Origin of the sequence: Chromobacterium subtsugae (genome assembly GCF_001676875.1) — a bacterium.
In the GTDB taxonomy this organism is placed as follows: Bacteria; Pseudomonadota; Gammaproteobacteria; order Burkholderiales; family Chromobacteriaceae; genus Chromobacterium; species Chromobacterium subtsugae.
Genome location: NZ_JYKA01000009.1, coordinates 57672 through 114263 on the forward strand (window position 1 = coordinate 57672; position 56592 = coordinate 114263).

Consider the following 56592-nt stretch of genomic DNA (forward strand, 5'->3'; position numbering starts at 1 on the left):
CGGCCAGCGCGTTGAGAATCACCGCAAAAGGCCGCTCGCCGAGCTGCCGGCGGAAAACCTCGCCGAACTCGCGCGTTCTGGAGTTCGCCGCCCCCTTGGCGCCCATGCCGATCAGCAGCTCGCGCTTTTCCTCGCTGCCGGCGGTCACCCAGACCTCAGCCCCCAGATAGAGCGCGATCTGCATGGCCGCCATGCCGACCCCGCCGGCCGCGGAATGGATCAGGATGCGCTCGCCGCGCTTCAAATTGGCCGCATGGCGCAAGGCGATCCACGCGGTGGTGAAGGCCACCGGCACGCCGGCCGCCTGCTGGAAGCCCAGCGTGCGCGGAATCGGCGCCACCACGCGGCGGGGCATCAGCACGTGCTCCGCCAGGCAGCTGTGGCCAGCGCACATCACCCGGTCGCCGACGCGCACATCTTCGACCTCCCGCCCGACCCGGGTCACGACGCCAGCGGCTTCCTGGCCGAAGGTCATGCTGGGGTCGGTCGGGGCCGGCAGCACGCCCAGCGCGATCAGGACATCCTTGAAGTTGAGCCCGGCCGCCTTCACCCGGATCTCCACTTCCTGCGGGCCGGGCGCCCGGCGCGGCTCCTGCCGCGTATCGAAGGCGAAGCCCGCGCCGCCGTCCTCGCCGCCGCGCAGCCGCATCACGCCATGGCTGTCGGCGCCGCCATCCCGCAGCGCGGCGGACGCGTCCACCAGCAGCAGGTCGTCGATCGCCACCAGCAACGCGCCGTCCTCGGAGAAAATTCTCACCTGCAACAGCTTGTTGGCGCCCAGTTCGCCGATCCGCACATGGCTGAGCACGCTGTCGCGCATCGGCGCGAACTGGCTGAATCCGCCGATCGACACCGGCGCGAATTGGGCGTCGGCGTCCTCGGGCGAAGCGATCAGGGTGGCGGTGTCCAACAACGCGATATGCAGGCCGCACTCCGCCGCCTCGCCACGGAACGCCGCCGGCAGTTGCAGCCGGTTCAGCACTTCGCCGGCGCCGAGGCGATCGACGGCCACCACGTTGCGCCAGCGCGGTCCGAAGTCCAGCGCGCCTTGCGGGCTGACGCCCGCGCCGTCCCCGGCGCGGAACAAGGGTTCGCCGGACAAGCCCGGCAAGCCGGCGTCGGCCGCCGCGCGGGCGCCCACCTTGCCGCCCGCATGCTTGAGCCAGGTCGCGCGGGAAAACTCGCCCAAACCGGAGAAAATCTCAAAAGCGCCGAAATCAGCGGCGAACGCCACCACGACATCGGTCTGGGCGGCGTCGGGCACCACCAGCGGCCGCTCGATGGCCACCCCTTGCAAGGAGAACGCCGCGCCGTCGGCGCGCGTCTGGGCCAGCGCGCGATGGACCAGGGCCAACATGCCCATGGCAGGCATCACCGCGGTGCCGGCGTCGAGACGATGCTCGTCCAGCCACCAGTCCCGCCGCGCATCCAGCCGGCTGCGCCAGACAACGCCGTCCGACTGCTCGGCCGGGCCGGACTGCAGCAGCGCCTGGTCCAATTGCCGCGCCGAACGGGTGGCCATGCCGGACTCCGCCCAGTCGTCCCAGGCGATGGCCAGGGCCTTGCCGCCCTGGCTGCGCGCCTGCTCGGCGTAGGCTTCCAGGCAGGCGTTGGCGGCGACATACGCGACCTGCCCCACTTTTTCCTTGGGCAGCAGATTGCCCAGGCTGGAGAACAGCAGCAGCGCCGGGTTCCCCAGCTGCGCCAGGCTGGCGCACAGGAAACGGCTGCCCGTCACCTTGGGCGCCAGCGTGGCCGCCGACTCCGCCTCGGTGCGCATCTGCATCATCGCGCCTTCGCCGCGGCCGGCGGTGTGGAACACGTAGTCCAAGCCCTCGCCCTGCGCCGCCAGCCGGAAAACCGGCTCGAACGCCTTGGCCAGCGACGCTTCGTCGCCCAGTTCCGCCTGCAGCAGGGTCACCCGGCTGCCCATGGCTTCCAAGCCGCCCACCCAATGCAAAAACGCCGCGTCGGGGCCGGCGCCGGCCATTGTCTCCGCCCATTCCCGGCGCGGCGGCAGCGCTTTGCGCGTCAGCAGCAGCAAATCGCAGTGATAGACCCGCGCCAGGTGCTCGGCGATGGCGGCGCCCATGCCGCCATTGGCGCCGGTGATCAGCACCCGGCTGTTGCGGCCGATGTCCGGCAAAACCCGGTTCAGCGGCTGCGACTGCGCGCGCGCGGTGACGCGCCGGCGCCAGAAGCCGCCGTCGCGCCGGCAATAGAATTGCCCGCCTTGCCAGCCTCTATCCAGCCAGAGCCGCAGCGCCTGGCCGATGTCCCGCGCGTCGTCGCCGGGGAAGTCCACGCCCAGGGCGGCGATGCCGGGGTATTCCTCCGGCGCGATCAACAGCGGCCCCAGCAATTGGCTTTTCTCCGCGGCCAGCGTTTCGGTTCCGCTCCAGGCCGCCATCTGCGTGGCGGGGAACAGCAGCCGCAGCTTGGGCGCAGGCGTTTGCCCGGCGCTCCAGCGCGCCAGCGCCGTCGGCAGCCAGAATGCCCAGAACTGCGCCTGGCGCGCGTCCAGCGCGTCCAGCAAGCCGGTGGCGACGATGTCCATCGCCGCGGAAGGCTTCAGGCCTTGCCGCTCCAGCGCGGCCGGCAGTTCGGCGTGGATGCCGGCGAAGTCGCCGCTCCAGTCGCCGCATTCGATGAACGAGCAGGCGCCGTCGCCCCATCCCAGCGCGGCGGCCAGCGCGCGCTCTCTTTCCGTGACTTGCCGGCAAAGGATCCAGCCGGCCGGCGCGGCCTCTTCGCCGGCGGCGTCTCGCGCCGGCGCTTCCACCCGCTCCCACTCCATCCCGTAGTAGCGGGAGCCGAAAAACAGCTCGGACGCCGTCAACGGCGCGGCGGCCCGCGGCGGCGGCGCGCAGACGCGCCGCTCGAACGCATGGCCGGGCAGATGCGCGCGCGCCGCGGCAGCCGGGCCGCGCAGGCGAGCCCATTCGATCGGCGCGCCATGCGTCCACGCCTGGCCGATGAACTGCAGCGCGGCGCTTTCCTCCTGCTCCGCCCCGCCCGTGCCCAGCGTGGGCGCCAATCGGCCGCCGCCCAGGCCCAGCCATTTGCGCGCGTTTTGCAGCAAATCGGCGCCGGCGCCGATCTGCGCGTACAGCGACGCCGGATGGGCGGCTTCGGCCTGCCGCAAGGCGGCGCCCAGCCGCACCTGGCCCAGCATTTGCTCCACCCAGTACTGCGGATCGCGCATCTCGTCGGCGGCCAGCTTCCGCCCCAGCGCGGTGGAATAGACCGCGCACTCGGCCGGGCGCAGCGCGTAAGCCTGCAGCAGTTCGCCGAAGGCGCGCGCCGCCGGTTCGATCAGCGGCGTATGGAAAGCATGGGACACCGCCACCCGCTTGTAGGAGAAGCCGCGCGCGGCCAGCCAGTCTTCCGCGTCTTGCGACCTGTCCTCGGCGGCGGCCAGCGTCCAGACGCCGGGGCTGAGCTCCGACACCCGCCACAGCCAATCGGGCACTTCATCCAGGCCCTGGCGGCAATTGGCGGCGAATACCGCGCCCCGCGGCATGGCGTCCATCAGGCGCGCGCGCGCGACCACCAGCTCCATGCCTTCCTCCGGACTGAATACCCCGGCGACCGCCGCCGCGGCGAATTCGCCCAGGCTGAAGCCGCACAGCGCGGCCGGCCGGCAGCCCAGCCGGCGCAGCCAGACGCCCAGCGCCGTTTGCGCGGCGTACAGAATGGGCTGCAAGCGCAGCGTGGACAGCTGCTCCGGCCGCTTCACGCTGTCGATCAGGGCCGAGGGCTCGATCGACAGCAACGCCGCCGCCTTGTCCAGCAAGCCTAGGTACAGGCCGCCGAACTCGGGATAGCGCTCCGCCAGGCGCAAGCCCATGGCGGCGGACTGCGTTCCCTGCCCCGGGAATAGCCAGACCTGCTCCGGCAGCGGCTCGCGCGCGCCGTCCAGCAGCGTCCAGCCATCCAGCTGGCGCTTCCAGCCTGCGCCGTCGGCGGCGACGAAAGCGGCGCGGCACGGGTATTCGGCGCGTCCCTCCTGCAGTTGGCCGGCGACAGCGCCCAGATCCAGCTGGGCGTCATGCAGCTCCAGATGGACGGAATAGGATGCGATCAGGCTGGCCAGCGCTGACGGCGAGCCGGCCGACAGCGGCAGAATCTGGTCCGCGCCAGACTCCGGCGCTTGCTCGGCGGCAAGCGCGCGCGGCGGCTCTTCCAGCAGGACATGCACATTGGTGCCGCCGATGCCGAAGGAGCTGACGCCGGCGCGCCGGATCGCTTGCGCCTGCGGCCACGCGGTCGCCTGCGTCGGCACCCAGAACGGCGTTTTGTCCAGTTCCAGGTGCGGGTTCGGCCGCTGAAAATGCAAGGATGGCGGGATCATGCCGAAGCGGACGCTCAAAGCCGCCTTGATCAGTCCGGCGATGCCGGCGGCGGCGTCGAGATGGCCCATATTGGACTTGACGCTGCCGATGGCGCAGCGGAAGCGGGCAAGCTCGTCCGGCGCCAGCAATTCCGCGGCCACGCGGCTCAGCGCCTGGATTTCGATGGGGTCGCCCAGCGCGGTGGCGGTGCCGTGCGCCTCTATCATGCCCAGGCTGGAAAAGGGAATGTCCGCCAGCCGGTACACCTGCTCGATGACTTCGGCCTGCCCCCGCACGCTGGGCGCCTCGAAGCTCACCTTCCGGTCGCCGTCGTTGTTCATGCCGGACTCCACGATAACGGCGTGGATCGGATCGCCGTCCGCCAGCGCGTTCTCCAGCAGCTTCAACAGCACCACCGCCGCGCCGTTGCCGTTCACCGTGCCCTGTCCTTCGTCGGAGAAGGTTTTGCAGTGGCCGTCCGGCGACAGGATCATGCCGTCGCGGTGCAGATAGCCGCCCGCCGCCGGGTCGGTGATGCACGCGCCGCCCGCCAGCGCCATCTCGCACTCTCCCGCCAGCAATGCCTTGCTGGCCAGGTGCACCGCGGACAGCGAGGTCGAGCAGGCGGTCTGCACATGCAGCGCCGGCCCATTCAGCTTCATCCGGTAGGCGATCTGCGTGGCGAACGAAGCCGGGTCGTTGTAATTGCCGACATCGAACATTTCCGCGATGTCCTGGCTGGCGCCGGCGAATTGCTCCAGCCGCTCCAGGTTCAAGGTGGAGCCGATGAACACGCCCGCGTTCAGGGTCGATTCGCCCGGGCGCAGGCCCGCGTCCAGAAAGGCGTTATGGCTGACTTCGTGCAGCACCCGCAGCTGCGGGTCCATTTTCTGCGCCTCCCGCTGCGAATAACCGAAGAATCCGTAGTCGAAGCATTCGGCGTCTTCCAGAAAGGCCTTGGCCGGGACGTAATGGGGCTGGTCTACCACCTCGGCGGGCACGCCGGCCGCCAGCGACTCTTCCCGCGAGAAAAACGACACCAGTTCGCGGCCCGCCAGCAGGTTGCGCCAGAAGACGCGCCAGTCGGGGCTCTGGGGGAATCGGCAGGACATGCCGATGATGGCGATTTCATTGCCGGTGTATTCGCGCTTCATGATGCGGAACTTCCTTTTGCTTTGCGGCGCCGGTCCGCCAGCCGGCTCTTGCCGGTCTGGGCGGATGACAGTTGGTGTTCGTGGGAAGACGAGGCGGCGGGCGCGCCGTCGCGCCGGATCCAGTCGGAGAAGGAGGCGATGGTCGGGTGCTCGAACAAGACCGCGACGCCGACCTCCCTATCGAAGGCCTGCCGCACGCCGGATTGCAGCGCGATGATCTTGATGGAGTCGCCGCCGGCGTCGAAGAAGTTGACATCGGTCGCAGCGGTGCGGCCGTCCAGCACCGCGCGCCACACCTGCTGCACCTTCGCCTCCACCGGATCGGTCGCCAACGCCGGGGCGGGCGCCGCCTGCTCCTGCAGCTCGGCGCGTTGCAGCAGGCGGTTGCGGTCTATCTTGCCGGTGAGCGTGCGCTCGAAACCATCCACCGCCACGATGCGCGCGGGCATCCAGGCCTCCGGCAGCTGGCTGCGGATGCGTTCGCGCACCAGGGGCAGCAGCGTCTCCGCCGCCATGCCGCTATCGACGAACAATCTCCATTGCCGCTTTCCTTCCGGCGTGGGCGCCGGCAGCAGGCTGCAGGCGCGGACTTCGGCCATCGCCTCCACCACCCGCTCCAGTTCGCGCGGCTCGATCCGCACCCCGTTCACCTTCACCTGGTCGTCGATCCGCCCCAGGTATCTGAAACCCAAATCCGGCGCGAACGTCACCGCGTCGCCGGTGCGGTAGTAAGCCTGGCCGTCGCGCTCGACGAAGCTCTTGGCGGATTCGGCGGGATTGCCGGCATAGCCGCGCGCGATGGAGAGGCCGCCCACCCACAATTCGCCGCGCACCCCGGCCGGCAGCGCCTGGCCGAAAACGTCCGCGCAAAAAGCGACCGCGTTTTGAATCGGCCAGCCGATGGCGACCTCCCGCTCCGGCGACTGCCTGGCGCTCAGGCAATCCACCGTGGTTTCGCTGGGGCCGTAGTGATTGCTGACCGCGTAGCCCTGGCCCAGCAGCTCGTCGCGCAGCGGCGCCGGCAAGGCTTCGCCGCCGAAAATCCATAAGCGCATGTCCGGCAAGCGGGGCGCGCCATGGATCAGTTGGGCGATGGCGCCGGGAATGAAGTTGACCAGCGTCACCGCCTGGCCGCGCAACACATCGATGAAGGCCTGCCGCTCGCGCAGCGCCTCGGGCGCGGGGTAGATCAGGACGGCGCCGACGGCGAGGCTGGCGAAGAGGTCTTCCACGCTGGGGTCGAAGTTCAGGTCGGTCAGGCCCAGCACCCGGTCGGCCGCGCTCAATCCGGTTTCGCGGACAAACCAGTCCAGCAGGTTCGCCGCCGACTCGTCGCGGACGGAAATGCCTTTGGGCCGGCCGGTGGTGCCGGAGGTGAAGATGAAATAGAACTCGCTCCCCGCCTCCCGCTTCGGCCACAACCACGGCGCCGCGCCGCCCGCCGCTGGCGCGGCCGCCTCGATGTCCAGCAGCAGGCGGCCGGCGTCGGCGCCGAGGTCGGCCTGCGCCAGACCGCCGCACAGCACGATGCCGCAGTCCGCCAGCGCCAGCAGCATCCGCTTGCGCTGCGGCGGGTCTTTCGGGTTCAGGTAGACATAACTGCCGCCGCTGAACAGGATCGCCAGGATCGCCTGCGTCGACCGCAGCCCCTTGTCCAGATGGACGCCCACCCGGTCGCCGGGAACGAAGCCCGCCGACCGCAACTGCTCCTGCACGGCGCGGATGCCTTGCGCCAGCTCGCGGTTGGCGATCCGCCGCTCGCCTTCGATCAGCCCGACCGCCTCCGGGAAGTCGGCCAGGCGCTGGCCGATGCGCCGCAACAGCGCGTTGATGTCCGGCGTCTGCTCATTGCGCTCCCCCGCCACCAGCGAGCCCGCCGCGCCGTCCGGCCCCAGCTTCAGCGCCAGTTCGCCGATCGTCGCCGTTTCCGGCGCGGCCAGCAGGTCCGCCGCCAGGGATTCGAACGCATGGAACGCCGCCCGCACCGCGGCCGGGTCGGCCTCGCTGGCGGCGCTGGCGCTCAGTTCCACCTGCCATTGCTCGACGCCGGACACCGTCAGCGTCAGGCCGAAGTGGGTTGTCTCCTCGCTATGCAGCGCCTCCACGTGCGCGCCGCAGCCGGCATCGCGCAGGCTGGCGTCGATCGGGTAGTTGTCGAACACCACCAGCGAATCGTAAAGCTCGCCCCGCTGCCCGGCCGCTTCCCGCACCAGCAGCGGCGGACTCTTCTCATGCCGCTGGGTGCGTTGCAGCGTCTGGAACACGGCGCGCAGCGCCGCCGCGGCGTTCCAGCCGCCATCCAGCGTCAGGATCAGCGGCGCGGTATTGGTGAACAAACCCAGCGGCTGGCGGTCGGCGCTGCGCGCCAGCGCCGCTTCCCGTCCGGAAAACGCGCAGCCGAAAGCCACGCTCTTCTGGAAGGAAAGCTTGGAAAGGGTCAGCGCCCAGCACAGGTAGACGAAGCTTGCCGGCGTGACGCCGGCGCGGCGGCACAACGCCTCGACCGCGCCCTTGCGTGCCTCGTCCCAGCGGCTGCCCGCCGTGGTTCCCGCTGCGGCGCTGCCCGCCGCGGCGGCGCGGCGGAACATGGGCTCGGCCAGCAGCCGGGTGGCCGCGGCCGCTTCGCCGTCCGGCAGATCGCGGAAAACGGCGTCCCAGTATTCGCGGCTGGCTTGCAACTCTTCCGGGGCCAGGCCCTGCCAGAGCTGGCGCGAATACAGCCTCGCGTCCAGCGCGGCGATCTCCTGGCCGCGCAAGCCTTGCAGCCAGAGCGCGATCAGCAGCGAGCTGCTCCAGCCGTCCATCAGGATATGGTGGAAGGAAAACGCGATGTCCAAGGTCCCGGCGGCCGCGTCATGGAAGCAGGCGATGCGGAACACCTCCTCATCCAGCGCGAACGGCGACGCTTTCGATCGCGCCAGCCAATCCAGGCCGCGCTGCCCGGCCGGCGCCTCGCCCGGCTCGACCCGGACATACTCCAGCGGAATGCGCGGCGCGGCGTGGATCAGTTGATGGGGAAAACGGATGGCCCGCCAGGCGAATACCGAACGCAAGGCTGGCTGGGACGCCTGGATGCGGCGCCAAACCTCGCGGACTTCCGCCTCCTCCGCCTGCGCCTTCACGCGGAACGCCACGCCGATGTGGTAGGCGTCGTTGCCGTCCTTCAAGGCATGGAACAGCAGGCCGCTGGCCTGGGGCGTCGCCTGCAGCACTTCTTCGATAGGATTGTCATGCGCCATCTTCAACCCTCCGCCGCCTCGTGCAGGCTCTGCAGCCTCGCTTGCGCCATCGCCGGCGCGTCGCCTCCCTGCGCCGCGGCGATCTCCAGCCACTGCCGGGTGCGCTGCAGCAGGAAAGCGCAGTCTTCCCGGCTGGGCGTCTCGCCCAGCGCCCTTTGCCCGATTTCTTCGCGGATCTTCCGCAGCTGCCGCGCCGCCTGCTCGTCCACGGCGGCGGGCAATGGCTCGCCGTACAGGTGGGAGCGGCAGTGCCGGACGAAATGTTCGCGCCGGCGTTCCGGCGCGCTCCTCTCCTCGGCCAGCGCCAGCAGGTCGCCCGGCTCGCACACCGGCAGCATCGGCAAGCCCGCGCGCTGGACCAGATAGCTCAGCACCGACTTCGGCGAGATTTCCAGATAGCGGGTGACGCCGTTCCGCGCCGCGTATTGCAGGCTGCGCAGCCATTGCACCGGCGACGTCAGGTGCTGCAGGATCGAATCCTTCAGGCCCGACGCCGGCAGCTCGGCGGCGCTGACGTTGCAGATCAGCCGGGAAAGCAGCGGCCGCGGCTGGTCGGCTGGCGGCAGAAAGTCCAGCGCCGCCTCCAGTTGCGCCCGCGCCTCCTCCATCAGCGGCGAGTGGAACGGACCGCCTATCCTCAGCGGATAAAACAGGCCGCCCAGCGCCTCGATCCGCGGCGCGAAGCGGCGGATCTCCGCCATTTCGCCGGACACCGAAGCCTGGTCGAACGCGTCGACGGCCGAGACGTAAATCTTCAGCCCGTCCTCGCGCCTGGCCTTTTCCACCTCCCGCTCCACCGTCTCCGCCGGCACATGCAGCACCCAGCACATCTCCCCTTGCTGGAAAGTGCGCGCGCATGACTCGGCCGCCTGCGCGCGCAGGCTCACCACCCGCGTCAGCGTGGCCAGGTCCAGATAGCCCGCCGCGCACAGGGCCGGGTACTGGCCCAGGCTATGCCCCATCACGAAATCGGGCATCCATCCGCAGCGCTGGCGCAGTATCCGGGCGATGGCCACCGTGGTGGCGGTCAGCGCCAGCTGGGCAGTGCGCACCTGCTTCAGCTCGTCGCGGCGGCCGCCGTGGATCACCGCGTCCAGGTCCAGGCCGGCCAGGTCCGACACCTCTTCCAGGCACGCGCGGTATTCGGGATAGGCGCGGAATCCGGCGAACATGTCGGCCTGCTGCGCGCCGACGCCCGGAAACAGGAATACGGTCTTCGCCGAATCGATATCGGTTTTCATGCTGAAACTCCGTGAATGATGAGATCGAGCTCCGCCTGCTCCAGCCGGCACAAGGGGAAGTCAGACGGCAGCAGCGCGGCTTCGGGCCGCAGCTCGCCGTCCTGCGGCGCGGCGCGCCAGGCGGACAGCCGCGCATCCAGCGCGGCCAGCCAGCGGCGCGCGTCTTCCTGGCCGGCGCCGGGCAGCCCCAGCCGCAGCTCGATGAACACCGAGCCGGACTCGCGGCAATCGCGGATCAGCAGGTCGAAATCGGCCACGCTGGCCTCCTCCGGGTGCCGGAAGCCGCCCGACAGTTCCGCAAGCAGCTGGAAGTGGCGCCAGGCGCCGTCGCCGCCCAGGCCGGCACCGATGTCGTTGACGCAGACCGTCGGGCGCTCGCCGCCGCCTGCCAGGCCCAGCTGGCCGCGCCAATCCTGCCCGCGCTCATGCAGCCGGGCTTTCAGTTCGCGCAGGAAGCCATGGGGGCGCGGCTGCGGCTGGCCGAGGCTCAGGCGGTTGAAGCCGGTGAACCAGCCGACGGCGCCCGCCAGCTGGGCCGCCCACCCGGCAGGCGTTTCAGCCTCGGCGAAGCAGCGGCCATGGTTTTCGAACAACGCGACCGGCCGCGCCGGCAGCAGGCCTTGCTCCTGGATGGTTTCCAGCAAGGCCGCGGCGATCAGCGCGCCGCGCTCGGCCTTGAAGCGCCGCTCCATTTCGCGGATGTCGGCGCCGGACGCCGCCAGCGCCGCGCTGACCGGCGCGCAAGCCGGCGCGGCCGGTTCGGCGCGGCGCTCAGGCGCGGCCGCGCCATGGTCGCGCAGCCATCGTCCCCACAGGAAAGCGCCTTCCTCAGGCGGCGCATCGCCGGCGGGCGGCGCGTCGGCGGCCAGCGCCAGGTCCAGTTCGTCCAGCAGGTAAATCCACGAGTGCACGTCGCACAGCAGATGGTGGCAAATCCAGATCAGATGGCTGTCGCCCGACGCCGGGTCAAGCACCACCTGATGGACGCTGGGCCGCGTCTCCAGGCTGACGGCTTCCTGCAGCTTCAGCAGCCGGTCTTGCAGGCTTTCGCCGGCAGACAGCGCATGGACGCCAGTCGCCGGGGCGGCCTCGGCGGCGAAACGGCATGCGCCGGCATCCGGCCTCATCCGCAGCGCGAAGATCGCGTGCCGCGACTGCACCGCCGCGACGGCCGCGTCGACGCGCTCCGGCGCGAGGGACGGCTGCAGCCGCAACACGATGCCCTGCTGCAGCCGGTCGCCATGCCGGAAGCCTTGGCCGCGGAACCAGCGCGCGCCAGGCAGATGGCCGATCCAGTCCGCCTGCGCCGCCTCCGCGGCGCCGGCTTCCGCAAACCGCGAAGCGCCGGCGCAGGCTTTTTCCAGCACCGCGCCCAAAGGCTCCGCGGCCAACAGCTCCGCGGCGCCGACGCGCACGCCTTGCTTCGCCAGCAACGCCGCCAGCCGGATCGCCTTGATCGAGTCGCCGCCCTGCTCCAGGAACGACGCTTCCAGCCTCGCCCGCTGCGGCCAGATCGGCGCCAGAAAGGCCTGGTCCAGCCAATCCGGCAACGCGTAATCGCGCGGCGCAGGCTCGCCAGCGGCGCGCGCGGCTTCGTCGCTTGCCGCCAGCTGGGCCTCGGCGGCGGCGATGAGCGCCGCGGCGTCCACCTTGCCGTTGGCGTTGACCGGCCACGGCGCCACCGCGCAATACAGGCCGGGCAGCCAGGCGTCGGGCAGTTTTTCCCGCAGGCAGGCCAGGAATGCCGGATCGCCGGCCGGCAGCGCTTCGCTGCTGCACAGCGCCACGGTTTCGCGCCCGTTCGCGGACAGCTTCAGCGCCTTGAGCTTGCCGCCGCGCGTCAGGCCGCCGACGCGCGCCAGCGCGCCCTCCACCGCCTGTTCGATCTCCGCCGGGTGGATGCGGTGGCCGCGCACCTTGAACTCATCGTCGATGCGCCCCAGGCAATGCAACACGCCTTGCTCGTCGCTCAGGCCCAAATCGCCGGTGCGATACCAGCGGCCGTCGCCGCCGGACACGAACTTCGCCTCGGTCTGCGCCGGATTGCCGACATAGCCGTCCGCCAGCACCGGTCCGCCTATCCATATTTCCCCCTGGAAGCCCTGCGGCACGGGCTGGCCCCAGGCGTCGCGGATCGACATCCGCGCCATGCCCAAGGCCGCGCCTATCGGCATGATGGCGCCAGCCTCCAGCTCGGCCGCGGCCGCGCGGTCCACCGAATGCACGCAGCAGCCCACCGTCGCCTCGGTCGGGCCATATTCGTTGATCACCCGGCTCCCCGGCGGGAAAACCGCCAGCGCCTGGCTCACCAGCGCCATCGACAGGTTTTCCCCGCCGACGACGAAAGTCAGCGGCCCGCGCCGGGGCGGGCTGTGTTCGGCCAGCAGCGCCAGATGCGACGGCGTGCATTTCACGCCGGTCAATTCTTCGTCGGCCAGCAAGGCCTGCAGCAAGGCCGGCTGCTCGCGGATGTCCGCTTCCCGCGTCTGGATGAAGCCGCCGGACAATACCGGCGCCAGGATGCTGGTCTGGGTGAGGTCGAAGCCGAAAGAGGTGAACAGCGGCGCGCTGAACGGCCGCTCCGCCGCATAGTCGGCGGTAGCCGCCAACGCGTAGCAGGCCAGCGCCTCTGGCGATATCACCACGCCCTTGGGCTCGCCGGTGGAGCCGGAGGTGTACAGAATGTAGGCGGGATCGCGGCTCGCCGGCGCGTCCGGCAGGGCTTCGGCCGCCGGCCAGCCGTCCGGCTCGCGCGCGGCGAGCAGCAGCGGCAGGCCCAGCGCCCGCGCCAGCGCCTGGTCGGCCTCGGCGTGAACGCACAGGCCGGCGCCGGAATTGCGGGCGATGGTCAGCAGGCGCGCGCTTGGCGTGCTGGGGCAAACCGGCACCACCGTCACGCCCGCCATCAGGCAGGCCAGGTAGGCGAGCGTGGTCTCCGGCGCGCGCCGGCCCAGGATCAGCACCGGACGCCCGGCGTCGCGCCGGCGGCGCAGTTCGGCGCTGAAACGGCGGATCCACCGCAGGCCCTGGCCATAGCTCAGCGCCTCGCCACCGTCGCCCGGCTTGAACAGGCAGCGGTCGGCGTGGCGCGCGAACGCCTCTCGCAAATGAACGCCGATCGGCAGGGCCGGAACGGCATCCGCGCCGTCCGCCGGCTCGCCCAGCAGCTGCGCGGCGGCTTCCAGCGCGTAGTCGGCCACGGTTTGCAGGAAGGCGCGGCACTGCGCCGCGCTCCATTGCTGGCGGAAGTCGGCCTCCAGCTTGAACTGCCCGCCATCGAAGCGATCATGGATGTGGATGGTGGCGAACAGCGCCTCCACCGCCTGCAGGTGGTCGATTTCCACCTGGGCGCCGGACACGCTGGCCTGGAACACGCCGGTCTGGTACGAAACGCCGAAGGCCGGAACGATGCGCTGCCACTGCGGCGTCGCGAATTCGCCCCAGCGGATGCCGGGCGCGTAGCGCGAATGCGCCACCGCCTTCAGCAGCCGCTTCTCCAGCGCCCGGTAGCTGTCGGCCACCGCCGGGCCGTCCGACCGGAGCACCGGAACCAGAACCGGCGCCACCGCCATGGCGACGGTACGTTTATCCTCCTGGCTCCAGCGATTGAGCATGGGCGCCTGCAACAGCACGCCGTCGCCATCCTCCACCGCCATCTGCGCATGGGCGACGGCGGCGAAAAACAGGCGGAAAACCGAGCCGCCGCCGTTCTTGAAGCGGCGCAGCCGCGCATTGTCCGCATCGCTCAATGCCAGCCGGACGCGCCGGGACAGCGCCTCCGCTCCGCGGTAGTCGCCGATAGGCGATCGGCGCGAGGCCGGCGGCGCGGTTTCTGCGAACGCGCCGCGCCAGTATTCGCCATCCCGCTCCCGGCGGCGCGAGCCCTCATAGGCCCGCTCGCCGTCGGCGATGACGGAAAACGCGGGGGACGCCAACGGCGCCGGCGCGCGGCCGCCATCTTCCAGCGCATTGGCCAGATGCTCCATCACCAGCGCCAGCGCCGCGCCGTCCGCCGCGGCGTGATGAGCCTTCACGAACCAGCCCGAACGCTCCGGGTCGAAACGCACCGCGAATATCTTGATCGGCGTCTGCGCGAGGTCCTCGTCCAGCAGCAGCTGGCGCCGGGCCCAGCCGGCGAACGCCTGCTCCGGATCGGGATGGCGGCTGAAATCCATGCTCTCCACCGCGCTTTGCGGCCGCGCATGGCGCACGCCGTGCCACGCCGCGCCCTCGCCGTCGGCGACGAAGCCGATGCGAAACGCGTCCTGCGCGTCCCGCACCGCCGCGCCGGCCCGCGCCAGGCTCTCCAGCGACACCTGACCGCTCAGGCGCGCCACGCCGCCCAGGAAAAACGGCCGGCCGGACAGATGGAACGCCTCCATCGTGAAAACCGCCTGCTGCGAACGGGACAATTCAAAAGTGAGCGCATCCATCGATCAAACCACCGTCTCGCTGAAAAAACGTTCGCGCATGGCCGCGGCAATGGCCTTGCGGTCCAGCTTCCCCGAACTGTTCCTGGGCAGCCCGCCGGCTTGCCAATAGCGCGCCGGCAGCATGTAGGCCGGCGTTTGCGCGGCGAGGAAGCGGCGCAAGTCCTGGGCGTCGAGCGCCTCGGCGCCGGCGACGATGGCGGCCACCAGCCATTGCTCGGCGTCCGCGTCCTCCACCACGCAAGCGACCGCCTCGGTAATGGCCGGATGGTTGAGCAGGTGGTGCTCGATCTCGCCCAGCTCGATGCGCAAACCGCGCAGCTTCACCTGCGTATCCTTGCGGCCCTGGCAGAAAAAGCGCTCCCCGCCCTCGCACCAGCCCAGGTCCCCGGTCAGGTAGACGCGCTCGCGCAATTGCGGGTGGAAGACGAAGGCCTTGTCCGTCAGGTCTGGCCGGTTGCGGTAACCGTCGGCCAGGCAGATCCCGCTGATGGCGATCTCGCCGACCTCCAGATTGCCCTTCAGCGCCAGGGTGTCGGGATCGACGATATGCAGGCGGCAGCCGGTCAGCGCCGCGCCGATGGGAACGACATCCGGCGCCGGCTCGGCGCAATCGTAGAAACTGACGTCGATGGCCGCCTCGGTGGGACCGTACAAATTGGTCAGCAGGCAGCGCGAACCGAACGCCTGCTGGAATTGCTCCACCAGGCTGGCCTGCAGCGACTCCCCGCTCACATACACCTTGCGCAGGGCCGGCAGCGCCGAGCCGTCATATTGCAACTCCCGCAGCACCGGCTTGAGCAAGCTGGGGACAAAATGCACCAGCGTGATCTTTTCGCTTTCCAGCGCGGCGACGATGCCGCGCGGGAAGGACTCCAGCCCCGGCTGCAGCAAGTAAAGGCTGGAGCCGTTCAGGGCCGGCAAAAACAGCTCCCACAAGGACACGTCGAAGGTCAGCGCCGTTCTTTGCAGAATGATGTCCGCCGCCGTCGCCGCGCTGTGCTCTTGGTGCCACTGCAGGCGGTTGATCAGCGCGCCGTGGTTGACCAGCACGCCCTTGGGCGCGCCGGTGCTGCCCGAGGTGAAAATCAGATAGGCGGGGTCCGAGGCCTCCAGCCTGGGCGCGCCATCGGAAGGCCCAGCCTGCGGATCCGGATCGGCCTGGAAAATCCCCTCCAGCGCATCGCCGCGGATCAGCGCCAGGCCGGGCGCGGCCCGCGCGAACGCGTCCGCCTGCGCCTCGCCGCAAAACGCCAGCCGGCATTGGGCGGTCGCAAACATCGAAGCCATCCGGGCGGGCGGCGTCTTGGCGTCAATCGGGAAGTAAACGCCGCCGGCCAGCAACACCGCGTAGGCCGCCGTCAGGAAATCCGGACCGCGCTCCAGACCGATGGCGACGCAGTCGCCCCGCCGCAGGCCGCGCTGGTCCAGCAGATGGCGGGCCAGCCGCTGCGACCTGGCGTATAGCTCGTTCCAGGACAAAGAGCGCCCTTTGCCCCAGCGTATCGCCGGGTCCGGATTGCCTTTCGCCGTGCTTTCGAAAAAATCAGTGATCAGTCGGCTGCTTTTCATGACGCCGGATTCCTCGGATTGCCGCCGCGGCCTCCGCCGGCGCGCCGCGCCCGGCATGGCGAAAACGCCGGGCGATGGCGCGCCGAGCAAGCGCTTGCGACAAGCGGCTTGCCGGCGGAGCGGCTTGACTTGGATGGATGGGTTTCAGTGGGCGCGGCAGCGCGCGGCGCCGCTCACGAAGCGGGCTGAAGCGCGCCGTGGCCGTAGCGGTTGCAGACTTCCTTGCCGATCAGCATTTTCTGCAATTCGTTGCTGCCTTCGACGACCTGCAATATCTTCGCGTCCCGGTACAAACGGCTGACGCCGCTGCTTTCATCGCAGCCGTGGCCGCCATGGATCTGCACCGCCTTCGCCGCCGCGTCTCCCGCCTCTTTCGAGGCGAACAGCTTGGCTTGCAGAATTTGCTCCAGCGCGTCTTCCTCCCTGGCCTCTTTCGCTTGGGTGGCCGACAGGCAAATCAGCTGCGAAGCCAGCAGGCTGCCGGACATTTCCGCCAGATAGGCGCGGATGATGCCTTGGTCCGCCAGCAGCGTGCCGAAGGTGGAGCGGGAGCCGGCCCGGCGGGCCGACGCGGCCAGCGCCGCCTGCTGGATGCCCAGCGCGGCCCAGGCCACGCTGATGCGGCCGTAATCCAGCGCGCCGGTGGAGATGAGGCTTTGGCCGAACCCTGGCTTGCCGACGATATTCGTCTTGGGGATGCGGCAGCCGTCGAAATCCAGCACCGCCAGATACGCGCTCTTGAAGCCAAGCATGTTCTTCTTGGCGGTCACCGTCAGGCCGGGCGTATCCTTGGGCACCAGCACCGCGGTATCCAGCCCCTGGTATTTGCCGAACACCAGAAACAGGTCCGCTATCTGGGCGAAGGTGATCCAGCTTTTCTGCCCGCTGACGATCAGCTCATCGCCGCGCTCATCGAACCGGGTCGACAGATTTCTGGAGTCGCCGCCGGCGGAGACTTCGGTTTGCGCGAACGCGCCTATGATCTCGCCCTTCACCAGCGGCGCCAGAAAGCGCTGCTTCTGCTCTGGCGAGCCCCAGGTTTCCAGGGTTTTCAACACCATGGAATGGACATTCAACAGCCCAGTGAGCGAACCGCTGCCGGCGCCGATCGCCATGTTCAGCAAGCCGAACGTGGTGGCGTCGAAGCCCAGGCCGCCGCTTTCCTTCGCCGCCAACCCGCCCAGCCAGCCGTTTTCCGCCAGCTTTCGCACCACGGCCGCGGGCGTGGCTTCGCGCAAGTCCCAATCATCGGCATAAGGCGCGACTTCAACCGCCGCGAATCGCTCAAACTCTCGCAGCCACGCGTTTTGCGAAGGGGACAGAAAACGCTCAAGCATTTGCCGCCGCCTTTTGTTCCAGGAAATCGCACACTGCCCGGATGCTGGAGAAATTAGCGGTGTCCAGATCGTCGATTTCAACCTTGATCCGGAAATTCTTTTCCAGGAAGGCAATCAACTGAATAACGGCCAAAGAGTTGACCAAACCAGTTTCGAAGATATTGACCGACTCATCCAGATCCTGTTGCCCAGCCAATTTGCACAGGTATTCAGACACCAGACTTTTGCGCGCGGATACGTCCATTGCGATTTACCATTCCCTTTGCGAGTTTACATTCCATGGGGCCATTCCTTGCGGCCCCACAGCTGGCGGGCAGCCGTCCCAGCCATTGCCGATAATGACATTGGCAACGAAGCATATATCATCACAATGACAGTCGCAAGGTATTCAATTGGCATTTTTAACATGGCTGCAATCTCCCATAAAACATTGGGGAATGACGCCAATCCGCCCGCCCAGCAAGAACTTATCCTCTATCCGCCAGTCTCAGCCGGCCATGTAAACACACTGTTATAAACATGTTTTTTTCTCATGCCGCGTAATAGAAAAACCACCCCCTTCCCGTGCAACGAGGCTTCTGCCGTTTCCCTCCCCCCCACCCAAAGCCGGCGCCATTTGCGTCACCGGAAAACGCCTAATCCCGCGCATGGCTGATTTCCCGCCGCAGTAAAGCCAGCCACCCGCTTGCAAGGCGGCAGGGCCAGCTGCGGACGCGATCATCCATTTGATCGGATCCAGAGCTGGCCCTGCCTGTCATATTCGCCGCGTCTTGCCCCGCCGACGGAATGCCGCCCTTTATCTTGCGCGCATCCCCCCGCCCTTGAGTCCGACTCCGGAAAATCAAATAGATAGTGATATCAAGCTTGCGTAAAAGTACGAATTGAACAATGCGCAGCCATTACTTACAACAAACTTATCCATAAAAACAAACCGCATGATCGCGCGCCATTTCCCGGCATTGCCGGCCGCCTATACGCCGCCGGCGCAAAATAAACCGCAGCCATGCCGAAAAGATTGCCCGCGCGGCCATTCTGGAATCGCTCCTCAACGCCCTGCCCGCAGTGACGCCGGATTTTCCGGTCCTGCTCCTCCCCGGTCGCCGGCGGCCGCCCCCTGACGACGGCGCGCTCCGCCTCGCGCCCATCATTTGAAGGGAAGCGCCCATGAACGACCCGATACCCCTGTTTCTGGATATTTCATCCCAGCTGACCGGTTTCAGCGCGACCGAGCTGGAAGCCACCGGCATGGCCAGCCTCTACTGGGACACCGTCCTGCGCCAGAACCCCCCGGCCGATGTCGAAGGCTTCCTGTCCTGTTCGCGCAGAATCCTGCAGGAGGGCGGAGGCGATGAAACCGCCATCCACGAGATGATCGCCGCCCAGCTCTTTCCCGTCAGCCAGTTCGGCGGCCTCGCGCAGAACCTCATCAATCTCTGGTACCTGGGCCAATGGATTCCGGCCAACCAGAACTTAGGCCTGGCCATGCAGCACAACGTCAGCAGCGAGGCCTATGTGCAGAGCCTGGTCTGGCGCGCCGCCCAAACCCATCCGCCCGGCGCCAGGCAGCCCGGCTTCGGCTCCTGGGCGGAAAAGCCGCTCAATCCCAACTGATCCCGTGCGCAAGCACACCCATCAAGCGAGCCCATCATGCGCGACTCCCAATACGACGTTGTGATTGTCGGCACCGGCATCGCCGGCGCGGTGCTGGCCAAAAGCCTCACCCAGGCTGGCAAGCGGGTGCTGATGCTGGAAGCCGGACTGCAAGCCGGTCTGGAGCTGGACGCCGAATCCGCGTTCGCCAACTACCAGTCTTATGTCGACACCTTCCACTACAAGGCCAACCCGGCCACCAACGGCCCCTATCCGGCGCTGCAGGATGCCCCGACGCCCAATGTGCTGGACATCGCGCTGGGCGACCCGATGGACCAGACCGGCTACCTGGTGCAGATGGGTCCGCTGGCCTTCGGCAGCGACTGCCTGCGCACCCCGGGCGGCACCACGCTGCACTGGCTGGGCAATGTGCCGCGCATGCTGCCCAACGACTTCCGCATGCAGACGCTGTACGGCCGCGGCGTGGATTGGCCGATCAGCTACGACGAGCTCAAGCCCTACTACGAACTGGCCGAGCTGGAGATAGGCGTGTCAGGAGATGCGGCCGCCCAGGTCGGCCCGGACATGGGCCGCGCCAACTACGGCGCCGGCTACGTGTTTCCGATGCAGGCCATCCCGCAGTCGTACCAGGACAAGGTGTGGATCCGCAACGCCCAGGGCGCGAAGGTGCGGGTGGACGGCGCCGACTACGACGTCAGCTTCATCAGCATGCCGCAGGGGCGCAACTCCACCCCCAATCCGGACTATCCCTACTCCGCCATCGCCTGGGAGCCGGCCTCGCAGCGCTTCGCTCCGCAGCGAGTCGGCGCGCAGTATCAAGTCATAGGGTCCACCTGGTCGCCGTATACCGGCGAGCGCTGCGAAGGCAATGCCAGCTGCGTGCCGCTATGCCCGGTCCAGGCCAAGTACAATGCGCTGAAAACCCTGAAGCAGGCTGACCGCAGCCGGCTGACCATCCACACCCAGGCCGTGGCGTCCAAAGTGCGGATCGACCCGCAAAGCCGGCGGGTGACCGGCATCGAATACAAGCGCTACCAGAAGCCGGACGCCGGCGGCTACACCAACCATACCGCCGAGGGCACGCTGTACGTGCTGGCGGCCAACGCGCTGGAAAACGCCAAGCTGCTGCTGATGTCGGGGGCGGCCAACAGCAGCGACCAGGTGGGGCGCAACCTGATGGACCACCAGGTGATGCTGACCTGGGGGCTGTTCAAGCACGAAAAGGTCTATCCCTACCGCGGCCCGGGCTGTACCACCTACATCCCCACTTTCCGCGACGGCGCCTTCCGCAAGGATTTTTCCGCGTGGATCTCCCCGGTGGACAACTGGGGCTGGTCGTGGCCCGTTTTCTCGCCCGGCAGCGATCTAAGCGACGGCATGAACAAGGGCCTGTTCGGCAAGGCGCTGCGCGCCTATCTGGCCGACCGCGTGCCGCGCCAGGCGCTGTTGCATTTCGAGTGCGAACAGCTGCCCAGGCCGGAAAACCGCATCACCATAGACGAGCGCTTCCTGGACCGGCTGGGCAACCCCAGGCCGGTGATCCACTACTCGCTGTCCGACTACGAGCTCAGGGCCTTCGCCGCCGCCAAGGAAGCGTCGGACCAGATCTTCGCCCAGGCGCAGATCAAGGACTACACGCATTACCCCGCCAACGAGGGCGACCAGGACGTGGTGCAGTGGCAGGGCAAGACCTATCAGTTCTGGGGCGCCGGCCACATCGTCGGCACGCACCGGATGGGCAGCGAGGCGGCCAGCTCGGTGGTGAAGCCGACCCAGCAAACCTGGGACCACGACAATCTGTATCTGGTGGGCTGCGGCAATATGCCCACGCTGGGCACCTCCAACCCCACCCTGACCCTGACCGCGCTGGCCTTCATGGCCGCGGAAAACATCCTCAAGCAACTGGACTCGCCATCCCGCCAAGGAGACGCTCATGAGCAATGACTACCTCGTCCAGACCGCCCAGGGCCGCCGCCGCCAACGCCTGGTCCGTCCGCTGCAAAGCCCGCTGCAGGCGCTGCGCTTCACCGCCGAGCCGGCGGAGTTTCAAGTTAGCGGCACCATCAAAACCCTGCCGCAATTGCGCGAGCACCTGCAAACCGCCATCCAGCTGGAACACACCACCATTCCGCCCTACCTGACCACGCTGTACACGCTGGATGAACGCCGCAATCGCTTCGCCTACCAGGCGATACAAGGCGTGGTGATGGAAGAGATGCTGCACATGATCCAGGTTTGCAACATCCTCAACGCCCTTGGCGGCAGCCCGGCCATCAACACGCCGCACTTCATCCCGGAATACCCGGCCCCGCTGCCCCACAGCGACAACGCGTTCAAGGTGCCGCTGCAAAAATTCTCGCCCGACACCATAAGCGTTTTCCTGCAGATAGAAATGCCCGCGCCAAGCGACGCGCCGCCCGAGGCCAACCATTACAACAGCATCGGCCAGTTCTACGATGCCATCCGGCTGGCGATAGAGGAGCTGGACGCCGAAAACTGGCTGAAGCATGGCCGCAGCCTGTTTGACGAGTTTCCGGAAAAAGCCGGCTATCAAATCCTGCCCGAGCACTATTACGGCGGCGGCGGCAAACTGCTGGCAATCCGCTCGCTGGAAGACGCGCGGAACGCCATCGAGGAAATCATCGGCCAGGGCGAAGGCGTGGATGGCACCATCATCGATACCGACAGCATTGAGTTCGGCCAGGATGTCGAATACGCGCACTACTTCCGCTTCAACGAGATCAAGCACGCGCGGCGCTATCTGCCGGACGACAGCGCGCGCCTGCCGCCCACCGGCCCGGCCGTGGAGGTGGACTGGAACGCGGTCATCGACATGGCGCCCAACCCCAGGATGGCCGACTACCCGGAAGATTCGCCGCTGCGGCGGCAGTCCTGGGAATTCAACCGCACTTATTGCCAATTGCTGAACCTGCTGCACATCTCCTGCAACGGCAAGCCCGACCGGCTGGGCGAGGCGATACCGGTGATGTACCAGCTCAAGTACCAGGCCCAGGCCTTGCTCAACCTTCCCAACGGCGCCGGCCAAAGGGCGGGGCCAAGCTTCGAATACGTTCCGCTGTAAGCCCATGCCGGGTTAACAAAGGCGGCGCGGCCCACCGCGCCGCCTTCCCCAGCGCCCTCCCCGCCACAAAACCCGCCCGCCCGCGCCCATCTTGCGCTACCCTACGCGCCGTGAATCCAAACCCGCGGCCAAGAGCCGCGCCTGCGGCAAGAAACCAGACATGCGCATCCAGGAACTGCACCAAGCCCTAGCCGACATCGGCGCCCGCCCCTGCCACATCGGCCGTATCCATCGCGCCTGGCTGCAAGGCCTGCCGCTGGATGCCGGCACCAGCCGGCAAAAGAGCGAAGACTACTTCCCGCTGTCGGTGCGCAACGGCCTGCCGCCCATCGCCGCGCGGCTGGAAGCGCTGGCGCGCGTCCACTCGCGACACCCCGCCGCCGACGGCTCCTTGCGGCTATTGGTGGCGCTGGCCGATGGCCAGATGGTGGAAAGCGTGCTGCTACCACGGGACGGCTTGTGCGTATCCAGCCAAGTGGGTTGCGCGGTGGGCTGCACCTTCTGCATGACCGGCAAGTCCGGCCTGCTGCGCCAGCTGGGCAGCGCCGAAATCGCCGCGCAGGTGGCGCTGGCGCGCCGCATCCGCCCGGTGAAGAAAGTGGTGTTCATGGGCATGGGCGAGCCGGCGCACAACCTGGACAATGTGCTGGAAGCGATAGACTGGCTGGGCACCGATGGCGGTATCGGCCACAAGAACCTGGTGTTTTCCACGGTGGGGGACCCGCGCGTGTTCGAACGGCTGCCCCAGCAGCGCGTCAAGCCGGCGCTGGCGTTGTCGCTGCACACCACCCGCGCCGACCTGCGCCAGCAGCTATTGCCGCGCGCGCCGCGGATAGACCCGGCCGAGCTGGTGGCGCAGGGCGAAACCTACGCCCGCCTCACCGGCTACCCCATTCAGTACCAGTGGACGCTGCTGGCCGGCATCAACGACAGCCAGCAAGAGATGGACGCCATCGCGCGCCTGCTCAAGGGCAAATTCGGCGTGCTCAACCTGATTCCCTACAACAGCCTGGAGGCCGACAGCTTTCAGCGCCCCGCCGCCGAACGCATAGAAGAAATGAAGCGCTATCTGCACGGCCAGGGCGTGCTGACCAAGGTGCGCGACTCCGCCGGCCAGGACATTGACGGCGGCTGCGGCCAGCTGCGCGCGCGGACGGCGCACGTGATAGACGCCAGCCGGCTATCGCGGCGGGAGCAGGCCGGCATAGCCCGCGCGTAAGCCGTCCATCCCGCGGCAGGCCAGGCGCGGCAAAAAACCGCATCGCATCCAAAATGCATTAACATCCAAAGTTGCCGAACCATATGCAATGGAGATGCCACCATGCCTGCCCGCAACGCCCCGCCCGTAGTCGACCTGCTTGCCATGCAGCCGGGCGACATCATTCTTTCGCGCAGCGTCTCGTCCGACCGCAAATTGATTTTCGCGCAACGCGTGCTGCACCCGACCCGCGACCTGCTGCGCGCCCGCAGGGAGTTTTGCACCCATGCCAGCGTATACCTGGGCCACGGCCTGCTGGTGGAAGCGGTGCGCGATGGCATCGCCCTGCGCGCCCTTAGCCTGAAAGCAGACGACTTCTTCCACGATGCGCCCGCCGCGCTCTCGCCTGACGCCGCGCCGCCAAAACTACGCGTCAACTATCGCCCGCAGGCCGACGGCTATGAATATTTCCGGGTAGTCCGACTGAAACAGGACGCCGCCGCCCTGGGCCGAGGCATCGCCCAAACCGCGCTGGACTTATGGGGCGGGGATTACGCCAGCGTGAAGGAATTCCTGAAGTTTCTGCCCTTGCATCCGGCCACGGGGAAGATCAGCGGCGGCGCAAAGGAACAAGGCGAGATGTTCTGTTCGCAACTGGTTTGCCATGCCTACCATGCCAACGGCGCGCGGCTCCACGCCGGCAATCTGGCCAAAAGCCCGATGTCGCTGCGGCCCGACCACTGCCGCCAGCTTGGCTGGCCGCATACCACGCCGGTGGCGACGCAATATCCGCTGCCGGAGCTGGCGCAAACCGAAGTCGGCTTCTACTTGATAAGCCGGGCCGCGCTGATCAATGCCTTGCCGATGCGCAAGACCCTGTTTTCCATCCACGCGCTGCTCACTCCCGGCGGCCAGCCGCTGACAAGTGAACGGCACACCCATGCCAGTGAAATCGCCGGCCAGATCGACGCGCTGGACCAGCACTGGGCTGCGTTGCACCTGCCCCTGGAACAGAAACTGCAGCGCCTGACCGGCATGCTGGCCACGGCCGGCGCATAGCTGGCCGGCCCGTCCGCAAGAAAGGCCGCCCGCGGCGGCCTGAAAGCGGATGCCCCGCCAGCGCCCGCGGTTAGATCAGAAAGCCGTCGTCGAAAAACGACGTGCCGTCAAAACTCAGCCGGCCGTTGGCAAAGATCAGATCCAGGTGGTGGCTGCCCAGCACGCCGCCGCCCAGCCCCAGGTGCAGGCCGGGATGGCGCTCCTCGAAGCCGGCGTTCAAGCCGTACAGGCCCTTCACCCCGCAATTGGTGCCGATGCCGAACTCCTCCACCGTGCGGTTGCCGGCATTGGCCGCCAGGTATTTGTCGAAATCGGCGGCGAAGCGCGCGTCGTCGCAAGAGAAATCCACTACCTGGCTGGCGCGTATGCGGATGGAAACGAAATCCCGCACCACGCCGTATTTGACGGCAAAGGGGATGGTGCTGAGAAAGGCGCCGCTGAAACGCACTTCGCCGTCCAGATCGCGGATGGTGGTGGCGATCTCGCCGGGCGTCAGGTCGACATTGCCGTCGCCGTCTATCGAAGTCCAGGCCTGCTCCGGGCCGATGGAGCCAGTTAGCCGGCCGCCGTCCGCTTGTTCAAACACCACCTGCCGCGACTCCTTGGCCAGCGCCATCAAGCGGTGGTTGCGCGCGGCGATGCTGGCGCGCGGCTCGGCGAACGCCTCATGAAAGTGCGGACCGTAGTCCTTGAACAGGATGGATTTTTTCCAGTTGTCCTGCATGGTCTTCTTGATCGGCTGCAGAAACGCCGGCCCCAGGTGGCCAACCGCCTGCAGCGTGGATGAGCGGTACAGAAAGATGAACGCATCGCAGCGCGCTATCGCGTCGGCGATGTCGTCGGGCTGGGCTGTTTCCAGCGGCAGCAGCTGCGCGTCGCCGGGAAACTCGGCGGCGGCGCCGGCCGCGATGGCGCTGGCTATGCCCTGGTGAAACCCATCGAAACCCAGCAGCAGGCGCACCGGTTCGCCAGCCGCGGCCTTGTCCCTGACCGCGGGATGCAAGGCCAGGCAGGCATACATATTCTGTATGCTTCGCATATCATCATCGCTAGCGCGCATGAACCCCTCCCCAAAAACGGGGCCGCCCGGCCCCGTTCTGCAAAATGCGGATGAATGCCCCGGCTTCAGACCGGCCACAGCGCCGTGCCGAACGGCACAACCGCCTTGTCCTGCATCATTTCAACCGCTTCGGCGAAAGTTTCTTCCTGGAACCAGGCATCCAGTTCGATATCCTGGGTTTGGATGTTTTCGATCATTTTGCATCTCCTGTGTAGTTATCAAGAAAACACGGTCACGCCAGGGCAAACGCCCCGACAAGATTACAGATGCATATTTATTGAGGAAGTTCATGAATTGATAGTATTAGTAATGCTATCAAAGCCCGCGCTTTCTGACGAAATGGAATGACAAATACATCAATCTGCCTCGCCCGCAGCCCAGGCAAACCAAACGCCCGGACAAAGCCGGGCGTTTGGTTTTGATGCCGGCAAGCCGCGTCAGCTTGCCTTGACCGGAGCGGCTTCGCCGGCAGGCTGCTCGCCGGGCCGCTCCGCCGCCTGGTTGAGCTCGGCTCGGCCGCCGCTCCAATAGCCGGCATTGGCGATGCCCAGCCTTTCCGGGTGGAACACCGGGTCCAGCCCTTGCGCCTGCTGCGCTTCGTAGTCTTTCAGGCAGGCCAGAGCCGGCTTGCGCAACAAGATGATGGCGACGATGTTCAGCCAAGCCATCAGCCCCACGCCGATATCGCCCAGCCCCCAGGCCATGTCCGCCGTCTTCACCGCGCCGTACACCGTCGCCGCCATCAGGCCGATTTTCAGCGCGAACACCAGCCACGGCCGCTGCGCCTTGCGGTTGATGTAGGCGACATTGGTTTCCGCGATGTAGTAGTAAGCGATGATGGTGGTGAAGGCGAAGAAGAACAGCGCCAGCGCCACAAACACCGAACCGAAGCCCGGAAGGATGCTTTCCATCGCCGTCTGCACATAGCCGGGGCCGGCAGCCACCCCGGCGATGCCGGTGTACAGCGCCTGGCCGTCCGGGCCCTGCACATTGTATTGCCCGGTGATCAGCAGCATGAAAGCGGTGGCGGAACAGACGAACAGCGTGTCGATGTACACCGAAAACGCCTGCACCAGGCCCTGTTTGGCCGGATGGCTGACCACCGCCGCGCTGGCCGCGTGCGGGCCGGTGCCCTGGCCGGCCTCATTGGAATAAATGCCGCGCTTCACGCCCCACTGGATGGCGAAGCCCAGAATCGCCCCCATGCCGGCCTCCAGGCCGAAAGCGCTCTTGAAGATCAGCGCCACCACGCCCGGCAGTTGTTCGATATTCAGCGCGATCACCACGCAGGCGACAATGATGTAACCCAGCGCCATGAAAGGCACCACCGCCCCGGCGAACACCGCGATCCGCTTGACGCCGCCAAAAATGATGAAGCCCAGCATGATGGCCAGCACCGCCGCCGACACCGAAGGCGCGATGCCGAAGGCCGACTGCATGGAGTTGGCGATGGAATTGGACTGAATGCCCGGCAACAGCAAGCCGGTGGCCACAACCGTGGTGATGGCGAACAGCCAGGCATACCACTTCTGCCCCAGGCCTTTTTCAATGTAGAACGCCGGCCCGCCGCGGTACTGGCCGTCTATCTTTTCCTTGTACACCTGGCCCAGCGTGGATTCGACAAAGGCGGAGCTGGCCCCCAGGAACGCCACCATCCACATCCAGAACATGGCCCCCGGCCCGCCGAAAGTGATGGCGGTGGCCACCCCGGCGATATTGCCGGTGCCCACCCGCCCCGCCAGCGTCATGGCCAGCGCCTGAAACGACGACACGCCCGAACTGCTGCTTTGGCGATTGAACATCAGCCGCAGCATCTCGCGAAAATGCCGCATCTGTAAAAAGCGGGTGCGCACCGAAAAGTACAAGCCCACGCCCAGGCACAGGTAAATCAGCGCCGGGCTCCAAACCACGCCGTTGACGGCGTTGACCAAATCATCCATCGGGTTCTCCTCTGTAAACGAAGGCCGGCAATCAGCTTTTTTTATGATTCCGCGCGCTGACTGTCCGTACTGAACCGACAAGATAATGAGCAAACCACCGCCAACTCCAGTAAATGGATTGTAAAAATCATCAATTACAACAAATTGCGCGCAATGCGCTTGCCGCCGCCATAAAAACCTGACGGCATATGGAGCAAACACTCCAATCCATCTCCCGCCCCGCCCGCCCAAACGCGGCGGCTCCTGCCGCGTGGTATAGTGGCGGCCGAATCGTTTGACACCAAAGGACCATGCCGATGCCCACCCCCGTCCGCCTGGCGGCCGCCATGCTGCTGGCCGCGCTTTGCGGCTGCCAGCAGCAGCAAAAAATCAAGGCCAGCTACCACTGCGCAGACCAGGTGACATTCCGCTACGACCGGCAAAGCCAAACCGTGGAGCTGACCCGCAACGGCCAAAGCTACCAGGGCATCATGGATGAAAAAGGCTTGCTGACCTGGCCCAAGGCCAATGCCGGCCAGGCCCTGCCGGACAGCTTCTTCATCTCCCGCAAAACGCCGGACCAGATGAAGCTGTACGGCGGCTTCGCCGGCACCGGCAAAGCCTGCCGGCAAGACCCCGGCTGAACGAGCCCGGCCAGATAAATGAAAATGCCGCCCGCCCTGCGCGGGCGGACGGCATTCAGGCCGGCGAAACCAGCCGGTTTAATGCGTCGGCAGCTGATTCCAGGCGCGGGTCACCGACTGATTGCTCTGGCCGTAGAAAGTGACGGTTTGCGCCGCCGGGTCGGAAGTGATCTTCCACAAATAGCGCGTGCCCTGCAGCTCCTGCTGCGCCACCTGCTTGCCCGACGCATCGTAGGCCACCAGCCCCAGCGAAACCCGGTTGTCGATGTACGAATACGCCCAGTAGGTCAGCCCGTTGTAGCGGATCACGTTGCAAGTCGAGCTCTCGCCGTCAGGCGTGGGCGAATTGGGCCCGGCCATGAAGGCCACCTTCATCCCCGCGGGGATGGCCGGATGGGTGCTGACGTTGACGGTTTCAATCTGCGGCCCACCCGGCTGCACGGTGATGGGAATGCCGGTGCCCGGCGAGCCCGCGCCCTCGGTGAACCACACCACGCCATTGCCCGCAGCGCCGCTGCCGGCCTTTTGCGCGCCGCCGTTCACATTGAGCGCGAAGCTCCACGGCCCGCCCCAGTTGACCCCCACCGCCACCAGCTCGTAGTCGCCGCTGGGCAGGTTGACCGAATAGGTGCTGTTCAACGGCCCGTTCACGCCGTTTTGCACCGCCGGCTCGGTGTAAGCCCCCTGATTGATATTCACCGTGACATTGACGGCATTGCCGTTGCCGCTTTGGATATGCGCCAACTGGTAGCTGGCGCCCCATTGGTAAGCCAGCACATACAGCTCGTTGTCGCTTGCGGTGATATGGATGGTATTGGACGACATGGCATGCTCCTGGAGGATTGAGGATGAGACATGACAGCGCGAATCCGTCGAAAACAGCCGGCCATCGCTTGCGGGAAGGTCGGAAATCCATCCCGGATACCTAACAGGGAAGATGGCGGGTTTGACAGGCGGAGCCTATTGCAGCCAGCTAAATCACACCAGCATGTCCGCCACTGTGAGCGCATGCGTTCATCGATTCAAGCTAGTACGAACACCTACCCGCAAAGCGGATTCGGCAAACACACGGCGCTCCGGGCCTGACTGTTGGGCCAGCGCCCATGCATCGCCATCGCGCCCCACCAGGCAGCCGCATAAGCTATTGATTTTGCCAAGTTCCCGCTGACTGCCAATTGGGACAGGCCGAATCTGCAGCCCAGCAACTACGATCATCAGAAGCATGGCAAAGTCCGGCCGGCACGCACACCGTTCGCATCAGCGCTTCAGGAAACACCCCGTCTTCACCTTTATCACAAGGAGCAAGCATGGCAATCCTGACCAAGGCATGGATCAGGCAATTTCTGCGCGGCGTCGCCCTGCTGGCGGCGCTAGGCGCGTCGGCGTCGCAGACCGAAGCCGCCGGCCTCACCGCCGCCAGCGCCCACCGCCCGGCCAGCGTCCCGGCCAACTACGTGGTGACGCCCTTCGGCTATTTCCACCCTTCCTGCGTGCAAGAGATCAAACCCGGCGAAAAACTGCTGGCCGACGGCCGCGTCCAGGCTGAAAACGGCGGCGTCCGCCCCGGCGCCAGCTGCCGCCATCCGCGCTACAACGCGCGCGGCGAAGCGGTGACGGCAGACAGCGCGCCCCGCCCGGGCGCCGCCTCCACGCAGGACGCGGTAAACGGCTGGGTGGAAGACACCGACCTGGTCACCTCGTCCGCCTACAGCGGCATCAACGCCAGCTGGGCGGTGCCCGCCGCGCCGGCCAGCAATGACGGCCAGGTGGTGTACTTCTTCCCCGGCCTGCAAGACAGCAACAATGTGCAAAGCATCCTGCAGCCGGTGCTGGGCTGGAATGCCTTTGGCGACAGCGCTTGGACCATCGCCAGCTGGAACTGCTGCCGGGACGGCGCGGTGAACTACAGCACGCCGCAAACGGTGAACAGCGGCGACCAGATCGTCGGCACCGTGCAAAACAACTGCGCCGCCGGCGCCGCCACCTGCAGCACCTGGAACATCAACACCAAAGACGTCACGCTGAACGTGTCCAGCGCGCTTAACCGCACCAGCAACTACGGCCAAACCTTCAACTGGGCCTTTGGCGGCGTGCTGGAGGTATACGGGGTGGCCAGCTGCGGCGACTACCCGCAGGACGGCGCCATCAGTTTCAGCAACATCCAGCTGTTCGACGTCAACAAAAAGCAGATCACCCAGCCGGCCAGCCTGGCCTGGAGCCCCAACGTCATGCAGCAAAGCAGCTGCAACCTCAACTCCAGCGCCACCCCGTCCGTCAGCACGCTGAGCTACTGACGCGCCGCTTTTGATCGCCATGGTGTTGCAGCCCCCCTGTTGCCATGGCGGTTTTTTTTCATTCCCCGCTTGCTCAGCCTGCTTCCCCACCTGCCCTTGATAGCCTAAGGACTGGCCGGCCACTGCATCTGCGCAGGAAAGCCCGGCTGCTGCGGCACATCCCGCAAGGCTTGCGCATACAGCGCCCACCCCCTCGCCTGCTCCTCCGACAACGACGGCGCAATGCCAAAGCAGGTCTGGCCAGCATGACGCTCCAATACCGCCAACGCGTCCTTCAGCAGCAGATCGCGCTGCCGACGCGCTTGCTCCGCTGCCTCATCTAGCGTCATGGCAGAACGGGGCTGAGCCAGCGGCAAGCCATCATCCCCTGTGCTTATCACGGCGCCTTCAGCTTGAGCCGACAACAGCGTCTGGTAAGTTTCATCATCGATTTCAACCGCATCCTCCGGCATGATGGTGCTGCCGGCATCGAAAAAACCGCAAAGAGATGGAGAAAAATACATGACAGGCCCCTTTCAAAGTTTGCCGATGGCGCGGACGTAGACGACACCGGCATCCGGCGGTCCGCCATAAATGCCGCGAACCCTCAACTGCCCGCCAGTTTGCGATGGCTGCGCGCTCAATACCGCCGTCACTTCGCCTTCCGCATCCAGCGCGGTAACCCATACTCCATGCACCTCGGCCATGGCGGTCGGAAAGGTAAACGGCATCTGTTCGTCCCTCCTGGAGAAACCCACGCTGAACCACTGTTCCACCAAGCCGCCAGGACGCTTTTGATAGCCACGCGGGCCGATTGCGCCGTCAAACGCGACGGCATCCAGTTTGCCCGCCAGCTTCCGGTTCGCGGTATTGGCGTAATCGCTATCTCCACCCAAGGCGGCCGCCAATTTTTTCAATGTATTCAAGGACTCAGGCACGCCATCCGCCAGCAGGCTGACAGCCGTTTGCAGATCGTTCTTGCTGGCTGCGTCGCCGATCCCGTAACCAGCCAGAGTTGCCGCCTTCGCGGCGAAGCGTTCGTGCAGCCAGCCATATTGCCGGGCATAAATCGCACCGCCACTGCTGATCGCGCATTGTTCATCACCGTCTATCTTCAGCATCAGCCGGCTAGAGCCACGTCCCGGTTCAACACTCTTCGCCGCGAACAAGCCCGTATCGCCATCCACCCCAAACGCGAACCCGACGGAAGCGACATCTTCGCCGCTATCTGAAGGATCCCCCTTCTCCGCGCGGAAAGCCGCCCCCCAAACCCGGCCTGCCGCATCTTTGAACGCAGCGTCGGCTATGCCGTAACCCGCCAAAGAGCTGGGCTTGCCAGAAACGATCTTGCTCCAATCCAACGCGGGCAAATCCGCCGCCGCCATCTGCCGCCCACCAGTGACGCGGCCCTTGGCATCCACCGTCACCATGCCATAGCTGCCGGCGGCCACGCCGCTATCTGCCAGAGTCAACGCGCCGCTGGCGCTGCGGCTGCCATCGAAGCTGACGCTCCAACTCCCGTCGCCAGTCATCCCCAAGACACGCGGCGCGGTCAGGCGGGCTGCGCACGCCACCGCCAGGGTGCCGGACAGCAGATCATCCACCTGGCTTTTCAAATAGCCCGTGCGGTTGGCTAACTGCTTGCCTTGCAGATTGTCGATGCCGTCCGGGCCGCCCAGCACCGGATCGGAAGTTTCCAGCTGATAGATGCCGCTCTCCCAGACCGGCTTTTCCTGCAGATTGGCCATTACGCGCTCCCTCGGTTGAATTGGCGGTTGCGAGACACCGACCCATTGCGTCGGCAAGCCACCGCTTGGTATTCCAGGCTGGCCAACTCGCAACGAGCCGGAGCATACGCATCCAGCAGCTTGCGCAGTTGCGTCGCCTGATCGTTGGCGATCGGTTGCCGCAACAGGACGCGGTACTGCGCCCAGGCCGTCGGATCGCCATGCACATAGACTCCGTCGCGGCGGCTGCCGCCATCACGCGCCCGAATGGACAAGCCCTCGATCAGGCTCGCCTCGCCCAGTCCCAGCCGACGGATCAACTCCCGCAACGCCCATGGCGTCCCCTTGCGGCAATGCAGCTCAATGGCGCCTTTGATCAACCGGCGGCGCGCATCATCCGACTCGGCCAACTCCCAGCCATCGCCGATCAGACTGAACTGGTCGGCCAGCCAAGGCAAGGCCTGGGCCGCGACGATATCCACCAGGCACAACAGCATTGGTCGGGTATCCAACTGCCAGATGGCGGCCAGCAACGCATCGAATGCCGCCAATCGACGGTCATGAGCCAACGAATCCGGCAACAGGCCGCTGGGAGACAGAGTCCAGTCAGTCATCCGCCCTCCCTTCGATCCGAATATCCAAATCATCACAACGCGCCCACTCATACGGCGCCAATGCTCGCAGCGCTGACGGCGTCCGCAGATCGACACGATAGACTCCCGGCACAGTCGCCAGCGCGGCGGAGATCTGGCTGGGCACGATATCGCGGCCCAACCCGGCGGCCAGCCTTTCCACCAATAATCGGCCCTCAGACTGGAGCGCGGCATTCACCGTCTTCGCGTCGGCAAATGCCAGCAATGTGACGCGCGCGACGATCCGGTACGGCACTTCGCGCGGCGGCAAAACCTCCACCTGGTCTGTCAGCGGCCGAGCTTTATCATGGCTGCAACGCGCCAGCACGGCCGCCAGCACCTCAGCGGAGGGCAAGCCGCGCTTGCACAGCGGATACACCCGCACCACGCCGGGCGGAACATCCCGCCCGCCACCCGACACCGCGACATCGATGATGTCCTGGCTGGCCTGCAACGCATGAAAGCGATAAGCGCCAACCGGTCCCGCTACTGAAAATCGCTCCGGCGCCAGGCGAATGCGTTGCCGGTAGCGCTCGTCGTCCTCCTCGTCCGCGCCGCCGGAGCTGACTGTCGAATTGACAGCGGACGCAATCCCAGGCGAAAAGTCCTGCAAGGCATTGATCTGTCCGGGCAACCAGCCATTGCCCTCCACGCCGGAGACGGTTGCGATAGCATCGACTTCGATCGCGTCGACTCCTGCCTGCATCTTGGCGTCGCCCCCGGTGAAGAAAGCGATGCGGCCATCGCCGCTTGCCACCCGGGTGCCCGCCGGTATCAACATGTCTTCGGGCTGCGATGCGCCTCGAGAAAATCGCAAGGTGGTACGCGCAGGGCGCGCAGCCAGCCGGGCCGTGGCCACCAACTGGCCAAGATGGTCCAGAATGGCGCCACGTGAAAAAGCCAGTAAGTTGAGCCGGGCGCTATCGTTGATCTCCGCCGACTTTTGCGCCGCCACGCTGGCGATCAGATCGATCATGATGCGGTCGATATGTCCGGGATACAGCGTCTTGCCGCTCATCGCCTCGTAACGGGCGAGCAATTGGGCGGTAATCGTCTGCGGATCGTCATCGACAAAACGGGGAAGATTGTCTGTCATCGGGTCCACTCCACTTGGGTTTGCTCCAGGTTGCCGCCGCCCTTGACGCGCCAGCCTATGCGTAGCCGGGCCTCTCCAGGCAACAGTTCCACCTCGATGTCCACCACCTCGGCTCGAGGTTCTCCTTCGACCGGATGGAGAATGGCAGCCCGGGCCTCGCGCACCAGATATGGACTGATGCGGTTTTGCGGCCAGTCCAGATACCGATGCAGCAAGCTGCCAAATTCAGGACGGTGCGGCACTGCGCCTTTGCGCGTTTTGAGAATCACGCGAATGGTTTGGTGGATATCGGCCAAGCCGCTTGCCACGCCGTCAGCGGCGAGAGCGGGTTGCCAGTACAGGGTATCGGGGATGAGTTCGGTCATAGCGCGAATGCTATGACCGACAGGAAAATGCGATCAGCGGGAAAGGCTTCAGTCCGCTCCGCGAGACGGGCTGGTTGGCGGGCTGGTTGGCGCGCCATCGCCCTGCTCCATATGGGCATGAGAACGCAGACTGACCCCGCCGGACACGATATCGCCGCTGGCTTCGATGCCGCCCAGAATCTGCGCCGCAGTGCCGCCGCCAGAACCCAGCAAGCCGCCCTGATAGGTCAACCGGCCTTGCACCGTGACATTGCCAGTCATCAGGGTTTCCGCCGCGGCTATCGTCACAAGTCCGCCGGCGACAAGCCGCACCGGACCGCTGGCGACAATCGCAAGCGTGCCGCTGGCGCGGTCGTACTCCAGGCTCCCGCCGTCCCGGAAGCTCAAATGCAACTTGTCCGGGCTGGCAATAGGGGGCCGATCGACATCGGAATAAATGGCCCCGACAATGCAGCCATCATCAAAAGTCTCGTCCATCAGGCATGCCACCTGCTCGCCGACATCCAGCGTCAGGCACTCTTTGTCGCGCAGCGTCTTGCGCATGGTCAGCGGCAGCCAGCCGCTTACCAATCCGTCCAGGTCGGGGAAACTCACCCGGGCAAACCCGGGCCTGGCGGCAAATACTATCCCGGTCTTATACGATGCCCCTCCCGTAGCAGCCGCCATTACTTGTCTCCTTTGCCGGTTTTGCGCGCAAGCCGTCTGGCCTCCACCTCCGTCCGATAGCCTCCGCCGCGGTCCATCTCATGCCGGCTGCTCACAATATGGTAGATGCCGGACAACGCCCCCATATCCAGCAAGCTGAAGTTCACTCCCGCCACCAGTTTGGGATTGCCATACAGCGTCAATGAGACCGAGGTCGCCTCCAAGCGCTGTCGCGTCATCGCGGCCTCCGCCTTGACGCGGGCCTGCTGCGCCGACTCTACCCGGCTATTGAGCTTGATGGCATCGCCGCTAGCCGTTCCATTACGCTGCCGCGCGCTGTGGCTGACACATTGTCGGGTACGCGGATCATGGTAGCTAACCGAAGCCTGTCTCACCACGCCCTTGATCTTGTCGCGGCAGCCGTAACGGCTGATATCTCCGCGTCGCAGTTCCAATACCGGCTTGCCTCGATGCAGATCTTCCAGTTTGCAGAACACCAGCCGCCCCCCTTTTACAGAAAACGCATAACCGTATTCGCCGGCCAGCCGCCGCAGAAAAGCAAGATCGGTCTCATGGATTTGCGTGGCGCGGATAATGCGGATGGGTTCGATTCTCCCTATCAATGCCAGTTTCTGCCTGCCAGCGATGCTTTGGGCGATAGCGGCCAGCGTGGTATCGTCATAACCGCGCCCTTGCGGCGTGCGTTGCGGGCGCGTCACCCCGGCGGCCAACGCGCGGATGACGACGATGTCCGGCGGACCGGACAGCTCTACTTCGTCAATCTCGAACTCGCCGCCATCCAATTGCTCGCCATCCTGATAGCCGAGTTGCAGACGCAGCCTATCGCCATGCGTGGGATACCAGCCCGAGCGAAAACGGCCATCGACATCTTCCAACGTGATATCCATCGAATCCGACTGGCCTTCCTCATGGTCCGTGTAGGACAAGCGCAGGATGAAGGGCGTCAATTCCTCGCTCACCTGCCGGCCCGCCCACTGGATCTTGAACGCCGGCCGAGCCGGATCCCGCATACCCGTCAACGTTTCCATGGCGGTAGCGCCTCCACTGGCTGCGCATCGTCCTCTTCGATCAACGGAATGGCCAGCCTTAAGCCCGCCGGCAACCTGGTCTGGATGGCCACCGCCGGATTGGCCTCCAAGAGGCGGACATAGCCATAAGGATCGCCGTAATAGCGCCAGGCGATCTGATCCCAGCGCTCGCCGTCGCTGGTGGTATGGATCAGTTGCTGCATCACGCTCCTCCCATTCTGGCGCTGCGCAGCTGGGAATGCGCGGCAAGTCCTGCCAAAGGCGCCGCCGTCTGGCCCCATGCCCCATCTAACCGACTCATCGAACCTTGCATGCGCGCCATGCGCCCAGCCACATTGGCCGGCGTCAAACCATCCAGTTCGGCTCGCATATTGCGAGCCTCCTCCGACGCAACGGTTGCCGCCTGGATCAAAGGCGCAGCCTCTCCCAGCCTCGAACGCACCGATCCCAGCGCCAACTGCATCGCGCCGCTGGATTCCCCCAGCGTCTCCAGATCTCGGCGCGCGCGCGTCAGTTGCGCCACAGCGCCGACAGGATTGCTTGCCAAAGCCTGAGCCGCTGCCAATGCCGAATGCGCAGCCCCGGCGGCATCCGTCAATTGCCGGGCAGAACGGATAGCCGCGCCTATCGCCTGCTTGTCTGGAGACAAAGCCGCCGTCCCCCCACCAAACCTGACCCGCTGACCGACACCCGCCGGCACAGGTTGGCCGAGTTTGCATACCGCGGGGCCAGATGGCTTGGCAGGCCTGGGCAAAAGCGGCGCAGATTCCCGCAACTTCAAATCGGCATCGGCGGAAACCAGCCGGCCATCGGCGTCGGTATGCTCGGCGACTACCGACAACTCCGCGACGACGAATTCACCCTTGTATTGGCCATTGGCCAAAATGAAAGGCAAAACCTTATGCTCGGCCAACAAGGCGCGCAGCTTCAACACCTCATCCTCCGGATCGCAATAGCCATCATGGAACCTCAGTTTCAAGCTCCACTCATCCAACCGGTCGCCGGTCCATTGCAAGCGGGGCTTGCCGCCGATGCGGGCATGTTCGGCGAAATCAGCGGCAAAACGGCCATCCAGTCCATTGAAATACGTAATCAGCTCAAATTGCATCTCCCCTAACAAGGCAAATTGCATCAAAGCGCTCCTCTTTGCTGTTGAACGGTTTGCTGCCTGACGATCTCCCCCACCAAGCGGGCGTTGGCCTCCAGCAACTTGCGGAATGTCTCCATCTGCCCAGGAATCACATCGCCATGAATGGTGAGCGCCGGAGCGTAATGCACCTTCACCTCTGGGACGAGCGCATGCGATTTGGCCAATGGTTTGCTGGCCAGCTCGGCAGCCGCAAGCGGCCTGGCTGGCGGCAAAGACACAGACGCCATCGCCACCGGCGCGCCAGCCCCTTTCTGCGCATGCCCCGCGGCAGTCAAAGCCGCTGCCGGATATCCGGATGTTCCGCCGGCCTGCGGGCTGGCGCCGGATAAGCCGCCGCCGACCGTAGGCCGCGCCACAACCGGCGGATTGCGAGAAGAGGAAACCGCATCATGGATGGCGCCGCCCAACCAACGGCCACCCATATCGCCGCCCATGGAACCGATCAATCCGCCGATAACGCCGCCTATCGCGGTGCCAATGACCGGCACAACGGACCCAAGCGCCGCCCCCGCCGCCATGCCGGCCAAACCGCCGGCCACGCTCCCCATCAATCCGCCAGCGACACCAGCGTGAGCCTGGTCTTTTTGTTGTTGGGTCAATTCGGCATTCCGGCTGATGGCCCAAGCCTCCGCCCCCGCCATGCCGACAGCAAGCAACGGCACCCGTCCCAACAGCCTCAAGGCTGCCCCCCCGCCGCTTTTCAACATGCTCCCCGCGCCGGCCGCCAACGCCACTCCCCCGGAAACCATCTTCCCGACCACGCCGGAAGCGCCGCGCCTTGGGAGCATGCTGGCGCTGCCTGTCGGTAATGCGCCGGGCTTCAAGCGGATTCGCGGCTTGGGTTTCTCATTTCGGCCATTAGGCTTGCCGTCTCCCCATTCCACGCCCGACGAGCCTCCCAAACCTCCAGCCGGCCAGTTGGTAATGAAAACTTTCTGGACATGTAAAGCTGTCAACACCTGGCCAGCCACGCCTTTTCCCTTGCCGCCAAACAATTTGAAGATGCCGTCAAACGCACCTTTGAACACACTCAGCCCTCTGACGACGGCAGCCAAAAGCAAACCCAATGCTCCCAGCGCTGAAACGGCTACCGCGGCTCCGGCCAGCAAACCGAAACCCCATTTCGCGGTAGCAGGATGCTCTTTGACCCAATCTCCCATCTTTTCCGATTTGCCCTGCAGCACCTGGCCAAAGGGCTCTCCCCACTCCTTGATGGAGGGGCCGGCCAATAACGACAGTGTCGTACTGATGGACTCATTCAACGACTTCCACAAATTCAGGGTTTCCTTCTGGATGACACTGAGGCGGTCCTGTAGCAAGGCTTGCTTATCAAGCTTGTCCAGAGAGGCTTGGTAGCCTGCAACCCCAGCGGTTGCTATAGCTTCAGCGGCCTTAGCTCCTTGCCTACCAAATAGAACCTGCAGCACCTCATTTCTCTCCGACCTCTTCACTTCGCCTAACCCACCAATCTGCTTTGCCAAATTATCAACCCCAAGAAAACCACCTGCCTCATTGAAAAATTTTAATTTAATTCCATAGCTTGCCAATTTTAAATTAGCCCGACGTATTGCATTACCATTACTGGGCAATAGAGTATCTTTCCGCCCCTCCACCTCTGCCAATAGATTGATGAATTCATCACTACGTCCACCCACATACCCTCCAATACTATTCCCCAATGCCAAAACGCTCTTCAAATCATTGATGCCATTCACACCCAAACCATCCCTAACATTGTTTGGGAGAGAAAGGATTCGCTCTAATTCAGCAGGTTTCTTATTAAAAGCAAAACTGGCCTGTTGAAGAATGTTAGCTCCACTTGGCAAATCATCCATCAACAAACCATAAACCTCCTTCAAAATGGACACCAGCTTGGCCGCCTCTTGCGGCGGCTCGCGCAATACCGCGCCAAGCTTGGCGCTAGCCTCCAAACCGCCAGCCACGACTTCCTGATAAACCATACCCTGATCAATCAAAGCTTTGCCGGCCAGCAGCATGTCCACCTCGCCCCCCGGCAGGGCGCGTCCCAATGCCACAGCCTTGTCGCGAATCAGCGCCAAGCCCTCTCCAACCTTGCCGCTGCGATCCAGCAGCGACAAGATCAAGCTTGCCAGCGCGCTATCCATGCGGGTGAAAGCTGTCGCAGGTTGCTCTGCCAGACCAAGCATCCTCCCCCCGAGTGACTGGAACGATCCATGCAAGCCAAGCAGCTTGCCGGAAACCGACTCAATCGCATCGCCGATGTGATTGAACGCCCTCGTAGCCCGCTGCCCCTGCAATACCGCCGCATTGCCGATATCCAGCAATACACCGCTAGCCAAGTCGCGAGCGGCAACCTGAATTTCAAGTTTTACCGGACTATCCATCTCTTACCTTCGCATCAGTTGGTTGACAGAATTCACGTAGCCAATCCGAGATCCGGAAGGGCTAACGCTCCTGCCATGATGTCTGTTCGATAGACACAAATCGAGAAAGAAGACATTCAGTAGATCAGCCATACCACATGCCAAACTGTACTTTAGGCCGGCATATCACAGAAAAAGCCATACATCCGGGTGTGATGTATCATCCAAAAATGAAAAACTAGCTTCTAGGGCATAACCCTTCATCCTATGCCTAAAAAACCAAAACCATTTTCGCCAGGAGTAAAACGTGTCCATCTTCTCAAAACTTATTTTCTTTACTTGCTTGACCGCCATATCACCATTCGCTTTGGCATCACCATTCATTTCCGGTGGACTCGGAATGCCTTACCATGAACTGATATCAAAGTATGGCCCGAAAGAAACATACTGCCCATCATCCAGCCCATACTATAACTACCCATGCTTACAATCTGGATTAATACTACTAACCGATGAAACCAACAAGGGAAACACTGAAGAAATAGGCATTTTCTGGCCAACTGAGATCAACACTGACCACGCCAGAATACTAGTCACAAGCTATTTCCCAAAAGACTGGAAAATAGTTAGAACATACAAAATAAAATACTCAGGAAGAGTAGTCGACTTATACTACAGCCCATCCCTAGCCAAACGGTTTGGAAAAAACAAATGGAATGGAGAAAAGCCTGGAACTTTCACTGCAGCTCACTCCCCAGATAAACGCTTCGTTCTCATCTCCATCGGCAACAACCCATGACTCAATGCAAAAGCCGCCGCAAATCGCGGCGGCTTTCATTGCCCCATAAAACTGCCTTAACCGTACGCTTCTTGTTCGGTCCGAATTTGCTCAGTCGCCCGTTCGCACCATGCCAGGAAATCCGCCACCTCCAGGCCATCTATTTCCGACGGCTGGAAATGAAACCACTTGGCAAGCAATGCCGCTCCGGCCCATAACTCAGCCGTTGTCACCCAGCATCCGGCGAAAAGACTCCTGCACCTTGCGCCAATCGCCAAGATCCAGGTTCTCGATGTCCTCCGCGGCCAAACCGGACAATAAAGCCGCCAAACCGATTTCCTGCTCTTCCTGGCGTTCGCCAAAACGCGCCGCCAGTTTGACGTCCTTCACTTTTGGACGACGCAGCGTCAGTTGCGAGACGCGGGAGCCGTTGCCAAGCATCAGGGGCGCCAGCAGTTCTACCGTGATGCTCTCGATCAGGCTGCCAGCTGGTTGCGGCTGAATGGTTTCGCTCATGGGTCAGGCTCCGATATGGCTGCGGTAATTGGCCAGCATGTCCTCTCCGCCGACGCGGAAGATATTCGACATCACATCCAGTTCCACCACATCCTGGCCAGCCAGGGTCTGCTTGATATAGGTGGCGGTGAATTTGCTGGGGAAGTCGACTTGCTCGTGCTGCTTGAACGAGCCTAACGGAAACTCCTGGAACGACACCGTCAGCAAAGTCACCAGCTCGCGCTCCTGGCTCAAACCCTGGGCATTCCAGCTTTCCACGTTGGAGCGGCACATCAGTTGCAACGCGCGCAAAGGGTTGGCCACTGCGCGGAAGGCATCCAGGTAGAACGAGCTCCACTTGATGTCGCCCTCCAGCGCCTCGAACCCCGCCGGCAACTTGAGCTTGCCGAACATGCCCAGCGCCTTGTGGTCCTTCATCACCGCCTTGAGCACCGGCAGCTTGATCTCTTCGGCGCAACCCAGCAGGTTGTTGCCGCCCAGGTAGATATTGGCATTGACGATATTGTTGACTTGCACGGCCATGGTTATCGCTCCCCTTTCAGATTCAGCAGGTACTCGTCGGAAATCTCGGCCTCAAGGCTCAGTCTTTCCATGGGCGGCGGCGGAGTGAATTTGTACTGCAGCAGCAGATGGCCGGCAGCCAGCTCTTCCTTGACGTTGCGCGCGGGATCGAACCAGCAATGTCCGCCGAGAATGGCGCCGTCGCCGATCAGTTTGCGGAAAAAAGCGTTGATGCTGCCAACCAGGCTGTCGATCAACGGCTGGTCCAGCGGGCGATCCATGTATTGCTTGCTGAAATAGCGCAGACTCTCGTTGATGATGTCGGCGGTACGGCGCACCGGAATGAAATTCCTGATATGCGACAACACCGGCCAGGCGGCGGAGCGATTGCCCCAAACCTCCCAGCCGCTGCCGAAGGCATTGAACACCGTGACGATGCCGGCTTCGTTGAGCAGGTTCACTTCGGCATTGGCATCATCCAGCAATGCCGTCAGCGGCCTTTCGATGCCGATCACGCCCTGGATTCCGGTGTTGGATGGCGACCACCAATAGCCTTTGTCCAGGTCCTTGCGCGCGATCACGCCGGCCAAGCGCTGGCTGAACGGCTCCAGCCGCGGCGCGTTGGTTTGGTCATCCCACACCTTCAGATGCGGGTAGCACAGGATGGCGCGCTCGCTGCCGACGTTGAAGTTGATCGCGCCACCCGGCCCCCGCCCTTGCAGCGCCTGCTGCACCGAAACGCCGATAGGCGCGTCGATCAGCGCGAAAGCGCCAGTCTGCTCGGCCACGGCCACCATTTCCGCCGCCACAGAAGCCTGGGTGCAATAGGCCGGCGCGATCACCAGCTTGGCCAGGAAGCCGAACGCGCTGAATGCGTCCTTGGCAGCCTTCAAGCCCGTGCGGCGGCCGGCGGCATCCACGCCGCCGATGATGTCGGCCGCGGTCACCTTGGCGGGATCGGCATAGCTGTAATTCGCCCGCACGGTGGCCAGGCTGGCGATCGCGCCGGCTTTCAAACGCGACAGCTCCCCGCTATCGGCATCCAGTTGGTAGTCGACTCCGGCTACGTAGTTCCTGCCGCCATCCAGGCTTTTCAATTCCAGGCCCATCACCGCGGGATGACGCAAGCGCGCGCGGCCCGAGCTATCGAAGCTGACGTTCTCGTTTTCCACCGCGCTCTTGTGGAGAGAGGAGTCCAGCACGTTCAACACCAGAACCGTGCCTGCGCCTTGATCGTAAATGGCAGCCAGCGCCTGCGGGATGGTGAAGCCGGCATGGCCACGTCCAAACGCCGCGGCATCTCGCTCCGACAGGCACAAAGTCAACTCGCCCGGCTTGCCCTTGGGAGCCGTGCCCACCAGCAAGATGGTGGCGGATTTCACCACCCGTACCGGCCGCGCGCCCTTTTCCACTTCGATGGTTTCCACTCCGTGCAGAAAATTAGCCGGCATGAGTCTCTCCTTGGTTGAGCTGGCGGTCTGCTGGCTGCAAATAGCGCTGAGCCAACAGCGCGCGGGTATATTCGCCGTCCTCGGGCAAATCAGCCTCTTGCCCGCAAAACAGCATCACTTCGCGGCCATCGGCCAGCGTAACGCCGGACGGCGGGCCATCGTAGCGGTAGATCATCAAGCACCCTCCTCGTGGTTGACTACGGTGAGCGACGGCGCGGCCTCCCCATCCAGCTGCGCCACCGCCAATACACGGCAAGCCAGATGCACCTTGCAGCGCCAGCCATCCTGGCCCTGCTGAATCCGGCTATCCCGTACACGCCGACAAGGCTCTGCGCCTACCGGCCGAAACCCAAGCAAGCAGCGATATACCGCCGCCAGTTGTGCATACAGTCCCTTGTCTGTGCGCAATTCGCTTGCGCTCAACTGCAGTTCAAAGCGCAAAGTGCGCCATTGCGCTGTCCCCTGCCTCCGCCCCAAGCGGGAACCGCGGTATGCCAGCCATGCCGCCGTTTCTCGCCGTGTCGGCGGACCCGGCAACACTGGCATGTCCAAGAGCTGCAAAGCCGCTCCCAGCCGCTGGATGCAGGCGTCTTCTATCGCAGTGACCATGTCCATAGTGAATCCCGAGTAAAAATGAAAACCCTACCAAGCTCGCTTGAGCATCTCCGCCGCGATAGCAGTCAACACCGCGACCACGCAGCCGCTGATGGCGCCGACGCGCGCTGCTTGTTGCTCCACTTGGCGCAGCCGAGCGTCCAAGCCATCCAGCCGCTCGCTCTGTCCCACTTGGCTGGCCGCTATCATGTCCAGCTTGCCCTCGATCCGGCCAAGCGCGCGGGTCAACTCCCCACCGCTTTCCAGCATCAGCACCAACCTTTTTCATGGCTTTTCTGGCAAATCAGGCAACGCCGGCAGCCGGGAACTGCGCGGCGGCGCGATGCAGGAATATCATCGCCGCACTCCTGGCAATGGCTATAACTGGCCGCGCCGGCCAGGTTCATGCGCACCGCCTGCCGCGCCAAAGCCTCCTCCCGCTGGCGCTGTTCCAATGCCTGGGCTTGATCGAATAGATCAGTCATGGCGGTGCCTCCCGCCATCGTCCTCTGCGGAAAGGCCTCCGGCTCGGCTCCGGCGGGAGTCAATCAGCCTCAAGGCCGCGGAATACCCGCCCACCAAGCCCAGATAGAGCAGCCACTGCTCAGGGCCGAGCATGTCGCGCCCGCCCTGGTACAAAAACATGGCGGTGGCGGTCGCGCATGCCACATTGGCCCACAGCTTGGCATGCGACAGACGTCGGCTGCGGGGGTGGCAGATCAGATCGGAAATTCGCATTACGATTCTCCTTCGGGTCATTCGAGACAAACCGCAAGCAGGAAACAGGCATCGCGCATCGATGCGGCCGGACGGATAACAAATCGCCAGCCAGGCGTGCAAATTCATTGCATGCCCCGGCGGAGCATCGTTCACGCGCTGCCTGTCATTCAGAAAAGATTGCCGCGAGTTTGGCGCTGCGGTTTGCGGCCGATTCGGAAACAGCGGCACTCTGCATGCTGGAATGCCCTGATTGTGCCCAACGCAAGAAGAGCGCTGGAGCGGGAAGGTCTTCAGTGGCGGCGGGGATCGGTAGCCGCCGGGTCACTGCAATCGGTGCGCTTCAAAATGTCCCAAATGCGGCGGTCTGTCAGCCGATGCTGCTGGGCCAGCTGGCTGACCGCGGCATTGCTGCCCAACTCGCGGCTGAGCCGATCAAAAGCCTCGCAAATGGCGTAATCACGCAATCGACGCAAGGCGCTAGCGCAGCGCGGAATGTAAAGCAGGTCTCCACCGTAATGCTGGCAAAGCCGATCTGCCGCCTCCACTCCCACCACTTCTGCCAGAGCCAGGTAACGAGCCTCCCCCAGCCTGCTGCGCTTCTTGCTGACGGGAAAGGTGGTACCTCCCAAGTTCTCCACCAGTTTCAACGTATTAGGCAGTCCTATCATGCCGGCAATCAGGCGTACGGTTTCCGGCAACAAGTTTGGCAACTGTTCCAGCTTCATCGTCTTGTTCTCCTGGTATGTGCGAAAGTGCGGCAGCTTAATATTCGGTCCAGACCACCAGACAGCCGTTGATTCTGAATCGGCCAGCCTTCGGGCTGCTATAGAAGTCGTCATGGGCAGCATCGCCTTGGCCCGCCATCCGCCGGCAATCTGGATGCGGCTCTATGCGTATCGTCGGTTGCCGCGGCTCAAGCAACTCCACCCACATCACGGTGAAACCGAGCCGGGTCAATCTCTCCACCGCGGCAGCCACTCTGTGGGCCGAGGCGACGATGGCCGCATTGCGTAGCGGCCGCAATGGACTGTTCGCGTCTATCATTTTTTTCTCCCCCAAATCATCCACAAGGTTCATGGCGCGCTGGCGTTCCACTCCCGCGCAGCCAGCGGAGTCAAACCGTTCAGCCACCGGCAACCGGATGGTTTGCCACCCCAAAGATCGGAGCCGCGGCAACCAAGATATCCATCACGCCACAATGTCTCCAAAGTGGAAAACTTTCCTCCTTCCCAGAACTGTTTTTGAGAAAACAAACATGGCACTTTCCACTTTATCCGCTTAGAATTCCATGCAGGGGTTCGTCTGACTACCCTGAGAAAAGATTTCAGACACAGCCCAGGCTTACCTGACAAAGCAGGCCATGGTTTAGTGAAAGTCTTTTCATGGCACTGATGGCAAAAGCATAAGCGCCAACAAAGTGCAAAGTCAACTCGGGAAAACTTTTCACTTATGCCATGTGACGCCCACGCAACAGCCTGAAATTTCGGAAAAATACTGAAGTCCATCAGAAAAGTGGAAGGTTTCAATAAATCTCCACTGATTCAAGAAGGAAGCGAAAAGTGGGACCATTACTATCCGCCAGTGAAATCGCCGCGCTCAAATTGCCAGGTCTGCCCGGCAGCAAAGTCGCCATCGCCGCTCGGGCGGAACGAGAAGGGTGGTATGGCGAGGAAAGAACGGGACTGGGGGGCACCCGCAGGGTGTATCGCCTGCCCGAGCACTATTTGGTCAAGGCAGACGCGGGGACCACCCGAGCAGATGACCAGACCTCGTCGTATTCGGTCGGCGGCGCCCCAGCCAAACGGAGCGTTGCGATCAGCCCTCCCCAAATTGACTTGGAGACGCTGCAGATGGTGGAAACTGTGCTGGATCAGGTTTTACAGGAGCGCAACCTCAGACTGAAGTCGGAAAAGCGCGGCGCCGTGGTCGCGTTTCTATATGACTACGCCAGCAAAGGCGGCGGACGGGATGGCATGTTGATGGCGCTGCAAGCGCTGGTGGCATAGCACTGGGCTACTTGGCCAAGTGGCCATGTATCTTGCAGGGAACGGCTGGGATAACATCAAGACTTTTCGCATGCATATCAGTCATCCTCTGAATGCAAGACGAGACCCAACAGGCCTTGAGGGAACTGCTGGCCGGGGCACTTGAGCCCTCCCCTTCACGTGGCGGCCAGCCCCTCTCGCCCGGCCATCCGCGGGTCTCGCATCCCGCTCCGGACGCCGCCAACGATGCGCGCTATGACGACGGGCCGGCTCCAGCAACGATGGCGGGCGGCAACAAAAATGGCGCAACCCTGTTCAAGGTTGCGCCATTCTTCATCGCGTTCATCCATTTCTTTCTGGACGATGCCGGCCAGTGGCTGGCCGCCTGGGTATTGGCCTATCTCGCCCATGCGCGGCCGGGCCGCGCCGTGGTCAAACCCGCTGCGCGGCCTGCAATTCGTCCAGATAAGGCCTGATTTTGGCCGCGGCCACTTTTTGCAGCTTGCACAGCATGCCGTGGTTCACATCGCCCAGGCGGAACTGGCCGCGCAGGGTGTCTTCCAGGTGGCACAGCAGGTTGGCGGCCATTTCGGCATCAGCCAGCGCGCGGTGGGCGCGGCCGGTGTCCGGCAGGCTGGCCCAGCGGGTGAGCGTGCCCAGCTTGTGGTTGGGCGCCTGCGGCAGCAGCCGGCGCGACAGCAGCAGCGTGCAGGCGAAATCCTGCCCGCGCGCCAGGCCCAGCTGCGCCAGTTCGTAATCCCAAAACTTGCGGTCGAAGCTGGCGTTGTGCGCCGCCAGCGGAGCGGAGCCGACAAAGGCGGCGGCGTCGCGCATCACCGCGTGGGCCGGCGGCGCGGCGCGCAGCATGGCGTTGCTGATGCCGGTTAGCGCCTCTATCATCGGCGGCACCCGCACGCCGGCGTTCATCAGGCTTTGAAAACGGTCCACCACCCGGCCGTTTTCCACCATCGCCACGCCGATTTCGGTGGCGCGGCAATCCGGCCCCGGCGTGATGCCGGTGGTTTCAAAGTCGATGACGGCGACGCGCTGTCTCACGCCAAGGCCGCCTTGGCGGCCTCTTCCGGCGTCAGGCCGTCAAAAAACTGGTCGGTATACCATTCGGCCTGCTCTTCGATATGCTCCTGAGCCTCGGCTTCGGTGGCGCCGGCCGCCACCAGATGGGTTTCCACCTCGGCGCACCAGGCCAGCAACGCCAGGGTTTCCTCATCCAGTTTTTCTTGCGGCTTTTTCGACATCGGGTTTTCCTTGCAATTCAGTACATTATCGAGCCCGGCATTGTACCCGGCTTTGGCCGGCATGCAAGCGCCAAAACGCGCTTGCCGCGCCGTCAGTCGTCCACCCGGCCGCGCAGCGACTTGATGGCGCCGCGCTGCGACTTGCCGGCCAGCCGCCGCTGCTGAGAACCATAAGTGGGCTTGGTGGCGCGGCGCGCCTTGGGGGTGTGGCTGGCGCTGTCCACCAGCGCCTGCAGCCGTAGCAGCGCGTCGGCGCGGTTTTGTTCCTGGGTGCGGTACTGCTGCGCCTTGATCACCAGCACGCCCTCCTTGCTGATGCGCGTGTCGTTCAGGCCCAGCAATCTTTCGCGCAGCCACTCCGGCAGCGACGACGCGGCAATGTCGAAACGCAGGTGGATGGCGGACGAAACCTTGTTGACGTTCTGGCCGCCCGCGCCCTGGGCGCGCATCGCGGTGAACGCCACCTCATCCTCTTTGACGAGATAGCGGGAAACAGACATGGAGAAGAAAACGGTTTCTTAAAACCGCATTATAAGCCGCGCGGGCCGCCAGGTCCGCGCGGCTTGCCGCTTACGCGCCCAAACGGATGCGCCGTCGCAGATCAGCACCTGGCTGGCGACGAAGCTGCTGCCGATCAAAAACGCCACCGCGTCGGCGATATCCTCCCCTCCACGAAGCGCTTCCCGCCCGCGCGGGCGCTGACATGACTGGCAGCGAGCCCGCGCCCATCCATCTATCATTAACGCGCCGGCGCTTTTATTTTGATGCTCCTTGCCATAGCTAAAGGATTCTTGCTTAGCTCAAAAAACATGTTCCCACTTCTGACCGGAGAACCTGATGCGACAACTGACCATTCGCCAACTCATGTCCATAGGCACCGCCATCGCCGTCATCCCCTTGCTGTTCGGCAACCTGCTGATATGGCAGGGGAATGCCTCGCTGAGACAGGCCGCCACGGCAAGCGGCAATGCGTCGGCCGCCCTGCTGCATTTCAAAAACGCCCGCTACAACGTGGTGCAGATTCAGCAGTTCTTGACCGATGCCGCCGCCACCGGCGAAACCGCCGACGACTACCGAGACGAGGAAAGCAACTGGAAACAAGCCCTGACCGAGCTGGATACCCTGTCGCAACTTCTGCCGGAACTGGCCGCCGACCTGCAGACGCTGAAACCGCAAGTCAACCACCTGCACGAAGAAGGACGCGCGATGGTGGAGGCCTATATCCGGCAGGGCCGCGAGGCCGGCAACGCCATCATGAAAAAACCCGGCTCCGGCTTTGACGACACCACTGACGCGATAGACAAGAAACTTGAAGAACTGTCCAAGCGCATCGAACAACTATTCAGCGCGGCGAACAACGCACAGGAAAGCGCCCTGCGGCAAACCGCGCTGCTGAACGCCGCCATCGCGGCATTGGCCATTCTGCTCATACTGGCCGCCAACAGCTATCAATACCTCAGTCTGCGGCGCTTGCTGGGCGGCGAGCCGGCTTACGCTTCCGAAGTGGCAAAGGAAATAGCCGACGGCAACCTGTCCTTGCAGGTCGCTAACCAGTCGCAGTCGACGGACAGCCTGCTGGGCTCGATGAAAACGATGACGCAGAAATTGACGGAGCACCTGCGGCTGCTGGATCAGGAAACCAAGCAGGTCGGCCAGTCCTCGTACCAGATTTCCGAAATTTCCAAACACATCACCGACAACTCGGAACGGGAGCAGGGCCACTCGGATGAGGTGCGCCAGGCCACCACTGTGCTCGAGGAAACCACGGAATCGGTGCGCGCCATCGCGCAGAAAGTCAGCCAACACGCAGACCAGGCTCGCCTCAGCGCCAACCAGGGCATGGCCACCATGCGCAGCAATATCGAGGAGATGGGACGCGCCGTAGACGAGGCGCAGCAGGCAGAGGGCAAAATCCAGGCCTTGAGCGAGGCCAATCAGAAAATCCAGGTCATCACCCAGACCATATCCAGCATCACCGAGCAAACCAATCTGCTGGCGCTGAACGCCGCGATAGAAGCCGCCAGGGCGGGCGAAGCCGGACGCGGCTTCGCCGTGGTGGCCGACGAGGTGCGCAAGCTGGCCCACCATGCCGGCCAGGCTACCGATGAAATCACCGCCATCATCGGCAATCTGAACCAGCTGATAGAGGAAAACACTCAGTCGGTGCAGGGCATCATCGAGCGGACCCGCGCCGGCATGCAAAAAGCCGAAGAAGCCAGCACCGCCATCTCCAGCCTGGTGCACGACATCGACAACAATGTCCATGCCGCCCATCAGATCAGCGACGCCAGCTCCACCCAGATGCAGCGCCTGGACACTTTGCGCTCTACGCTGGCCAAGCTGCTGGACAATATGTCCGGCAACGCGCTGAAAGTGCGGACCACCGGCGTCATCAGCCGCGACTTGTACCGGGTGACGGGCAATCTGAGCCAGATCATGGAGAAATTCCGCTTCGACCCCAACTGGACGCCGACTGCGCGCAGCAACGAACACCGCCGCCATCCCCGCGTCAACAAGAACCTGCTGGTGCAGGTGGACGACGGCGGCCAGAAGCGCGACGCCACCACCGTGGACTTCAGCCTGACCGGCTTGCAGCTGCGGCTGCCGATGCCGCTGCAGGCCAAGGCCGGGAGCGAACTGCCGCTCAGCATCCAGCTGCCGCAAGACTCCATCGAACGCTATTCCAAGCAGCAACCACTGACGCTCACGGCCAAGTTGCTATGGACACGCAAAACCGAGGAAGGCGAGTTGTACGGCTTCTCGTTCGGCCGCCCGAACCCGCAGCAACTGGCGCAACTGGAACAAGCCTTCCTATTCTTCTGCCACAACCCGATCTACGAATAAGCGCGCCCGCCCGCAAATGACAACCCCCGCCGCAGGCCTGGCCTGGGCGGGGCGGGGGTTTGCGATGCGCGCCAGCGCCGGATCAAGACTTCAGGTTTTTCACCAGGCCATCGCACACCGGCTTTTGCGCGTCGCCGGCCGGCAGCTTTTCGCACACGCCGTTCAGCTGGCCGGCCAGGCGGCCGATTTCGTCCGCGTGCTTCTGGTCCTGGTTCCAGGCCTTCAGGCGGCTGGCGATCTTTTCCAGCGAACGGCGGCTGCGCTCGTAGAAGGCGCTGCTGGAGCGGCCCGCGTCGGAGAAGACCTCGCTGGCGGCCTTTTCGATGCGATCGGCGTCCTGCGGCGCCAGTTCCACCGCGTTGCTGACATAGCTGGCGCCCCACTGCAGGCGGGTGGCCTGCCCTTCCGACGCCTGGTAGGCCTTTTCATACCAGGCCAGCGCCGCGGCCTTGTCGCCGCGCTCCTTGGCGTTGGAGGCCAGAATAAGCATGTGGTAGTACGGCGCGTGCGAGGTTTTCAATTCCGCCTGCAGCAACTTGTCCGATTCGTCCAGCAGGCCGGCATCGGCCAGCAATTCGCCGGCGGCGGTGATGACCGCCTGGCGCTGGTAGGGATTGGCGCTCGCCTTGTCCGCGGCGGCCACCTGGCTGCGCACGTCCGCCAGCAGCGACGCCGGCAGAGGCTGCTTGGGGTGTTGCTGCTTGAACTGCGACAGCAAGGCGGAAGTGGCGCCCAGGCGGTCGCCCCAAGACAGCGTGGCGTCCGCCTCCAGCGCCGCCAGCTGCCGGCCCCAGGCCTGCTGCAGCGCCTGCTTGCCGGCCGCGTCGTCGCCCAAGAGCTTGATCACATCGCTGGCGGCGTAAATCACGATGTCGGCGTTGGCGCGGCTAAGCTTGCCGTCGGCCAGCACCTGCAGCAGCTGCGCGCGCGCGTCTTCGTGGTCGAACGGCGGCGGCTCCTTTTCGCCCGCCAGCGCCGCCAGCGCCTTCAGCCGCAAACGGGTGGCGGTGGCGGTCTGCGCCGCCGGCACCCGTTGCGCCAGCTGCGCCAGCGTGGCGGTGACGTCCTTCTCCGGAATGATCTGGCCCTGGTCAACATCCCAGGCGTAGTCGGCCAGCAGTTGCCAATCTTCCGCCGCCAGCGGCTTGCCGGCCAGCGCGTCCGCCAGCAGCGCCTTCACCGGCTTTACCGTCACCAGGCCCAGCTGTAGCGTGCGCAGGTAGCGCTCGGGATCCACCTCGCCCGGCAGGCGGGTGATTTCGGTGCCGTCGGGACGGAACAAGATCATGGTCGGGTAGCCGCGCACCTTGAACTGCTCGCCCAGTTGCTGGGCGTTGGCGCTGTCGCCGTCCAGATACACCGGCACGAACTGGCGGGTGGCGGCGATGAAGTCGGGCCGGTTGAAGATGGTGGATTTCACCTGGTTGCACGGCGGGCACCACACCGCGCCCCAGTACAGGAACACCGGCTTGTTTTCGCTGCGCGCCTTGGCGAAAGCCGCCGGCACGTCGCCCTGCTGCCAGCTGATGCCGGGCGGCAGCGCGTGGCCGTCGGCGACATCGGCATGGGAGAGCGGGGCCAGGCCGGCCAGCACCAGGGACAACGCCAGTAAAGTACGCTTCATGATCCAGCCTCGTTCAAAATGGGTAATGGCCCATGCTAAACCAATTACTCACAAAGCATATAGCATAACTGGCGATTTGCTTAGCAAGCCCGCTGCAAATCCCTGATGCCTAGCCGGCCCCAAGCGCGAAATGACATTGACCTACCCGCGGCGAGCGAGGAAAAATGGGGCTCGTCATTCCGCCGGAAAACCCAGCCATGCCCGTGAAGAACCGCAAACATCGAATCTTGCTTTTGTCGTCGCTGCTGGCCCTCTGCTTGATCGGCCAGATCCTCTCTTACCGCACCGTCAACCTCTCCAGCCTATGCGCCGGCGCGATCATCGGCATCCTCATCGCCCAGCTATCGGCGGAACTTGATGCCCTGCGCGCCGTTTAGGCTTCGCGCAGTTCGAAATCGTGGCTGATGTCGGCGGTCTTGCCCAACATGATGGAGGCGGAACAGTATTTCTCCGCCGACAATTTAATCGCCCGCTCCACCACGTCCGGCTTCAGTTCCTTGCCGGTCACCACGAAATGGAAATGGATCTTGGTGAACACCTTGGGCTCGGCGCCGGCGCGCTCGGCCTCCATCTCCACCCAGCAATCCGTCACCTGCTGGCGCGACTTTTTCAGAATGGTGATCACGTCATAGCTGGTGCAGCCAGCGGTTCCCAATAGCAGCAGCTCCATCGGCCGCGGCCCCAGATTACGGCCGCCGCCCTCCGGCGCGCCGTCCATCACCACCGCGTGGCCGCTGCCGCTCTCGCCCATGAAGCACACGCCGTCCACCCATTTCAGCCTCGCCTGCATCGCTTATCCCCTGCTTTTTCAATGAAAATGGCCATCAGACTATCATTGCCGATTTGGGACGACAAAGAATCACCTGTAGAATGGAAAGATTGTCCCGTTATATCTGAGCTGCACCATGCTGGTACTTGGTATTGAATCTTCCTGCGACGAAACCGGCGTCGCCCTCTACGACACCGAACAGGGCTTGCTGGCGCATCAACTGCACACGCAGATGGCGATGCATGCCGAATACGGCGGCGTGGTGCCCGAACTGGCCAGCCGCGACCACATCCGCCGCGCCATTCCGCTGACCGAAGCCTGCTTGCAGGACGCCGGCAAGCAGCTGGCCGACCTGGACGCCATCGCCTACACCCAAGGCCCGGGCCTGGGCGGCGCGCTGCTGGTGGGCGCCAGCATGGCCAACGCGCTGGCCTTCGGCCTGAACATCCCGGTGATTCCGGTCCACCACCTCGAAGGCCATTTGCTGTCGCCATTGCTGGCCGACCCCAAACCGCAGTTTCCATTTCTGGCGCTGCTGGTATCCGGCGGCCACACCCAGCTGATGGCGGTGCGCGGCGTAGGTAATTACGAAATCCTGGGCGAAACGGTGGACGACGCCGCCGGCGAAGCCTTCGACAAAACCGCCAAGCTGCTGGGCCTGCCCTACCCCGGCGGCCCGCTGCTGTCCAAACTGGCCGAATCCGGCAACCCCGGCCGCTTCACGCTGCCGCGCCCGATGCTGCACTCCGGCAACCTGGACATGAGCTTCTCCGGCCTGAAAACCGCGGTGCTGACGCTGACGAAGCAAGTGGAGGCCGAGCACGGCGCAATCGACGAACAAGCGCGGATGGACATCTGCCGCGCCTTCCAGGAGGCCATCGTCGAAGTGCTGGTGAAAAAATCGCTGGCTGCGATGAAGCAGGCCGGCATGAAGCGGCTGGTAGTGGCCGGCGGCGTCGGCGCCAACAAGCAGCTGCGCGCGGCGCTGGACGACGCCGCGGCGCGGCGCAAATTCGAGGTGTTCTACCCGCCGCTGGCGCTGTGCACCGACAACGGCGCGATGATCGCCTTCGCCGGCGCGATGCGGCTGAAATTCGCCGAACCGGCCGGCGGCTACAGCATCAAGCCGCGCTGGGACCTCTCCAGCCTGCCGGCGGTATAAACCCACCCATTTAGCCGCGCCGCCGCCCAGCGCCGGCGCGGCCAAGCAAAACGCCATGATCCAACTGAAAAACCTCAACCTGCGCCGCGGCCTGAAAGAACTGCTGGTCGGCGCCAATTTGACGCTCAACCCCGGCTACAAGGCTGGCCTCACCGGCGCCAACGGCGTCGGCAAATCCAGCCTGTTCGCCATGCTGCTGGGCGAATTGCACGCCGACGGCGGCGACGCGCTGATCCCGCCCAACTGGACCCTGGCCCACGTGGCGCAGGAAACCCCGGCGCTGGAGCGCAGCGCGCTCGATTACGTGCTGGATGGCGACAAGGAGCTGCGTTCGCTGGAAGCCCAGCTGGCCATCGCGGAAGGCAAGCACGACGGCAACGCCATCGGCCACCTGCACGGCGAGCTGGCCAATATCGACGCCTACTCCGCGCCCGCGCGCGCCAGCAAGCTGCTGACCGGCCTGGGCTTCGACGAAGCCGGCCAGCAGCGCCCGGTGGCCAGCTTCTCCGGCGGCTGGCGCATGCGGCTGAACCTGGCGCAAGCGCTGATGTGCCGCTCCGACCTGCTACTGCTGGACGAGCCGACCAACCACCTGGACCTGGAAACGGTGCTGTGGCTGGAAGATTGGCTGAAGAGCTACCCCGGCACCCTGCTGATGATCTCGCACGACCGCGACTTCCTCGACAGCGTCTGCAGCCACATCGTGGAAGTGGCCAACCAGAGCCTGACCCTGTACACCGGCAACTACAGCCAGTACGAAACCATGCGCGCGGAAAAACTGGCGCGCCAGCAGGGCGAATACGAAAAGCAGCAGCGCCAGATCGCCCATCTGGAATCGTTCATCAACCGCTTCAAGGCCAAAGCCAGCAAGGCCACCCAGGCGCAAAGCCGGATCAAGGCGCTGGAAAAGCTGGAGCGCATCGCGCCGGCGCACGTGTCCTCGCCGTTCGACTTCCATTTCGACAGCCCGGACAACCTGCCCAACCCGCTGCTGAAGCTGGAAAAGGCCAACGCCGGCTATGGCGACAAGATCATCCTGTCCCAGATCAGCCTGTCGGTGGAGTCCGGCGCGCGCATCGGCCTGTTGGGCGTCAACGGCGCCGGCAAGTCCACGCTGGTGAAGCTGCTGTCCGGCGACCTGGACCCGCTGTCCGGCGAACGCGTCAACGCGCAAACGCTGAAGATAGGCTACTTCGCCCAGCACACGCTGGAAACGCTGCGGCCGGAGGAATCGCCGCTGCAGCACATGCAGCGCCTGGCCCCCACTGCGCGCGAACTGGAGCTGCGCAGCTTCCTCGGCGGCTTCAACTTCCGCGGCGACAACGCCACCGACCCCACCGGCCCGATGTCCGGCGGCGAGAAGGCGCGGCTGGCGCTGGCGATGATCGTCTGGCAAAAACCCAACCTGCTGCTGCTGGACGAGCCGACCAACCACCTTGACCTAGAAATGCGCCACGCGCTGACGCTGGCGCTGCAGGACTTCAGCGGCGCGCTGATCGTGGTATCGCACGACCGCAGCCTGCTGGAGTCCACCACCGACGTGTTCTGGCTGGTCAGCGGCGGCAAGGTGCAGCCGTTCGACGGCGATCTGGAAGACTACCGCCAGTGGCGCATCGCCCAGCTGGCCGAAGGCAGCCAGCCCTCCAGCGGCGACGCGCAAGGCGTCAACCGCAAGGAACAGAAGCGCCAGGAAGCCGAAGCGCGCCAGCAACTGGCCAAGCAGCGCAAGCCGCTGCAAAACCGCCTGAGCAAGCTGGAACAGGAAATGAACAAGCTGAGCGAGGAAAAGTCGCAGCTGGAAGCCTTCCTGTCGTCCAGCGAGGCCTACGACGACGCCAACCGCCAAAAACTGGCCGACAGCGTCAAACGCCAGGGCGAAGTGGCCGGCCGGCTGGAAACCGTGGAAGAAGAATGGATGGACGTGCAGGAACAGCTGGAGGCGATGGAGTAAGCGCTCGCGCCCGCTTCCACCCCATTGACGACACCCCTCTCGCAGGGGTGTTTTTATTTTCGCCGTACGCGACCCGCATTGGCAAGCCGCCGGCAAAGGCTAGACAGGCCGAAAACCGGGCAACCGAACCGCCGCGCTCTCGCCGCAGCCCCTCTTTGCAGGATAGCCATAAGCCGCGGAGCTTTCGCTTTCCAACACAATCCACATCCAAATAGAACAAAGCTGTGGACAAGCCCGGGATAGCCCGGCTTTTATCTTTAGATTGAACAACTTGCCGAATCAGATTAAAAAACAGGCAATATCGCCGCTTACCCACACCGCTCCGGAACAAGCCTGGTGACAGACTGTGGATAAACCCAACAGCCCATTGAAATAAAAGCATAAAATCAGCATGTTCATTTTTTAAGCAGCCAGGCCGGCCTGGACGGCAAACGAATATCGAACACCCAGCATGCCCGCATCTCGGCCTGCGCGACGATGCGGCGGCGGGAAGTCAGGCGCATCCAAGCTGCGGCGCGCCAAATAAAAATGCCATCCGCTTTTGACAGCGGACGGCATTGGCCGGACGGCGCACTGAAACGAATCAGGCGACCGACGGTTCTTTCATCAGCAGGGTGATCAGGCCGGCGATCTTGCGCTTCAGCTCGCGCCTATCCACCACCATGTCCACCGCGCCCTTTTCCAGCAGGAACTCGGCGCGCTGGAAGCCTTCCGGCAGCGTTTCGCGCACGGTCTGCTCGATCACGCGGGCACCGGCGAAGCCGATGCGCGCCTTGGGTTCGGCCAGCACCACGTCGCCCAGGAAGGCGAAAGAGGCGGACACCCCGCCCATGGTCGGGTCGGTCAGCAGCGAGATGAACGGCAGCTTGTTCTCTGACAGCAGTTGCAGCGCGGCGCTGGTCTTGGCCATCTGCATCAGCGAATTCAGGCCCTCCTGCATCCGCGCGCCGCCGGAGGCCGCCACGCAGATGAACGGAACCTTGGCTTCCACCGCGGCTTGCACGCCGCGCACGAAGCGCTCGCCCACCACCGAGCCCATGGAGCCGCCGATGAAGCGGAATTCAAACGCGGCCACCACTGCCGGCAGCGAATGGATGCTGCCCTGCATCACCACCAGCGCGTCGTCTTCGCCGGTGTCACTCTTGGCCGCGGTAAGGCGGTCGGGGTACTTCTTGCTGTCCTTGAACTTGAGGATGTCCACAGGGCGGACTTCCTCGCCTATTTCGCGCCGGCCCTCTTCATCCAGCAGCAGGCTCAGGCGCTGACGCGCCGTCAGCGG

General features: G+C 64.5%; 52 protein-coding genes (2 of these 52 running past the window's edge). 14 read left to right on the top strand and 38 right to left on the bottom strand.

Features of this window, described 5'->3' with window-relative positions; translation table 11 throughout:
- From MY55_RS13015 to MY55_RS13045, 7 genes are all read right to left on the bottom strand, one after another.
- Positions 1 to 5488 carry the 5' portion of a type I polyketide synthase gene (locus MY55_RS13015; protein ID WP_065202478.1) on the bottom strand. Its footprint begins 899 nt before the window's first position, so only the first 5488 of its 6387 coding nucleotides appear in the window; the start codon lies at positions 5486 to 5488; the stop codon falls past the left edge of the window.
- The gene (locus tag MY55_RS13020) at positions 5485 to 8727 is read right to left on the bottom strand and encodes an AMP-binding protein (protein ID WP_065202479.1); all 3243 of its coding nucleotides are present in this window, start codon (positions 8725 to 8727) and stop codon (positions 5485 to 5487) included. Before MY55_RS13020 ends, MY55_RS13015 begins: the two co-directional genes overlap by 4 nt.
- Before the next feature lie 2 nt (positions 8728 to 8729).
- Positions 8730 to 9968: an ACP S-malonyltransferase gene (locus MY55_RS13025; protein ID WP_065202480.1), complete on the bottom strand. Its 1239-nt coding sequence runs from the start codon at positions 9966 to 9968 to the stop codon at positions 8730 to 8732.
- The gene (locus tag MY55_RS13030; protein WP_065202481.1) at positions 9965 to 14401 is read right to left on the bottom strand and encodes an AMP-binding protein; all 4437 of its coding nucleotides are present in this window, start codon (positions 14399 to 14401) and stop codon (positions 9965 to 9967) included. Before MY55_RS13030 ends, MY55_RS13025 begins: the two co-directional genes overlap by 4 nt.
- Positions 14402 to 14404: 3 nt before the next feature.
- Positions 14405 to 15970 (bottom strand): amino acid adenylation domain-containing protein, encoded by a 1566-nt coding sequence (locus tag MY55_RS13035; RefSeq protein ID WP_065202482.1) that lies wholly within the window; start codon positions 15968 to 15970, stop codon positions 14405 to 14407.
- 173 nt (positions 15971 to 16143) lie between these two features.
- The gene (locus MY55_RS13040) at positions 16144 to 17307 is read right to left on the bottom strand and encodes an acyl-CoA dehydrogenase family protein (RefSeq protein ID WP_043579136.1); all 1164 of its coding nucleotides are present in this window, start codon (positions 17305 to 17307) and stop codon (positions 16144 to 16146) included.
- Complete coding sequence (locus MY55_RS13045; RefSeq protein WP_047237357.1) at positions 17300 to 17551, bottom strand: acyl carrier protein; 252 nt, start codon at positions 17549 to 17551, stop codon at positions 17300 to 17302. The genes MY55_RS13040 and MY55_RS13045 overlap by 8 nt, the downstream gene beginning before the upstream one ends.
- Positions 17552 to 18471: 920 nt before the next feature.
- Between MY55_RS13045 and MY55_RS13050 the strand changes: the two genes are divergently transcribed.
- The 5 genes from MY55_RS13050 (at position 18472) to MY55_RS13070 (ending at position 24257) form a co-directional block, all read left to right on the top strand.
- The gene (locus tag MY55_RS13050; protein WP_047237358.1) at positions 18472 to 18918 is read left to right on the top strand and encodes a hypothetical protein; all 447 of its coding nucleotides are present in this window, start codon (positions 18472 to 18474) and stop codon (positions 18916 to 18918) included.
- 36 nt (positions 18919 to 18954) lie between these two features.
- A complete protein-coding gene (locus MY55_RS13055) occupies positions 18955 to 20862 on the top strand; it encodes a GMC family oxidoreductase (protein WP_065202483.1) in 1908 nt (635 codons plus the stop codon).
- The gene (locus tag MY55_RS13060) at positions 20852 to 22000 is read left to right on the top strand and encodes a ferritin-like domain-containing protein (RefSeq protein ID WP_052258271.1); all 1149 of its coding nucleotides are present in this window, start codon (positions 20852 to 20854) and stop codon (positions 21998 to 22000) included. Before MY55_RS13055 ends, MY55_RS13060 begins: the two co-directional genes overlap by 11 nt.
- 160 nt (positions 22001 to 22160) lie before the next feature.
- Positions 22161 to 23219: an RNA methyltransferase gene (locus tag MY55_RS13065; RefSeq protein ID WP_047237360.1), complete on the top strand. Its 1059-nt coding sequence runs from the start codon at positions 22161 to 22163 to the stop codon at positions 23217 to 23219.
- A 102-nt stretch (positions 23220 to 23321) separates the two neighbouring features.
- Positions 23322 to 24257: a hypothetical protein gene (locus MY55_RS13070; RefSeq protein ID WP_043579131.1), complete on the top strand. Its 936-nt coding sequence runs from the start codon at positions 23322 to 23324 to the stop codon at positions 24255 to 24257.
- Between the two features lie 70 nt (positions 24258 to 24327).
- Here the strand turns inward: MY55_RS13070 and MY55_RS13075 are convergent, their stop codons facing one another.
- The 3 genes from MY55_RS13075 to MY55_RS13080 all read right to left on the bottom strand — a co-directional run bounded on the left by MY55_RS13075 (position 24328) and on the right by MY55_RS13080 (position 27257).
- The gene (locus MY55_RS13075; protein WP_208856042.1) at positions 24328 to 25296 is read right to left on the bottom strand and encodes a CgnE/CgnB domain-containing protein; all 969 of its coding nucleotides are present in this window, start codon (positions 25294 to 25296) and stop codon (positions 24328 to 24330) included.
- Positions 25297 to 25382: 86 nt separating this feature from the next.
- A complete protein-coding gene (locus MY55_RS24455) occupies positions 25383 to 25514 on the bottom strand; it encodes a hypothetical protein (protein WP_043579129.1) in 132 nt (43 codons plus the stop codon).
- A 240-nt stretch (positions 25515 to 25754) separates the two neighbouring features.
- Positions 25755 to 27257 (bottom strand): alanine/glycine:cation symporter family protein, encoded by a 1503-nt coding sequence (locus tag MY55_RS13080; RefSeq protein ID WP_043579128.1) that lies wholly within the window; start codon positions 27255 to 27257, stop codon positions 25755 to 25757.
- A gap of 296 nt (positions 27258 to 27553) precedes the next feature.
- Between MY55_RS13080 and MY55_RS13085 the strand changes: the two genes are divergently transcribed.
- On the top strand, positions 27554 to 27880 hold the full coding sequence (locus tag MY55_RS13085; RefSeq protein WP_047237366.1) for a hypothetical protein: 327 nt from the start codon (positions 27554 to 27556) through the stop codon (positions 27878 to 27880).
- 78 nt (positions 27881 to 27958) lie between these two features.
- On the opposite strand, the gene MY55_RS13090 is transcribed toward MY55_RS13085, so the two are convergent.
- A complete protein-coding gene (locus MY55_RS13090; protein WP_052258268.1) occupies positions 27959 to 28705 on the bottom strand; it encodes a hypothetical protein in 747 nt (248 codons plus the stop codon).
- 482 nt (positions 28706 to 29187) lie between these two features.
- Between MY55_RS13090 and MY55_RS13095 the strand changes: the two genes are divergently transcribed.
- Entirely contained in the window at positions 29188 to 30174 is a 987-nt protein-coding gene (locus MY55_RS13095; RefSeq protein WP_052258266.1) for a hypothetical protein, read from the top strand.
- A 104-nt stretch (positions 30175 to 30278) separates the two neighbouring features.
- Here the strand turns inward: MY55_RS13095 and MY55_RS13100 are convergent, their stop codons facing one another.
- The 10 genes from MY55_RS13100 to MY55_RS13145 are packed head-to-tail and all read right to left on the bottom strand — an operon-like array spanning position 30279 to position 39183.
- Positions 30279 to 30677: a phage tail assembly chaperone gene (locus MY55_RS13100; protein ID WP_043579127.1), complete on the bottom strand. Its 399-nt coding sequence runs from the start codon at positions 30675 to 30677 to the stop codon at positions 30279 to 30281.
- Positions 30678 to 30689: 12 nt separating this feature from the next.
- Positions 30690 to 31901 carry a hypothetical protein gene (locus MY55_RS23070; protein WP_043579126.1) on the bottom strand — a complete coding sequence of 404 codons (1212 nt, stop codon included), beginning with the start codon at positions 31899 to 31901 and terminating at the stop codon, positions 30690 to 30692.
- Positions 31901 to 32494: a phage tail protein I gene (locus MY55_RS13110; protein WP_065202484.1), complete on the bottom strand. Its 594-nt coding sequence runs from the start codon at positions 32492 to 32494 to the stop codon at positions 31901 to 31903. Before MY55_RS13110 ends, MY55_RS23070 begins: the two co-directional genes overlap by 1 nt.
- Complete coding sequence (locus tag MY55_RS13115) at positions 32487 to 33608, bottom strand: baseplate assembly protein (protein WP_043579124.1); 1122 nt, start codon at positions 33606 to 33608, stop codon at positions 32487 to 32489. The genes MY55_RS13110 and MY55_RS13115 overlap by 8 nt, the downstream gene beginning before the upstream one ends.
- Positions 33605 to 33973, bottom strand: a complete 369-nt coding sequence (locus tag MY55_RS13120) for a GPW/gp25 family protein (RefSeq protein ID WP_065202485.1) — start codon at positions 33971 to 33973, stop codon at positions 33605 to 33607. The genes MY55_RS13115 and MY55_RS13120 overlap by 4 nt, the downstream gene beginning before the upstream one ends.
- A 48-nt stretch (positions 33974 to 34021) precedes the next feature.
- Positions 34022 to 34639: a phage baseplate assembly protein V gene (locus tag MY55_RS13125; protein ID WP_052258262.1), complete on the bottom strand. Its 618-nt coding sequence runs from the start codon at positions 34637 to 34639 to the stop codon at positions 34022 to 34024.
- Entirely contained in the window at positions 34639 to 35667 is a 1029-nt protein-coding gene (locus tag MY55_RS13130; protein ID WP_043579122.1) for a phage late control D family protein, read from the bottom strand. Before MY55_RS13130 ends, MY55_RS13125 begins: the two co-directional genes overlap by 1 nt.
- Positions 35655 to 35870: a tail protein X gene (locus MY55_RS13135; RefSeq protein WP_043579121.1), complete on the bottom strand. Its 216-nt coding sequence runs from the start codon at positions 35868 to 35870 to the stop codon at positions 35655 to 35657. The genes MY55_RS13130 and MY55_RS13135 overlap by 13 nt, the downstream gene beginning before the upstream one ends.
- Positions 35870 to 36799: a phage tail protein gene (locus MY55_RS13140; protein WP_052258260.1), complete on the bottom strand. Its 930-nt coding sequence runs from the start codon at positions 36797 to 36799 to the stop codon at positions 35870 to 35872. The genes MY55_RS13135 and MY55_RS13140 overlap by 1 nt, the downstream gene beginning before the upstream one ends.
- Positions 36799 to 39183 carry a phage tail tape measure protein gene (locus tag MY55_RS13145; protein ID WP_065202486.1) on the bottom strand — a complete coding sequence of 795 codons (2385 nt, stop codon included), beginning with the start codon at positions 39181 to 39183 and terminating at the stop codon, positions 36799 to 36801. The genes MY55_RS13140 and MY55_RS13145 overlap by 1 nt, the downstream gene beginning before the upstream one ends.
- A gap of 286 nt (positions 39184 to 39469) precedes the next feature.
- Here MY55_RS13145 and MY55_RS23520 point away from each other — a divergent pair, with 286 nt between their 5' ends.
- A complete protein-coding gene (locus tag MY55_RS23520; RefSeq protein ID WP_146008329.1) occupies positions 39470 to 39961 on the top strand; it encodes a hypothetical protein in 492 nt (163 codons plus the stop codon).
- A gap of 56 nt (positions 39962 to 40017) precedes the next feature.
- Here MY55_RS23520 and MY55_RS24610 read toward each other — a convergent pair whose 3' ends face one another.
- The 11 genes from MY55_RS24610 to MY55_RS13190 all read right to left on the bottom strand — a co-directional run bounded on the left by MY55_RS24610 (position 40018) and on the right by MY55_RS13190 (position 44799).
- Positions 40018 to 40173 carry a GpE family phage tail protein gene (locus MY55_RS24610; protein ID WP_080770305.1) on the bottom strand — a complete coding sequence of 52 codons (156 nt, stop codon included), beginning with the start codon at positions 40171 to 40173 and terminating at the stop codon, positions 40018 to 40020.
- A complete protein-coding gene (locus MY55_RS13150; protein ID WP_043579119.1) occupies positions 40160 to 40456 on the bottom strand; it encodes a phage tail assembly protein in 297 nt (98 codons plus the stop codon). The genes MY55_RS24610 and MY55_RS13150 overlap by 14 nt, the downstream gene beginning before the upstream one ends.
- Positions 40457 to 40459: 3 nt before the next feature.
- Positions 40460 to 40978 (bottom strand): phage major tail tube protein, encoded by a 519-nt coding sequence (locus MY55_RS13155; RefSeq protein WP_043579118.1) that lies wholly within the window; start codon positions 40976 to 40978, stop codon positions 40460 to 40462.
- 2 nt (positions 40979 to 40980) lie between these two features.
- Positions 40981 to 42408 (bottom strand): phage tail sheath subtilisin-like domain-containing protein, encoded by a 1428-nt coding sequence (locus tag MY55_RS13160; protein ID WP_043579117.1) that lies wholly within the window; start codon positions 42406 to 42408, stop codon positions 40981 to 40983.
- Positions 42398 to 42583, bottom strand: coding sequence for a hypothetical protein (locus MY55_RS13165; protein WP_043579116.1), 186 nt, complete (start codon positions 42581 to 42583; stop codon positions 42398 to 42400). The genes MY55_RS13160 and MY55_RS13165 overlap by 11 nt, the downstream gene beginning before the upstream one ends.
- Entirely contained in the window at positions 42583 to 43023 is a 441-nt protein-coding gene (locus MY55_RS24615; RefSeq protein WP_043579115.1) for a Gp37 family protein, read from the bottom strand. Before MY55_RS24615 ends, MY55_RS13165 begins: the two co-directional genes overlap by 1 nt.
- 27 nt (positions 43024 to 43050) lie before the next feature.
- Positions 43051 to 43272 carry a hypothetical protein gene (locus MY55_RS13175; protein ID WP_080770304.1) on the bottom strand — a complete coding sequence of 74 codons (222 nt, stop codon included), beginning with the start codon at positions 43270 to 43272 and terminating at the stop codon, positions 43051 to 43053.
- Positions 43272 to 43505, bottom strand: a complete 234-nt coding sequence (locus MY55_RS22675) for a TraR/DksA family transcriptional regulator (RefSeq protein WP_330217666.1) — start codon at positions 43503 to 43505, stop codon at positions 43272 to 43274. The genes MY55_RS13175 and MY55_RS22675 overlap by 1 nt, the downstream gene beginning before the upstream one ends.
- Positions 43480 to 43740, bottom strand: coding sequence for a hypothetical protein (locus tag MY55_RS13180; RefSeq protein ID WP_047236604.1), 261 nt, complete (start codon positions 43738 to 43740; stop codon positions 43480 to 43482). The genes MY55_RS22675 and MY55_RS13180 overlap by 26 nt, the downstream gene beginning before the upstream one ends.
- Before the next feature lie 272 nt (positions 43741 to 44012).
- Positions 44013 to 44447, bottom strand: a complete 435-nt coding sequence (locus MY55_RS13185) for a Mor transcription activator family protein (RefSeq protein WP_043579113.1) — start codon at positions 44445 to 44447, stop codon at positions 44013 to 44015.
- A 37-nt stretch (positions 44448 to 44484) separates the two neighbouring features.
- Positions 44485 to 44799 carry a hypothetical protein gene (locus MY55_RS13190; RefSeq protein ID WP_047236603.1) on the bottom strand — a complete coding sequence of 105 codons (315 nt, stop codon included), beginning with the start codon at positions 44797 to 44799 and terminating at the stop codon, positions 44485 to 44487.
- Positions 44800 to 45281: 482 nt separating this feature from the next.
- Here MY55_RS13190 and MY55_RS23525 point away from each other — a divergent pair, with 482 nt between their 5' ends.
- Both MY55_RS23525 and MY55_RS23530 read left to right on the top strand, forming a co-directional pair.
- Positions 45282 to 45728 (top strand): hypothetical protein, encoded by a 447-nt coding sequence (locus MY55_RS23525; RefSeq protein ID WP_146008330.1) that lies wholly within the window; start codon positions 45282 to 45284, stop codon positions 45726 to 45728.
- Between the two features lie 92 nt (positions 45729 to 45820).
- The gene (locus MY55_RS23530) at positions 45821 to 46183 is read left to right on the top strand and encodes a hypothetical protein (RefSeq protein ID WP_146008331.1); all 363 of its coding nucleotides are present in this window, start codon (positions 45821 to 45823) and stop codon (positions 46181 to 46183) included.
- Here the strand turns inward: MY55_RS23530 and MY55_RS13200 are convergent.
- The 3 genes from MY55_RS13200 to arfB all read right to left on the bottom strand — a co-directional run bounded on the left by MY55_RS13200 (position 46140) and on the right by arfB (position 47463).
- On the bottom strand, positions 46140 to 46763 hold the full coding sequence (locus MY55_RS13200; RefSeq protein ID WP_043579112.1) for a 3'-5' exonuclease: 624 nt from the start codon (positions 46761 to 46763) through the stop codon (positions 46140 to 46142). The two genes, MY55_RS23530 and MY55_RS13200, sit on opposite strands and share 44 nt — an antisense overlap.
- A complete protein-coding gene (locus MY55_RS13205; RefSeq protein ID WP_021476013.1) occupies positions 46760 to 46963 on the bottom strand; it encodes a hypothetical protein in 204 nt (67 codons plus the stop codon). The genes MY55_RS13200 and MY55_RS13205 overlap by 4 nt, the downstream gene beginning before the upstream one ends.
- Before the next feature lie 92 nt (positions 46964 to 47055).
- Positions 47056 to 47463, bottom strand: coding sequence for an alternative ribosome rescue aminoacyl-tRNA hydrolase ArfB (arfB, locus tag MY55_RS13210; protein ID WP_065202487.1), 408 nt, complete (start codon positions 47461 to 47463; stop codon positions 47056 to 47058).
- A 337-nt stretch (positions 47464 to 47800) separates the two neighbouring features.
- Between arfB and MY55_RS13220 the strand changes: the two genes are divergently transcribed.
- Positions 47801 to 49807, top strand: a complete 2007-nt coding sequence (locus MY55_RS13220) for a methyl-accepting chemotaxis protein (protein WP_065202488.1) — start codon at positions 47801 to 47803, stop codon at positions 49805 to 49807.
- A gap of 82 nt (positions 49808 to 49889) precedes the next feature.
- Here the strand turns inward: MY55_RS13220 and MY55_RS13225 are convergent, their stop codons facing one another.
- Positions 49890 to 51431, bottom strand: a complete 1542-nt coding sequence (locus tag MY55_RS13225; RefSeq protein ID WP_043579108.1) for a thioredoxin family protein — start codon at positions 51429 to 51431, stop codon at positions 49890 to 49892.
- A gap of 164 nt (positions 51432 to 51595) precedes the next feature.
- On the opposite strand from MY55_RS13225, the gene MY55_RS13230 reads away from it, so the two are divergent.
- On the top strand, positions 51596 to 51808 hold the full coding sequence (locus MY55_RS13230) for a hypothetical protein (protein ID WP_047236596.1): 213 nt from the start codon (positions 51596 to 51598) through the stop codon (positions 51806 to 51808).
- On the opposite strand, the gene MY55_RS13235 is transcribed toward MY55_RS13230, so the two are convergent.
- Positions 51805 to 52221: an OsmC family protein gene (locus MY55_RS13235; RefSeq protein ID WP_065202489.1), complete on the bottom strand. Its 417-nt coding sequence runs from the start codon at positions 52219 to 52221 to the stop codon at positions 51805 to 51807. The two genes, MY55_RS13230 and MY55_RS13235, sit on opposite strands and share 4 nt — an antisense overlap.
- 115 nt (positions 52222 to 52336) lie before the next feature.
- Between MY55_RS13235 and tsaD the strand changes: the two genes are divergently transcribed.
- Together tsaD and MY55_RS13245 are read left to right on the top strand one after the other, a co-directional pair.
- Positions 52337 to 53362 carry a tRNA (adenosine(37)-N6)-threonylcarbamoyltransferase complex transferase subunit TsaD gene (gene tsaD / locus MY55_RS13240; RefSeq protein ID WP_047243923.1) on the top strand — a complete coding sequence of 342 codons (1026 nt, stop codon included), beginning with the start codon at positions 52337 to 52339 and terminating at the stop codon, positions 53360 to 53362.
- 55 nt (positions 53363 to 53417) lie between these two features.
- A complete protein-coding gene (locus MY55_RS13245; protein WP_065202490.1) occupies positions 53418 to 55313 on the top strand; it encodes an ATP-binding cassette domain-containing protein in 1896 nt (631 codons plus the stop codon).
- A gap of 583 nt (positions 55314 to 55896) precedes the next feature.
- Here MY55_RS13245 and accD read toward each other — a convergent pair.
- Positions 55897 to 56592, bottom strand: the 3' portion of a protein-coding gene (gene accD / locus MY55_RS13250; protein WP_043579102.1) for an acetyl-CoA carboxylase, carboxyltransferase subunit beta. The gene runs 174 nt beyond the window's last position; the window shows 696 of its 870 coding nt (coding positions 175–870); its start codon lies beyond the right edge, outside the window; the stop codon is at positions 55897 to 55899.

Bases quoted from the DNA above. Each gene is read 5' to 3' on its own strand.
- MY55_RS13020 (WP_065202479.1), bottom strand. From the start codon at position 8,727: ATGGCGCATGACAATCCTATCGAAGAAGTGCTGCAGGCGACGCCCCAG.
- MY55_RS13025 (WP_065202480.1), bottom strand. From the start codon at position 9,968: ATGAAAACCGATATCGATTCGGCGAAGACCGTATTCCTGTTTCCGGGC.
- MY55_RS13030 (WP_065202481.1), bottom strand. From the start codon at position 14,401: ATGGATGCGCTCACTTTTGAATTGTCCCGTTCGCAGCAGGCGGTTTTC.
- MY55_RS13035 (WP_065202482.1), bottom strand. From the start codon at position 15,970: ATGAAAAGCAGCCGACTGATCACTGATTTTTTCGAAAGCACGGCGAAA.
- MY55_RS13040 (WP_043579136.1), bottom strand. From the start codon at position 17,307: ATGCTTGAGCGTTTTCTGTCCCCTTCGCAAAACGCGTGGCTGCGAGAG.
- MY55_RS13045 (WP_047237357.1), bottom strand. From the start codon at position 17,551: ATGGACGTATCCGCGCGCAAAAGTCTGGTGTCTGAATACCTGTGCAAA.
- MY55_RS13050 (WP_047237358.1), top strand. From the start codon at position 18,472: ATGAACGACCCGATACCCCTGTTTCTGGATATTTCATCCCAGCTGACC.
- MY55_RS13055 (WP_065202483.1), top strand. From the start codon at position 18,955: ATGCGCGACTCCCAATACGACGTTGTGATTGTCGGCACCGGCATCGCC.
- MY55_RS13060 (WP_052258271.1), top strand. From the start codon at position 20,852: ATGAGCAATGACTACCTCGTCCAGACCGCCCAGGGCCGCCGCCGCCAA.
- MY55_RS13065 (WP_047237360.1), top strand. From the start codon at position 22,161: ATGCGCATCCAGGAACTGCACCAAGCCCTAGCCGACATCGGCGCCCGC.
- MY55_RS13070 (WP_043579131.1), top strand. From the start codon at position 23,322: ATGCCTGCCCGCAACGCCCCGCCCGTAGTCGACCTGCTTGCCATGCAG.
- MY55_RS13075 (WP_208856042.1), bottom strand. From the start codon at position 25,296: ATGCGAAGCATACAGAATATGTATGCCTGCCTGGCCTTGCATCCCGCG.
- MY55_RS24455 (WP_043579129.1), bottom strand. From the start codon at position 25,514: ATGATCGAAAACATCCAAACCCAGGATATCGAACTGGATGCCTGGTTC.
- MY55_RS13080 (WP_043579128.1), bottom strand. From the start codon at position 27,257: ATGGATGATTTGGTCAACGCCGTCAACGGCGTGGTTTGGAGCCCGGCG.
- MY55_RS13085 (WP_047237366.1), top strand. From the start codon at position 27,554: ATGCCCACCCCCGTCCGCCTGGCGGCCGCCATGCTGCTGGCCGCGCTT.
- MY55_RS13090 (WP_052258268.1), bottom strand. From the start codon at position 28,705: ATGTCGTCCAATACCATCCATATCACCGCAAGCGACAACGAGCTGTAT.
- MY55_RS13095 (WP_052258266.1), top strand. From the start codon at position 29,188: ATGGCAATCCTGACCAAGGCATGGATCAGGCAATTTCTGCGCGGCGTC.
- MY55_RS13100 (WP_043579127.1), bottom strand. From the start codon at position 30,677: ATGTATTTTTCTCCATCTCTTTGCGGTTTTTTCGATGCCGGCAGCACC.
- MY55_RS23070 (WP_043579126.1), bottom strand. From the start codon at position 31,901: ATGGCCAATCTGCAGGAAAAGCCGGTCTGGGAGAGCGGCATCTATCAG.
- MY55_RS13110 (WP_065202484.1), bottom strand. From the start codon at position 32,494: ATGACTGACTGGACTCTGTCTCCCAGCGGCCTGTTGCCGGATTCGTTG.
- MY55_RS13115 (WP_043579124.1), bottom strand. From the start codon at position 33,608: ATGACAGACAATCTTCCCCGTTTTGTCGATGACGATCCGCAGACGATT.
- MY55_RS13120 (WP_065202485.1), bottom strand. From the start codon at position 33,973: ATGACCGAACTCATCCCCGATACCCTGTACTGGCAACCCGCTCTCGCC.
- MY55_RS13125 (WP_052258262.1), bottom strand. From the start codon at position 34,639: ATGGCGGCTGCTACGGGAGGGGCATCGTATAAGACCGGGATAGTATTT.
- MY55_RS13130 (WP_043579122.1), bottom strand. From the start codon at position 35,667: ATGGAAACGTTGACGGGTATGCGGGATCCGGCTCGGCCGGCGTTCAAG.
- MY55_RS13135 (WP_043579121.1), bottom strand. From the start codon at position 35,870: ATGCAGCAACTGATCCATACCACCAGCGACGGCGAGCGCTGGGATCAG.
- MY55_RS13140 (WP_052258260.1), bottom strand. From the start codon at position 36,799: ATGCAATTTGCCTTGTTAGGGGAGATGCAATTTGAGCTGATTACGTAT.
- MY55_RS13145 (WP_065202486.1), bottom strand. From the start codon at position 39,183: ATGGATAGTCCGGTAAAACTTGAAATTCAGGTTGCCGCTCGCGACTTG.
- MY55_RS13150 (WP_043579119.1), bottom strand. From the start codon at position 40,456: ATGAGCGAAACCATTCAGCCGCAACCAGCTGGCAGCCTGATCGAGAGC.
- MY55_RS13155 (WP_043579118.1), bottom strand. From the start codon at position 40,978: ATGGCCGTGCAAGTCAACAATATCGTCAATGCCAATATCTACCTGGGC.
- MY55_RS13160 (WP_043579117.1), bottom strand. From the start codon at position 42,408: ATGCCGGCTAATTTTCTGCACGGAGTGGAAACCATCGAAGTGGAAAAG.
- MY55_RS13165 (WP_043579116.1), bottom strand. From the start codon at position 42,583: ATGATCTACCGCTACGATGGCCCGCCGTCCGGCGTTACGCTGGCCGAT.
- MY55_RS24615 (WP_043579115.1), bottom strand. From the start codon at position 43,023: ATGGACATGGTCACTGCGATAGAAGACGCCTGCATCCAGCGGCTGGGA.
- MY55_RS13175 (WP_080770304.1), bottom strand. From the start codon at position 43,272: ATGCTGGAAAGCGGTGGGGAGTTGACCCGCGCGCTTGGCCGGATCGAG.
- MY55_RS22675 (WP_330217666.1), bottom strand. From the start codon at position 43,505: ATGGCGGGAGGCACCGCCATGACTGATCTATTCGATCAAGCCCAGGCA.
- MY55_RS13180 (WP_047236604.1), bottom strand. From the start codon at position 43,740: ATGCGAATTTCCGATCTGATCTGCCACCCCCGCAGCCGACGTCTGTCG.
- MY55_RS13185 (WP_043579113.1), bottom strand. From the start codon at position 44,447: ATGAAGCTGGAACAGTTGCCAAACTTGTTGCCGGAAACCGTACGCCTG.
- MY55_RS13190 (WP_047236603.1), bottom strand. From the start codon at position 44,799: ATGAACCTTGTGGATGATTTGGGGGAGAAAAAAATGATAGACGCGAAC.
- MY55_RS23530 (WP_146008331.1), top strand. From the start codon at position 45,821: ATGCAAGACGAGACCCAACAGGCCTTGAGGGAACTGCTGGCCGGGGCA.
- MY55_RS13205 (WP_021476013.1), bottom strand. From the start codon at position 46,963: ATGTCGAAAAAGCCGCAAGAAAAACTGGATGAGGAAACCCTGGCGTTG.
- arfB (WP_065202487.1), bottom strand. From the start codon at position 47,463: ATGTCTGTTTCCCGCTATCTCGTCAAAGAGGATGAGGTGGCGTTCACC.
- MY55_RS13220 (WP_065202488.1), top strand. From the start codon at position 47,801: ATGCGACAACTGACCATTCGCCAACTCATGTCCATAGGCACCGCCATC.
- MY55_RS13225 (WP_043579108.1), bottom strand. From the start codon at position 51,431: ATGAAGCGTACTTTACTGGCGTTGTCCCTGGTGCTGGCCGGCCTGGCC.
- MY55_RS13230 (WP_047236596.1), top strand. From the start codon at position 51,596: ATGGGGCTCGTCATTCCGCCGGAAAACCCAGCCATGCCCGTGAAGAAC.
- MY55_RS13235 (WP_065202489.1), bottom strand. From the start codon at position 52,221: ATGCAGGCGAGGCTGAAATGGGTGGACGGCGTGTGCTTCATGGGCGAG.
- tsaD (WP_047243923.1), top strand. From the start codon at position 52,337: ATGCTGGTACTTGGTATTGAATCTTCCTGCGACGAAACCGGCGTCGCC.
- MY55_RS13245 (WP_065202490.1), top strand. From the start codon at position 53,418: ATGATCCAACTGAAAAACCTCAACCTGCGCCGCGGCCTGAAAGAACTG.